We start from the raw sequence: 56,705 nt of genomic DNA, 5'->3' as shown, positions 1-56,705 counted from the left end.
AGCAGGTACGGAAGTGACGTCGCGGCCGTCAGCAGGCCCATCTGGACCGGAGTGGCGTTCAGCAGAGCGGCGGCGGTGAGGGGGACGGCCAGGCGGGAGACCTCGGTGCCGGTCTCGGACACCGCACGGGCGGACCACAGCAACCGGTAGTCCCGTTGCCGTCGGAGGGGGAGAAGCTCGACCATGAATATGAAAGTAATGCTTCACAACTCTGAAAGCCACCCTTCATGGATGGCGGATTCCGCGGAGTTCCGACCTGAGCCGGGTCGGATGGAGACGGCGGAGGTCCGGGATGCGCGGCTCGGCGGGTGGTGAGGGGTGCACGTTGGTGGTCATGGTCATGCTGGCCATGAAGGCGAAGGCGGGGCGTTGTAGGGTGCCGCGCCCGGCGGGGACGTCGTGGGCGTCGGGCTCGGCGGGTCGTGAAGGGTGCACGGTGGCGGTCATGGTCATGCGGGGCATGAAGGCGAAGGTGGGGGCGTTCTAGGGCATCGCGCCCACGGGGGCGCCGTGGGCGTCGGGCTCGGCGGGGGCAGGGGCGGGGCGGTGGGGGTGGGGACGCATTACGGTTCGTTGTATGAGTCAGCGGAACCATCTGGTCGAGGACCCGCGGGCCATGCGGGCGCTCGCGCATCCGGCCAGGCTGGCGATCCTCGGCCGGCTTCAGACGGAGGGGCCCGCGACGGCGACCGAGTGCGCGCGGGTGGCCGGGCTGTCGCCCAGCGCGTGCAGCTACCACCTGCGCATGCTGGCCAAGTACGGGTTCGTCGAGGACGCGCCCCCGCGCGGCGACGGCAGGGAACGGCTGTGGCGCGCCCCGCACCGGGGGATCACCATCTCCGAGCCCGACGAGTTGACCTCCGAACTCGTCGAGGCCAAGAACGTGCTCTCCAGGACCGTCGTCGACCAGATGGTGGAGGAGACGTTCCGCTACTTGGAGTCCAGCGCGCGCGAGTCGAAGCAATGGCGGCAGGCGGCGCTGCTCGCCCACATGCTGCTTCGGGTCAACGCCGAGGAACTCGCCGAGCTCGGTGAGCGGGTGACCGCGATCCTCGAGCCCTATCTCTCCAAGTCGCGCTCCCCGGAGGAGGCTCCGCCGGACGCCCGTCTGATCAGGGGGATCGTCCACCTCTTCCCGCACTCGCCCGCTCCCTGACACGCGACGGGGTCCGGGACGCCTGGGGCGGGACCGAGTTCGATGTCCCTGGCGCAGGGTTCGGTGGGTGTCTTGCGGCGTGGGGTTCGCTGATCGGGGGCGTCCGCCTCTTCCGGTATTCGGCCGTCCCGTGGGGGGGATGGGGTCCGGGCGCCGTGGGGTGGCACCGGGTTTGATGTCCCTGGCGCAGGGTTCGGTGGGTGTCTTGCGGCGCGGGGTTCGCTGATCAGGGGGTAGTGGCTATTTCCCGCGCTCGGCCGTTCCCTGGCGGGGGGCGGGGCCGGGCCCCTGGGCGGGACCGAGCTGGATGGTCCGTGCGCGAGGTGGGCGCGGTGGCTTCCGGTGCGATGTCTGCGTTCTGTCTCTCTGGCGCAGGGCCGGGGGGCCGCCTGGCGCGGGGCCGGGTCGACGCGCTCGACGGAGGGCCATGCCGTGTCGCCGAAGAGGAAGCCTGTGCGGTGGGCTGGGGGCGGCCGGGTTCCGGGTACACTTTTGGTGGCTCGCCAAGCGGGCCGACTTCGCACGCCCACAGGCGATTCGTCCTCTCGGTCCGGGTCTCGACTCGGATGGGACGACTCAGGGCGTCAGGGCGGGAGCCATGCGCTTCCGCGGACAACCGAGAAACGCGCCCCTGCGGCGCTCTACCCAGGAGGACCATCACTCATGGCCCCCGTCGTCACCATGCGGCAGATGCTCGAGAGCGGCGTCCACTTCGGGCACCAGACCCGGCGCTGGAACCCGAAGATGAAGCGCTTCATCCTCACCGAGCGCAACGGCATCTACATCATCGACCTGCAGAAGTCGCTGGCCTTCATCGACCGCGCCTACGACTTCGTCAAGGAGACCGTCGCCCACGGCGGCACCATCCTGTTCATCGGCACCAAGAAGCAGGCCCAGGAGGCCATCGCCGAGCAGGCCGCGCGGGTCGGCATGCCCTACGTCAACCAGCGCTGGCTGGGCGGCATGCTCACGAACTTCTCCACCGTGCACAAGAGGCTTCAGCGTCTGAAGGAGCTCGAGGAGCTCGACTTCGACAACGTGGCAGGCTCCGGGCTCACCAAGAAGGAGCTCCTGATGCGCCGCCGCGAGAAGGACAAGCTCGAGCGCACCCTCGGCGGCATCCGTGACATGGCCCGCGTCCCGAGCGCCGTGTGGGTCGTCGACACCAAGAAGGAGCACATCGGGATCAGTGAGGCTCGCAAGCTGAACATCCCGGTCGTCGCGATCCTCGACACCAACTGTGACCCCGACGAGGTCGACTACCCGATCCCGGGCAACGACGACGCGATCCGCGCCGTCAGCCTGCTCACCCGCGTGGTCGCCGACGCCGTCGCCGACGGTCTGATGGCGCGTGCCGGCGCGACGACCCGCGGCGACGACAAGCCCGCCGCCGTCGCCGAGCCGCTGGCCGAGTGGGAGCGCGAGCTGCTCACCCGCTCGGACGAGGAAGCCGCTTCGGAGGCTCCGGCCGAGGCCGCCGCCCCGGAGGCCGCTGAGGCCCCTGCCGCCGAGGCCGAGGTCGCCGAGACCGCCGAGACCGCCGAGACCGAGACCGCTGAGGCCGCCGAGACCGCCGAGGCCCCCGCCCAGCAGGACGCCGAGGCCGCTCCGGCCGCCCCCGCCGCCGAGGCCGAGGGCACCGAGCAGCAGGGCTGAGACCCCGTCAGGCCGTACGGGCACGGCGCCGTACGGCGAGCAATGCTCTTCACGGGTGGGTGTGCCTCACAGGGCGCACCCACCCGATCCACGACGACTCGACGAGGAAAGACAATGGCTTCCGTGAACATGGCCGACGTCAAGCGGCTTCGTGAGCTGACCGCCGCCGGCATGATGGACTGCAAGAAGGCCCTGGAGGAGTCGGAGGGCGACTTCGACAAGGCCGTCGACATCCTGCGTGTCAAGGGCGCCAAGGACGTCGGCAAGCGCGAGGCGCGCACCGCCTCCAACGGCCTGATCGCCGTCAAGCACGAGGGCGAGTCCCTCGCGGCGCTGCTCGAGCTCAACTGCGAGACCGACTTCGTCGCCAAGGGCGACCGCTTCCAGGAGCTGGCCGCCCGGGTCGTCGAGCACATCCTCGCCACGCGGCCGGGCGACGTGCCGAGCCTGCTGGAGTCCGACCTGGACGGCAAGAGCGTCAAGGAGCACCTCGACGAGGCCAACGCGGCGCTCGGCGAGAAGATCGAGATCCGTCGTTTCGTCGTGCTCGACGGCGGCTTCGTCGCCTCCTACATGCACAAGACCGACCCGCAGCTTCCCCCGGCCGTGGGCGTCCTGGTGCAGCTCGACACCCCGAACGCCGAGCTGGCCAAGGACATCGCGCAGCACACCGCCGCGATGGCCCCCAAGTACCTCAGTCCCAACTCCGTCCCGGCCGACGTGATCGAGAAGGAGCGCACGGTCTTCGAGCAGATGACCCGCGAGGAGGGCAAGCCGGAGGCCGCCATCGGCAAGATCGTCGATGGTCGCATCAACGGCTGGTACAAGGACTTCACCCTCCTGGAGCAGGCGTTCGTCAAGGACAACAAGAAGACCATCGGCAAGCTCGCGGCCGAGGCCGGGGTGAAGGTCCTGGGCTTCGCCCGCTACAAGGTCGGTCAGGCATAGGCTTAGCCCCGAGAGGGACCTGACCAGCTCATCATCACCACCGAGGAGGCCGCCGTCGTGCAGGAGAACCATCGATCCGCTACGCCGGCGGCTTCGTCGTACGACGGGCCGCTCCGCTGGAAGCGCGTCATGCTGAAGTTGTCGGGCGAGGCGTTCGCGGGCGCCGAGCCGCTGGGCATCGACCCGGTGGTGGTCGCCAAGCTCGCCGACTCCGTCGCCGAGGCCGTGCGCGAGGGCGTGCAGGTCGCGGTGGTCGTCGGCGGCGGCAACATGTTCCGCGGCGCCGCGCTGTCCGAGCGCGGCATGGACCGCGCCCGCGCCGACTACATGGGCATGCTGGGCACGGTCATCAACTGTCTCGCCCTGCAGGACTTCCTGGAGAAGCGCGGCGTCGAGACGCGCGTGCAGACGGCCATCACGATGCAGCAGGTCGCCGAGCCGTTCCTGCCCCGGCGCGCCATCCGCCACCTCGAGAAGGGGCGGGTGGTCATCTTCGGCGCCGGCCTCGGCTCGCCGTTCTTCTCCACCGACACCTGCGCCGCGCAGCGCGCGCTCGAGGTCGGTGCGGAGGCCGTGCTCAAGGGCACTCAGGTCGACGGGGTCTACGACTCCGACCCGCGCAAGAACCCCGATGCCGTCCGCTTCGACCAGCTCGACTACAGCGAGGTGCTGACGCGGGGCCTTGGAGTCATGGATGCCACCGCGATCAGCCTGTGCATGGACAACGGCCTGCCCATCGTGGTCTTCGACCTGATGGGCGAAGGGAACATCCTGCGGGCTGTCCGCGGTGAGAAGATCGGCACGCTGGTGAGTCCGGCAGGGAAATAGGGAGCCGCTGTGATCGACGAAACCCTCTTCGAAGCCGAGGAGAAGATGGACAAGGCGGTCGCGGTCGCCAAGGAGGACTTCGCGGCGATCCGCACCGGCAGGGTCAGTCCCTCGATGTTCAACAAGATCAATGTCGACTACTACGGGTCGCCGACCCCGGTGCAGCAGCTGGCCTCGTTCCACGTCCCCGAGGCCCGCATGGTCATCATCCAGCCCTACGACAAGGGTTCGATGAGCGCCATCGAGAAGGCGATCCGTGACAGCGACCTCGGGGTCAACCCCGGCAACGACGGCGCGGTGATCCGGGTGGTGTTCCCCGAACTGTCGGAGGAGCGCCGCCGGGAGTACATCAAGGTCGCCAGGAACAAGGCCGAGAGCAGCAAGGTCTCGGTGCGCAACATCCGCCGTCACGCCAAGGAGACCCTCGACAAGATGGTCAAGGACGGCGACACCGGTGAGGACGAGGTGCGGCGGGCCGAGAAGGAGCTCGACGACCTCACTCAGAAGCACGTCGCCAAGATCGACGAGCTGCTGAAGCACAAGGAGTCCGAGCTGCTCGAGGTCTGAGCAGGACGGCGGTTCACAGGTCAGGTTGGGGCGCTTCCACTCCGGTGTTGGCCGTGGGGGAGCGCCCTTGCCTCGTTCGACGCCCATCGCGCCCCCTCCCCGCCTCGCGGCGGCGCCGGCGGGAACGGGCGGCCGAGCGTGGTCGTGCCAGGAGAGTTGGGATCACTGTGGAAGGTACGGCGGCGGACGGTACCGAGCCGGCCGGCGGCCAGAGGCCCGACGAGCGTCCGTCCGCGCCTCCGGGCGCCGCACATCGGAACGCCACCGCCGAGGCCGCGGGCTCCGCGCAGGACCTCGGGCCGCAGGGCCCGCGCCCGGCCGGCGAGCCCGCCGGTGGTTCGCAGGGTGGTGGGCGGCCGAAGGGCATTCGTACCGGGCGTAATCTGCCCGCCGCGATCGGGGTGGGCGTCGTCCTCGGGGCGCTCGTGCTGGTGTCCCTCTACACCGTCAAGGCGCTGTTCCTGCTGGTGGTCCTGGCCGCGGTGGGCATCGGCGTCGTCGAGATGGCCCGCGCGCTCGCCACCCGCGACGCCCAGGTGCCGATGCCGACCGTACTGACCGGCCTGGTCGCCATGCTGGCGGGAGCATATTGGGGCGGCACGATCTGGCTGCTGGGCGCCTTCACGCTGACGGTGCTGGTCCTGCTCGTCCAGCGCATGCTCAAAGGCGCCGAAGGGTACGTCCGCGACGCCTCCGCCGGTGTGCTGACCGCGGTGTACCCGGCGCTGATCGCCGGGTTCGTGCCGCTCATGCTGAGCCATGAGGATGGCGCGGACCGGGTGGTGATCTTCGTCGCCGTCACCGTGTGCAGCGACATCGGCGGCTACTTCGCGGGCATCCTGTTCGGCAAGCACAAGATGTCGATCATCAGCCCGAAGAAGACCTGGGAGGGTTTCGCCGGGTCCGTGCTCGCATGCGTGCTGTGCGGGGCGCTGCTGGTGCGCTTCCTCCTGGAGGGCCAGCTCTGGCAGGGCGCCGTTGTGGGGGCGGTGGTCGCCGTGTGCGCCACGCTGGGCGACCTCGTCGAGTCGGTGATCAAGCGCGATCTCGGCATCAAGGACATGGGGAACGTGCTGCCGGGCCACGGCGGGCTGATGGACCGCCTGGACTCGCTGCTCGCCACGCTGTTCCCCGTCTGGCTGCTCCTGGCGATCTTCATCCCCTCCTGACGGCCCGCCGTCAGGGGACGCGTGCGGACAGCGGCAGCGCCTGGTGGCCGTGCTCGGCCACGGCGTGCAGCTCCTGTTCGGTGACCGGGGCGAGCCAGAGCCACCGCACCTCGTCGCCGCTGAAGGCGAACCCCGACAGATCGGGCAGCCCCGGCACGGCGTCGATCAGCACCACCCCCTGGTAGGCGGGTCCGAGCGGGAACGACGCCGCCTCGCGGTACCAGCGCGCCGTGTGGCCGTGCCCGAGCCAGGTCACCGAGTGCCACGGGTAGCGCGCCAGCCACAGCAACAGCTGCGCCGCCTCGGTCGCCTCGCTCCGCGTGGCGACCGCGAGCTCGATGCGCGCGTGGGTGTCCGGCCGGTCGTACTGCTCGACGGTGGGCATGCGCTGGCAGCTCATCCCCACGGTGGACAGCACGGTGTATCCGTCCTGCGGGCGTTCGGTGATGCCCACGGCCGGCAGCCGGTCGCCGCCGACGTCCCAATATCGCGCGGCCGGGCCGACGCGGGCGTCCAGGTGGCTCATCACGAACTGCTGGAACGACGGCCAGGCGGCGTCGCCGTGCCGCCATTCCCAGTACGAGCGGGCTTTGGCGATGCGCGGGGCCAGCCCTTCGAGGGCCTCGGCCAGCGGCCAGGCGAACGGAGACTCGCTGACGACGTCCCTGGCGTAGCCGGGCATGCCGCGTTCGAGGTCGGCCCACCCGGGAATGACGGCCAGCAGGTCGCCGTTGCGGTACAGGGCGGCGCCGTCGCCCTCCTCGAACCACAGCACTTCGAGCTCCTCCGCCGTGAACGGCGGGGTGCCCTCGGGGACGCGGGTGGTGCCGAGCGGCATGACGGGGGTCTGTCCGGACTCGATGCGCACCAGATCGACCGAGGAGGGTGCGGGGCCATGGTTGGCGAGCCACACGGCTCCGTGGATCCCGCCTTCGGCGTCGCGCAGGTAAGCTACCGAGGACAGCCCGTCGTGTTCGACGGTCACCACGCGGCTACCGTAGGGGCTGGTGTCGGTGAGGACGACATCGGTGGTGCCCAACGCATATCCGCCTTTCCGGTGAACGTCTCCCCGTTCGGCCGACGATCGCAATAGATCACACGGAATGGCTGTCCGCTGCAGCTTCCGGCAAACCGTTAAGAGAAGGACATGTCCGCCGAGCTAACCTTTGTCGCCCCCCGACGGGCGAAGCCGTCACGCCACCTGGCCGACCTGTCCATGGCGGAGCGCCGCACGGCCGTCGCCGAGCTGGGCGAGAAGCCCTTCCGCGCCGACCAGTTGTCCCGGCACTACTTCGAGCGGCTGACCACCGACCCCGAGCACATGACCGACCTGCCGGCGTCGTCGCGCGACCAGCTCGTGACGCGCCTGATGCCGAATCTGCTGACCTCGGTGCGCGAGATCACCTGTGACGAGGGCATGACCCGCAAGACGCTGTGGCGGCTGTTCGACGGGGCGCTGGTCGAGTCGGTGCTGATGCGCTACCCCGACCGCGTGACGATGTGCGTGTCGTCCCAGGCCGGGTGTGGCATGAACTGCCCGTTCTGCGCCACCGGGCAGGCCGGCCTGACCCGCAACATGTCCACGGCCGAGATCGTCGAGCAGGTCGTGTCCGGTGCCCGCGCCCTGGCCAGGGACGAGGTGCCCGGCGGGCCCGGGCGGGTGAGCAACATCGTCTTCATGGGCATGGGCGAGCCGCTGGCCAACTACAAGGCCGTGATCGGCGCCGTGCGCCGCATCGTCGATCCCGCTCCCGAGGGCCTCGGCATCTCCGCTCGTGGCGTGACCGTCTCCACGGTCGGGCTGGTGCCCGCCATCGACAAGCTCGCGAACGAGGGGCTGCCGGTGACGCTGGCGGTCTCCCTGCACGCCCCCGACGACGAGCTGCGTGACACGCTGGTGCCGGTCAACACCCGCTGGAAGGTCGGCGAGGTGCTGGACGCCGCCTGGAAGTACGCCGCCACCACCAAGCGGCGCGTCTCCATCGAGTACGCCCTGATCAAGGACATCAACGACCAGGAGTGGCGGGCCGACCTGCTCGGCCGCCTGCTCAAGGGCAAGCTGGTGCACGTCAACCTGATCCCGCTCAACCCGACCCCCGGCTCCAAGTGGACGGCCTCCCGCCCGGAGGACGAGCGGGCCTTCGTCCGCCGCCTGGAGTCGCACGGCGTGGCGGTCACCGTCCGTGACACCCGGGGCCGCGAGATCGACGGCGCCTGCGGCCAGCTCGCGGCCGCGCCGGAGGCCTGAGGTCACATATACCTGATCGTGTTCGCCAGCAGCGCGAGCAGGAGCAGGGTGCCGGCGCCGATGACGACCATGCGCCAGAACGCCGCCCACGCGGCCGACTTGGCGCCGGGGATCTTGCCGGCGGCGTCGGCGGCGGCCTTCGCCGCCTTGCCCCAGCCCGCCCAGGTGTCGAGCGCGCGCTGGAAGTTGCGGCCGACGATGAACAGGATCGTCGCGATGACGATGATGATCAGAATGCGGCCGTCCGAACTTTCCATGGCGTACTCCCGCGGGGACGATTCCTGGCCCAGGTATGCCGAATTTATGGCAAACGCCTTCGCCGTGTGGGCGAAAGCCGGCGAGGACATCGGCCCAGGTCCGCTCGGCAAAGTAGCCATATACTGAAATATGCTCTTCATTCAGGTGAAGGCTTGCTTATCGGTTGATCTACGGATAATTGCCGTCATATCCGCCATATTCTGGCCGTCAGGTGAAGAGCCGAGAACTCATCGCCCTGTCCGCCGGACGGCGCGGCGGGAGTGGTAAGACTGGTGCCGACCGTGAGACGTGATGGGCGGGAGCGCGCGGCTGTGCAGGATGACGGGAAGACGGCCGGGCGGGCCGTGGACATCTACACCGACGGCGCGTGCAGCGGCAATCCAGGGCCCGGCGGCTGGGGGGCGGTGCTGCGCTACGGCCGCACCGAGAAGGAGATCTTCGGCGGCGAGGCCGGCACCACCAACAACCGCATGGAGCTGATGGCCGCCATCATGGCCCTGGAGAGCCTCACCCGGCCGGTCACCGTGCGCCTGCACACCGACAGCACCTACGTGCGCAACGGCATCACCCAGTGGCTGCGGAGCTGGAAGCGCAACGGCTGGCGGACGGCCGGCAGGCAGCCGGTCAAGAACGTGGACCTGTGGCAGCGGCTCGACGCGGCCGCCGCCCGGCACACCGTCGAGTGGCTCTGGGTGAAGGGCCACTCCGGTCACCCCGAGAACGACCGCGCCGACGCGCTGGCCCGCCGCGGCGCCGAGCAGGCCCGCGCCGATCAGGGCGCCCCGCACCCCGCCTGACGGGTCCCCGCGCGGGAGGGGGCGTGAGAAAACATCCTTAATGCGGCTTTTTGCGTAGTTCGCTGGACGACCCGCTGGGAACCTCGGAGCAACTCACACCGATCGTCCGAGGAGGCCGACATGCGCGCCCTGATCCCCGCCGGCCCCCGCCAGTTCGTCGCGGCCTTCGTCGAAGGGCTGCGGGTCATCGCCCGCCACACCCGCGCCTCGCGCCGAACCGGCCGAGACCGGAGGGCGCGAGGGGTTGAGGCGTCACGGGGCACGGAATGATGGCAGCGAGTCAACCGGACGGCCGACGGGAGCCACGCATGCGCATCGGTGTTGTCTTTCCCCAGACCGAGATCGGCTCGGACGCCGGCGCGGTGCGGGCGTACGGGCAGGCGGTCCAGGAGCTCGGCTACCGGCACGTGATGGCCTACGACCACGTCGTCGGCGCCGACCCCGAGGTGCACCGCGACTGGCGCGGCGTGTACGACGTGCACACCACCTTCCACGAGCCGATGGTGCTGTTCGGGTTCCTTGCCGCGCTCACCTCGCTGGAACTGGTCACCTCCATCATCATCCTGCCGCAACGGCAGACGGCCCTGGTGGCCAAGCAGGCGGCCGAAGTCGACCTGCTCACCTCCGGCCATTTCCGGCTGGGCGTTGGCCTGGGATGGAACGCGGTCGAGTACGAGGCCCTCGGACAGGACTTCGCCGTCCGCGGCAGGCGCGTCGAGGAGCAGGTGGGCCTGCTGCGCCGGTTGTGGACCGAGCGCACCGTCACCTTCCACGGCGAGTACGACCGGATCACCGGGGCGGGTCTCGCGCCCCTGCCGGTGCAGCGGCCGATCCCCCTGTGGTTCGGCGCGCAGTCGCCCCCGGCCTATCGGCGCGCCGGACGGCTGGCGGACGGCTGGTTCCCGCAGATGGGTCCCGGGCCGAGGCTGGTGGAGGCCAAGGCGGTGGTCGACGAGGCCGCGCTGCGGGCGGGGCGCGACCCCTCCACTCTGGGCATGGAGGGACGGGTGAGCTGGCAGGGCGACCCGGAGGAGGTGGCCGGCCTGGCCCGCCAGTGGCGGGAGGCCGGCGCCACGCACATCGCCGTCAACACCATGAACGCGGGCCTGGCGGGGGTGGACGGACACCTCGCGGCGCTGGAGACCGTCGCCGCGACGCTCGGACTGCGCGAGGTCAGGCCCGGCAGATGATCTCGCCGTGGACGACGGTGAACCAGGCGTCCTCGTGAGTTCCCCACTCCTGCCAGGCCTCGCTGATGCGTTGAAGGTCGCTCCGCGTGGCGCCGTAGGCCAGGGCGTGGTCGGCGAAGGCGGAGGCGACGACCCGTTCGGCCCACAGGCCGCTCCACCAGGCGCGGTCCGCCGGGGCGGCGAAGCACCAGACCGACGCGGTGGCGGTGACGTCGGTGAAGCCGGCCTGGCGTGCCCATGAGAGCAGCCGCCGACCGGCGTCGGGCTGTCCGCCGTTGGCCGCCGCGACCCGCCGGTACAGCTCGCGCCACTCGTTGAGCACCGGCGACTCCGGATACCAGGTGAAGGTGGCGTAGTCGGAGTCGCGGGCCGCGACCAGCCCTCCGGGGCGGCAGGCCCGGCGCATGGCGGCCAGGGCGCCGACGGGGTCGGCGACGTGCTGCAGCACCTGATGAGCGTGCACCACGTCGAACGAGCCGTCGGGATGGTCCAGGTCGTACAGGTCGCCGGTCTGGAAGGTGAGGTTCGTCAGGCCGGAGGATGCGGCCGCGTCCCTGGCCTGGGCGACGATGCTCTCGCTGGTGTCCATCCCGACGACGCGGCCGGGGGCGACCAGGTGGGCGAGGTCGGCGGTGATGGTGCCCGGGCCGCAGCCGACGTCCAGCAACGACATCCCGGGCCGCAGGTGCGGCAGCAGGTAGGCGGCGGAGTTGGCCGCCGTCCGCCAGGTGTGGGAGCGGAGCACCGACTCGTGGTGCCCGTGGGTGTAGACGGCGCGTGGTGCCGGCATGTCGATCAGTCTCCTCGGTAGCGCGATACCCGGAGACTATGCGGTCATCCACATCGTGAACATATTCGTCTTGCATCGCGAGACAAGATGACGTCGCGCCGGCGGTGAAGCAGGTGGCGGCAGGCGAGCGCACGAGTACGCCGGGCATGCCGGTCAGGCCGCTCGCCACGGTGACGTGGGCGGTGCGGGCGTGAGGGGCTGGTGGCTAGGGCCGGGTGCGGCGCAGGCGGATGTAGGCGGCCAGGGCCAGCGCGCACCAGAAGGCGGTGATGACGGCCAGCTCCGGCAGATGCCCGCCCAGGAAGCCGGGCCGTCCGGCGGCGCGCATCCAGCCGATGATCGGGACGGTCAGCCAGGCGATCGGGGCGAGGCTGACCAGCAGCATCGCCACGTACCCGCCGAGCAGGGCCAGGGCCGAGACCCCCGGGTCGGGCAGGATCGGGCGGCTGGTCAGCGCGCCGAGGGCGGTGCCGGTGACCAGCGACAGCACGTGCAGCGCGAGCCCGCCGAGCAGCACGACGGCGCCGGGTGTCCCGGTGAAGCCGATGGCCAGCGGGACGGCCAGGGCGAGCGCGGCCAGCACGGCGTTCACGGCCGCCGAGGCGGCCAGGCCGCCCGCCACCTCGCGTCCGGGGCGCCCGGCGGCGGTGGCGGAGATCAGTCGTTGCACGTCCGGCTCGGCGTCGAGCAGCCCGCGCGCCGCCCAGGCGAAGACGGGGACGAGCAGCGCCGCCGAGTCGGCGTAGGAGGACAGCTCCGTCCCGGGCGCCACCCGCACGGAGTACAGCACGATCATGATGGCCAGCAGCCCGGCGAACGGGTGGAGGACGCGGTGTGACCGCACGTAGGTGGCGATCTTGAACTGGGTGAGGGAGACCGTGGCTCTCATCGCGCCTCGCTTCCGGCGTGCGGCAGGGGGCGGACCACGGCCGGGTAGCCGTCGGCCCGGAGCTTGCGGACGACCGCCTCGGCCTCGCCGGCCTCCACCGCGATCTCGATGACGACGGTCGCGGCACTCATGGCCCCGGACGGGACGCCGGCAGGCGCGACCGGCGGGGACGGGGCGCCGGCAGGCGTCACAGATGGCGACGGTGAGAGTGTGGCCGGCGGGGACGGCGCGTCCGCCGTTGCGGCCGGCGTGGGGAAGGCGTCGGCGGAGGCGACACGTGGGGACGGTGTGCTGGTGGACGCGGTCGGCGGGGACAGGGCGCCGGCGGCGGTGGAGAGGGTGTCGGACGGGGCGTCGTGGCCGAGGGGGCGGACCGTCCGGTCGCCCACGTGCAGGCGCAGGACGCCCCGGTGCCCGGCCAGGCCGTTCTGGTGGTCGCTGACCACGACGATGCCGCCCGTCGCCACGACCTCCTCCATGATGGCCGGCAGCTCGGCGCGGGCCTGCGCGTCCAGTCCGGAGAACGGCTCGTCGAGGATGAGCAGGCCCGGCGGGGCCAGCAACGCCTGCGCCAGGCCCACCTTGTGGGCGCTCCCCTTGGACAGGTCGCCGAGGGGCACTTCCAGCAGCGCCGCCATGCCCAGGCGCTCCACCCACGGGTCGATCGCCGTCGGGGTGAGGCCGCGGACGCCGGCCATGCGGGCCAGGTAGGCGGCCACCGTGAACGGCTGCTCGACCGGGAAGATCTCCGGCGCGTACCCGACGACCGGCGGGCGGCCGGTGACGTGGCCCTGCGTCGGGGGCGTGGTGCCCGCGAGCAGTCTCAGCAGTGTGGACTTGCCGGCGCCGTTGCGCCCCGTGACCTCGGCGATCGTGCCGGGCGGGAGGTCCAGGCCGACCTCGTGGAGGACCCAGGGGGCGCGACGGGCGTAGCGGAAGGAGAGGTTCGCGAGCCGCATAGGTCGGCAAGCCTACCGGTCGGCGGCTAACTTCCTGGATTTCCCCATGTCATACGTTCAGAATGGTAAAGGAGGGAAATAATGGCCGGGGTGTGAACCTGGAGGATGTGGCGTGAACCGCTTTCCCCGCGTGCTCGGCGTGCGGACCGGCTATGACCCTGACCAGGTCGACGCGCTTATTCAGCGCATTGAGGCGACCCTCGGCCGCGGCGTCCTGGACGGCCCGCCGATCACCGCCGAGGAGATCCGCTCGGCTCGCTTCAACGCCAAATTGGGGGGATACAACGAGACGGCCGTCGATTACGCGCTCGACGCCTTCGTGATCGCGGTGGAGATCCGCGGCGATACGGCCGCGACGGGGGCTCCCGGCTCCGCGCCTTCACCGTCCGCCGCCGCTCCCGTGGCCGCGTCGCCCGCCGCCGCCGCGGAGTCCGCCTGGCCCAAGCCGGTCGCCGCCGCAGAGTCCGCCTGGCCCAGGCCGGCGGCCCCTTCGGAGTTCGCCCGGCCCAAGCAGGCCGCCCCGTCCGACCCCGCCTGGCCGAAGCCGCCCGGTCCGCCGGAGTCCACCCGGCCGAGGCCGGCGTTCGAGCCGTTCCGTCCCGCTCCGGCGTCCGGCACGCCGAGGCCGGCCTCCCTGTTCGAGCCGGCCGACCCGCTGTCCGCGCCGGCCTTCTCCGCCCCGCAGGCCGCCCCGGTGCCCGAGCCCTCCGTGGCCGCCCCGATGCCCGGGCCGTCCGTGACCGCGCCGCCGTCCGGGGCGCGGGACGGCCAGGCGACCGCGGAGGGCGCCACAAGCAGGGTGGGCGTCAAAGGCGCGAAGGGTTCCAGTGGTTCGGAGGAAGACGACGACGCGCCGACGCTGCCGGGAATGCCCAAGGTGACGGCACGCGGCCCGGCCGCGCCGGAGGCGGGGGAGGCGTCCTCCGAGCGGTCCGGGACTGGCCAGCCGGCCGCGGCCTGGCTGGAGGAGCAGGCGGCGCGGGTCGAGCGCGTGCTGTTCCGGCCCGCCCGGCTCGGAGCCGGCTACAACGAGGACGAGGTGGACGTCTTCCTCGACCACGTGGTCGCGACCCTGCGCGGCACCGGTGACCACCCGTTGACGGCCGAGCAGGTGAGGAAGGCGACCTTCTCCACCGTCGTGTTCAAGACCGGTTACGCCGTGACCCAGGTGGACGCGTTCCTCGCCGAGATCGCCGGCGTCCTGGACCGCCGCGAGGCCCTGGTCGGGGAGCAGGGCCAGCCCGTGTGACGGCGTGCGGCGGTGGCGGGCCCCGTGCCGGTCAGCGGGTGCCCCAGGAGTAGGTTTGCTTGCGCAGCTTGAGGTAGACGAAGGTCTCGGTGGCGCGCACGGTGGGGATGGCCCTGATCTTGCCGAGGATCTCCAGCAGGTGGCTGTCGCCCTCGCAGACGACTTCGACCATGATGTCCAGCGAGCCGGCCGTGAGGACGACGTAGTCGATCTCGTCGATGGACGACAGTTTGTCGGCGACCGTCTCCAGGTCGCCCTCGCACTTGATGCCGATCATGGCCTGGCGCGGGAAGCCGAGGGTGAGGGGGTCGGTGACGGCCACGATCTGCATGACGCCGGCGTCCAGGAGGCGTTGCACCCGCTGGCGCACGGCGGCCTCCGAGAGCCCGACGGCCTTGCCGATGGCGGCGTAGGGCTTGCGCCCGTCGGTCTGCAACTGCTCGATGATCTGCTTGGAGATCTCGTCCAGCACCACCGGACCCGGCTTGGCGTCGTGGTTGTTGTCCCGTCGCGCCTTCGGCGGCGTCGTCATCTCCGCGTCCTTCCTCAGCACCCGAGACCGCTACAGCGCGGCGATTACGGAGTTGTTCCCGCCATGTTGCGGTCCTGGTGCGACATGTTGTCAGCTCGTCGTGCCCTGTCAAGCGAATTCGTAGCAATTTGATATATTCGCGACGAAATCCCTTGTCGTAGCCCCTGGCCTCTGTCAGAGTCGCGACAACTCAGCCACCTCCAGAGGAGGTCAACGTTGACCAGCCGTCTGCAGAACTTCATCAATGGTGAGCTCGCGGACGCCAAGAGCGGCCAGTTCTCCGACGTGATCGACCCGAGCACGGGGGAGGTCTACCTCCAGGCGCCGGTCTCCGGGCAGGAGGACGTGGACGCGGCCTACGCCGCGGCGCTCGCCGCGTTCGAGTCGTGGGGCCAGACCACCCCCGGCGAGCGCGCCGGCCACCTGCTGAAGATCGCCGACGCCATCGAGGCGCGGGCCGACGAGCTCGTCGAGGCCGAGTGCCGCAACACGGGCAAGCCGCGTGTGCGCATGGCCGAGGACGAGATCCCGCCGGCGGCCGACCACTTCCGCTTCTTCGCGGGCGCCGCGCGCACGCTGGAGGGCCCGACCTCCGGGGAGTTCCTCGCCGACCACACCTCGGTGATCCGCCACGAGCCGATCGGCGTGGTGGGCCAGGTGACCCCGTGGAACTACCCGATGATGATGGCGGTCTGGAAGATCGCCCCGGCGCTCGCGGCCGGCAACACGGTCGTGCTCAAGCCCTCCGACACCACCCCGGTGTCCACGGTGAAGCTGGCCGAGATCATCGGCGAGATCCTCCCGCCCGGCGTCTTCAACGTCGTCGTCGGCGACCGTGAGACCGGCGCGAGGGTGGTGGGGCACCCGTCGGCGTCGATGGTGGCGATCACCGGCTCGGTGGGCGCGGGCGTCCAGGTCGCCAAGTCGGCGGCCGACGACCTCAAGCGGGTGCACCTGGAGCTGGGCGGCAAGGCGCCGGTCGTCGTGTTCGAGGACGTCAGGGACATCCCCGCGGTGGCCGAGGCGATCGCGGGCGCCGGCCTGTACAACGCGGGCCAGGACTGCACCGCGGCCTGCCGGGTGCTGGTCCACGAGAGCATCCACGAGCCGTTCCTCGCCGCGCTGGCCGAGGCGGCGGCGGCCACCAGGACCGGCGGCCTGGAGGTCGAGGACGCCTTCTACGGCCCGCTCAACAACGCCGGCCAACTGGCCAGGGTCGAGGGCTTCCTTGAGCGCGTGCCCGGTCACGCCAAGGTCGTCACCGGCGGGCGGCGCGTGGGCGACAAGGGGTACTTCTTCGAGCCGACGGTGGTCGACGGGCTCCAGCAGGACGACGAGATGATCCAGACCGAGGTGTTCGGGCCGGTCATCACGGTGCAGACCTTCTCCGACGAGGCCGAGGCGCTCACCAAGGCCAACGACGTGAAGTACGGCCTGTCGGCGTCGGTGTGGACCTCCGACCACGGCCGGGCCATGCGGATGTCGCGGCGGCTGGACTTCGGCGTGGTGTGGGTGAACACCCACATCCCGTTCGTCTCTGAGATGCCGCACGGCGGGTTCAAGCACTCGGGCTACGGCAAGGACCTGTCGGTCTTCGGCCTGCACGACTACACCCGGGTCAAGCACGTCATGCACTACATCGGTGAGTGATCACCGAGCACCACACGCACTACATCGGCGCACGCCGCCGACATAGGTAAGGGATAAGCCTGGAATGACGGATATCCAGGCGGGCAAGGAGGCGGCCTCCGCGGTCGCCTCCGACATCTCCACGGTGCCCGCCATCGAGCTCGACGGGGTCGTCAAGGAATACCAAGCGCACGGGGAGATCGTCCAGGCCGTCAAAGGGGTCAGCCTGTCGATCTCCGAAGGCGAGTTCTTCTCCATGCTGGGGCCCTCGGGCTGCGGCAAGACAACCACCATGCGGATGATCGCCGGGTTCGAGGACCCCACGCGGGGCGCCGTACGGCTGCAGGGGCAGGACGTCACCGACGTCCCGCCGAACAAGCGCGACGTGAACATGGTCTTCCAGTCCTACGCGCTGTTCCCGCACATGAACGTCTGGGAGAACGTGGCCTTCGGGCTGCGGCGCAGGCGCGTCCCCGACCAGGAGCTCAGGCGGCGGGTCGGCGAGATGCTGGAGATCGTGGACCTCACCGGCCGCGAGAAGCGCCGGCCGCGCGAGATGTCCGGCGGTCAGCAGCAGCGGGTCGCCCTGGCCCGGGCGCTGGTGAACCACCCCAGGGCGCTGCTGCTGGACGAGCCGCTCGGCGCGCTGGACCTCAAGCTGCGCCAGGCGATGCAGATCGAGCTGAAGCGCATCCAGCGCGAGGTGGGCATCACCTTCGTGTACGTGACCCACGACCAGAACGAGGCGCTCACCATGAGCGACCGCATCGCCGTCATGAACGACGGCCTGGTCGAGCAGCTGGCCGGTCCGAGGGAGATCTACGAGCGGCCGGCGACCAAGTTCGTCGCCGGGTTCATCGGCACCTCCAACCTGCTCGCCGGCACGGCCGAGCGGGTCGACGGGGGCATGGCGATGGTGCGGCTCGGGGAGCGTGACCGCGTGCTGGTGCCGGTCGCCGAGGGGACGGGACTGGACGGCCCGGTCGAGGTGACCGTCCGGCCCGAGAAGATCAGGATCTCGCGGGAGGAGCCCGTCGCGGACCTCAGCGCCGTACGGGGCACCGTGGCCGAGGTGGCCTATCTCGGCACCTACAACAGCTATGCCGTGAACCTGGCGGGCGGGGCGGAGTTCACGGTCTTCGAGCAGAACGCCAACGACAGCAGCATCACGGCGGAGCGCGGTGACTCCGTCTGGCTGTCCTGGCAGCCGCACCACTCGTACGCGATAGGAAGTTGAACCACCTCATGACCCCTCCTCGTGATCTCGCGTTCCTGCGTGGCCTGACCCAGCGTCGCGGCCTGCCCCCGAACCGTGGCGGCGACGGCGTCAGCCGGCGTGACGCCCTGCGCCTGGCGGGCCTGTCGGCCGCCGCGATGGGCCTGGCGGCCTGCGGCGTCCAGGGCAAGAAGGTCGAGCCGCCCAAGCCGAGCGCGGCCGCCGGCTACTGGGCCGACAAGACCAAGAACGGGACGCTGCGCTTCGCCAACTGGCCGCTCTACATCGACAAGGACGGCAAGAAGTACCCGACCCTGGAGAAGTTCACCAAGGAGACGGGCATCAAGGTCACCTACCAGGAGGCCATCCAGGACAACTCCACCTGGTTCGGCAAGATCCAGCCGCAGCTCGCCGCCGGCCAGGACATCGGCTACGACCTGATGGTGATGACCAACGGCATCCAGCTGACCCGGGCGATCGCGCTCGGCTACCTGGTGGCGCTCGACCACGAGAAGCTGCCGAACTTCGCCGCCAACGCGGGCGCCAAGTACAAGAACCCCACCTACGACCCGGACAACACCTACACGATTCCGTGGCAGTCGGGCATCACCGGCATCGCCTACAACCCCAAGTACGTCGACGGGGAGATCGCGAGCATCCAGGAGCTCTGGAACCCCAAGTACAAGGGCAAGGTCGGCATGCTGCTCGACACCCAGGAGATCGCCAACTTCGGGCTGTTCGCGCTCGGCATCGACCCGGACAAGTCCACCCAGGCCGACTGGGAGAAGGCCGGCCAGAAGCTCCAGCAGCAGCGCGACGCCGGGCTCGTGCGCAAGTACTACGAGAACGACTACGTGGACGCGCTGGTGCGCGGCGACATCTGGATCTGCATGGCCTGGTCGGGTGACGTGTTCCAGCAGATCGCCGAGGGCCAGGATCTGAAGTTCGTGATCCCCCAGGAGGGGGGCACGATCTGGACCGACAACATGTGCATCCCCAAGACCGCGCAGAACCCGGTCGACGCCCTGGCCATGATGGACTACGTGTACAAGCCCGAGGTGGCGGCGGCCCTGGCCGAGTACATCAACTACATCACCCCTGTGCCCGGCGCCCAGCAGGTCGTCAAGGCCGACGCCGCCAAGGCGAGCGGGGAGGACAAGAAGTCGCTCGAACTGCTGGCGAGCAGCCCGCTGATCTTCCCGTCGGAGTCCGACCTGGCCAAGCTGCGCACCTACAAGACCCTGACGCCGGCCGAGGAGAAGGTCTTCGAGCGCATCTTCCAGCCGATCGCCCAGGGCTAGCGCCATGAGACGCAAGCTCGCGCCCTATCTGCTCATCCTCCCGGGCGGGCTGTGGCTGGTGCTGTTCCTGGTGGTCCCGCTGGTGTTCATGGCCTCGGTCTCCACCCAGGAGGGCGACGTCGTGTACGGCTTCGTCCAGACCTTCCACCTGGCCAACTACACCGACGCGCTGGTGCAGTACAAGACGCAGTTCCTGCGGTCGGTCGGCTATGGTCTCGCCGGCACGGTGGCGGCCATCGCGCTCGCCTACCCGGTGGCGTACTGGATCGCCTTCAAGGGCGGCAGCCGCAAGTCGACCTACCTGCTGCTGGTGCTGCTGCCGTTCTTCGTGTCGTTCGTGCTGCGCACGGTGTCGTGGAAGTTCCTGCTCGCCGACGACGGCATCCTGCTGCAGCCGCTGAAGGACGCGGGGATGCTGCCGGCGGACTTCCACATCCTGGCGACCTCGGTCGCGGTCATCGGCGGCCTGACCTACTGCTACATGCCGTTCATGATCCTGCCGATCTACGTTGCGCTGGAGCGCGTGGACCCCCGCGTGGTGGAGGCGGCCCACGACCTGTACGCCACGCCCCGCGAGTCGTTCACCAAGATCGTGCTGCCGCTGTCCCTGCCGGGGGTGTTCGCCGGAGTGCTGATGACCTTCGTCCCGATGACCTCCGACTACGTCAACGCCGCGATCCTCGGCGGCCCGGCCAACACGATGATCGGCAACATCATCCAGACGGAGTACCTGACGAACAACAACTACCCGGTCGGCGCCGCGCTGTCGTTCACGCTGATGGCGGTGATGCTCGTCGGCATCTTCGTCTACGCCCGGGCCCTCGGCACCGAGAACGTCCTCGAGGCGGCGGCCCGATGAGCGGCCCGGCGAGCACCCCTCCGAGCCCTCCGGCGAGCACCCCGGTGAGCACCCCGGTGAGCACCGCGACCGCGCCGCGGGCCGAGGCGCCCGCGCCGGGGCCGCCGCGCCGCGGACGTTCCCGCAAGGGCGACCGCGTGCTGTTCGCCTACACCTGGCTCGTGCTGGTGTGGCTGTTCCTCCCGATCGCCGTGATGATCGTGTTCGGGTTCAACGACACCAAGAGCAAGTCGAACGTGAGCTGGCAGGGCTTCACCTTCAAGTGGTGGGGGCGGCTCGGCGACTACCCCGAGCTGACCGGCGCCCTGTGGAACTCCATCTCGATCGCGCTGATCGCCACGGCCGTCACCACCGCGCTCGGCACGCTGATGGGCATCGCCCTCGGCCGCTACCGCTTCCGCGGGCAGGGGGCCACCAACCTGGTCATGTTCGCGGCGATCTCCTCGCCCGAGCTGGTCATGGGCACCTCGCTGCTGTCGCTGTTCATCAGCATGGGCGTGCAGACCGGCTACTGGACCGTCGTCATCGCGCACGTGCTGTTCTCGGTGTCGTTCGTCGCGGTGACCGTGCGGGCCCGGGTCGTCGGCCTGGACGGCTCGGTGGAGGAGGCCGCGCGCGACCTGGGCGCGTCGACCTGGATCACCTTCTGGCGGGTCACCTTCCCGATGATCCTCCCGGGTGTCATCTCCGGGGCGCTGCTGGCGTTCGCGCTGTCGATCGACGACTTCGTCATCACCCAGTTCACCAGCGGCACGACCACCACCTTCCCCCTGTGGATCTACGGCGCCGTCCGCATCGGCGTCCCGCCACAGGTCAACATCCTCGGCACGCTGATCTTCGCGGTCGGCGTGGCGATCGCCGTGATCAACACGGTGACCTCCCGCCGTCGCACCTGACGCGGGAGACCATCACCCGGCCACCCTGCCGGGACATACGACGCAGTTCGTAGGGACGTGAAATTCGTGGATCCGCTGAAAGCACTGGCTGACGCGGAGCGTAAGCCGTACTGGTTGGACAGTCCGGACAAACCCGAGCCGCTGCGGCGGCTCTTCGAGGAGACGGCCGCCGACCTGGCCGTGGTCGGCGGCGGGTTCTCCGGCCTGTGGGCGGCCCTCATGGCCAAGGAACGCGACCCCTCGCTCGACGTCGTCCTGCTCGAGGGCCGGCGCGTCGGCTGGGCCGCCTCCGGGCGCAACGGCGGCTTCTGCGTCGCCAGCCTCACCCACGGGCTCGCCAACGGCCTGGCGCGCTGGCCGCAGGAGATCTCCACCCTCGTGCGGCTCGGCCGGGACAACCTCGACGAGATCGAGCGGACGGTGGCCCGGTACGGCATCGACTGCGCCTTCGAGCGCACCGGCGAGCTGCACGTGGCCACCGAGCCGTGGCAGCTCGACGGCATGGCGCAGGACGTGGAGATCGCCCGCGAGCTGGGCATGGACCACCGTCTGCTCGACCGGGACCAGGTGCGCGCCGAGGTGGCCTCGCCCACCTACGCGGGCGGGCTGTGGGACCGTGACGGCTGCGCGATGCTCGACCCGGCGCGGCTCGCCTGGGGCCTGCGCGAGGCGTGCCTGTCGCTCGGGGTGCGCATCTACGAGCGCAGCCCGGTGCGCTCGCTCAGGGACGACGGGACGGCCATCGAGCTGACCACCCCGCACGGCAAGGTGCGCGCCGCCAAGGTCGCCCTCGGCACGGGGGTCTTCCCGCCGCTGCTCGGCCGGCTGAAGAACTTCGTCGTGCCGGTGTACGACTACGCGCTGATGACCGAGCCGCTGTCACCCGAGCAGCTCGCCTCCGTCGGCTGGCGCAACCGGCAGGGCATCGGCGACGGGGCCAACCAGTTCCACTACTACCGGCTCACCGAGGACAATCGCATCCTGTGGGGCGGCTACGACGCCGTGTACTACAACGGCGGCCGGGTCAGGCAGGAGTACGAGCAGCGCGACGCGACCTTCGCCACGCTGGCCTCGCACTTCTCCACGACCTTCCCCCAGTTGGAGGGGGTCCGCTTCACCCACCGCTGGGGCGGGGTGATCGACACCTGCAGCCGGTTCAGCGCGTTCTTCGGCAAGGCGCACCGGGGACGGCTGGCCTACGCGGTCGGCTACACCGGGCTCGGGGTCGGCGCGACGCGGTTCGGCGCCAACGTGATGCTGGACCTGCTGTCGGGGGAGCCGACCGAGCGCACCGAGCTTCGCATGGTCCGCGAGAAGCCGGTGCCGTTCCCGCCGGAGCCGCTGAGGTCGGGCGTCATCCAGCTCACCCGCTGGTCGATCGCGCAGGCCGACGCCCACGAGGGCCGCCGCAACATCTGGCTGCGCACCCTGGACCGGCTGGGGCTCGGCTTCGACTCCTGAACGCGAGGCGGGCGACCGGTCATCGGCGAACCGGTGACCGGCCATCGGTGGACCGGTGATCGGTCGTCCGCGCTCGGCGGCCGGTCGCCGGCGGACCGGCACCGGCTCCGGCCCCGGCTCGCGAGGGCCGGGGCCGGTACCGGAGATCAGTGCTCTGAGCGCACCTTCGCGGTGGGCGCGGAGGTCGCGGTCGCGGGGTTGTAGCCGGTGGCCGACACCGTCACCCGGACCGAGATCCTGGCCCCGCGGTCGTGTCCCGTGAGGTGGTAGGCGTGGCCGGTGGCCCCCCTGACGGGGACGCCGTCGCGCAACCACCGGTAGGCGACCTTGTCGGGGGACGGCGTCCAGGTGCCGGGGGAGGCGGTCAGCGTCCGGCCGACCTTGGCGGCGCCGGTCACGGCCGGCGCCCGGCCCGGGGCGATCGTCCCACGCGCGACCGGCGCGGTGGGCTGCGAGGTCGCCGACGCCGGGGCGAGGTAGGGGTCGTCGGTGCTCACCGTGACCGTCACGGCCTTGCCGAGGTCGGCCGGACGGGGACGGAACGTCGGGCCGGTCGCGCCGGAGACCGGCGCCCCGCCGACCGACCACTGGTAGGTGAAGCCCGCCACCTGCCGCGACCAGGAGCCGCTGGAGGCGGTGAGTTCGCCGCCGACCGCGGCGGCGCCGCTGATCACCGGGGCCGCGGTGGCGGTCACCGCGGGCCTGCGGGCCTCGTTCAGGTCCACCTCGGCGGCGCGGACGAACACCTGCCGGTGGGCGTACCAGAGCTGGTAGTACCGGTCCTGGCCCTTCAGGTCGGTGCGGTCGCCGGGCGCGGACCCGTCGAAGGTGGTCGCCCGGTAGTAGTCGGTGACGACGTCGTCGTCGCTGACCGCGTACTCCTGCCCGGCGGGGATCTTGTACTCCAGCGGCGACAGCGCCTGCACCGGGATGCCGGTGCCGGTGTAGGCCGAGGTCTCGGGATAGGCGCGGCCGTAGATGTTCGCCGGGGTCGTCGCCGGGGCGGCCGTGACGGTCTTGGCCAGGGCGCGCACCGCGACGGGCCTTTCGGCCGGGTTGTGCAGCCAGGTCAGCGACCCGGCCCACCACACGCCGAGCCAGTCGCCCTGCACCTGCGCCACGACGAGCTTCTGCCCGGAGGTCACGCGGGCGCTGACGTCGCTGGCGTAGGTCGTGCCGTCCGCGCCGGCCGGCTTCCAGCCCGGGTCCCTGGCAAGCGGCGCGTCGTCGGAGGGGGCCTGGTGCAGCGGGACGAAGTTGGTGCCCGCGCCGGGGACGCATTCGGGTGAGTTGGGGGAGGCCGCGGCGCACCCGGTGACGGTCTGCGGGTTGCCGGCGTAGCCGGTGCGCACCTCGACCACGTCGCCGGGCGCGACGTCGGCCGTGGCCGGCCGCGCGCCGCCGACCGGGGCGCCGAGCAGCTCGAAGTAGTGGTCCCAGTCCCAGTACGGCCCCGGGTCCCAGTGGACGCTCTTGGTGGCGCCGAGCACGGTCCCGGGCACCTGGTCGTGGCCGATGACGTGCGCGCGGTCCAGCGGGATGCCGTACTTGGCCGCCAGGTGCCTCACCAGCGCGGCCGAGGTCTGGTACATCGACTCGGTGAACCACGCGGCGGTGCCGGCGAAGCCCTCGTGCTCGATGCCGATCGAGTGCATGTTCACATACCAGTTGCCGGCGTGCCAGCCCACGTCCTTGGGGTCGAGGTGCTGGGCGATGTGCCCGTCGGAGGAGCGGATGGTGTAGTTCCACGCCAGGTAGGTCGGGTCCTGGACCAGCCGGATGGAGGGGTCGTAGTAGCCCTCGGTGTCGTGGATCACGATGTACTTGAGCTTCGGCCCGCCTGGCCCGGTGCGGTCGGCGAGGTCGTGGTTGCCGTAGGCGGTGGTGCCGTCGGGGTCGGTGGCCTTCGCCTTGGCGTACGGCGCCTCGATCCACTCGCAGTCCAGCCCCGCCGGGCAGTCGATCTCCACGGCGGCCGCCTGGGCGGGCACGGGGACCGAGGCGTCGGCGGGCAGGGTGACCCGCTGGCCGTCCTGGGTGAGGCGGCTCTGGCCGTCCTTCAGGATCCGGTACACCTGCGGGACGAAGTCCTTCTTGCCGCCGAGGCGGGCGACCGCGTCGCGCCAGCCACCGAGCCCTTCGCCGCCCCGGTGGTAGGAGGCCAGCACGGCGGCGCCGCCGCAGACGCCGGCGTTGGCGTCCTGCCTGAGGGCGACCGGCGACAGGCCGGTGAGGGCGGCGGCGGTGTCGATCTGGCTCGCGGGCGCGGCCGTGCGGCCCTTGCCGGCGCCGTCCTGGGCCGGGGGCGCCTGCGCGCTCAGACCGAACAGCCCGTAGCCGCCGTCGCCGTTCGGGCGGCCCTGGTGGTCGTCCCAGCGGGACTGCATGTAGGACACGGCCTTCAACAGCGCCTCGGGCACGCGGGAGGCCTTGGCGGCCTCCGCGAACGCGGCCTCGCGCGTCGGCGCGGCCACCGTCGCGGCGCAGGAGACGGAGGGGGCTGAGGCGGGGCCGGCGCTCGTCGCGAGGGCGGCGGAGCCGGCCGACAGCAGAAAGGCCGTGGCCACGCCCGCCACGGCCATGCTGCGTGCTGGAGATTTCACGGATGTGACTCCTTTTCGACCGCCCGGGAGTGGAGGCTCCCGGGCCTGAGCCATCACATCGCCGTGACGTCGCTTCGCGCCAGGGCATCGAGTAAAGAAACGGTTAAGATCGGCAGCAAAGTAGTAGTACGGCACACTCTGGGCGTCTTCCCCCGAAATCACACCCTGCGAGTTGCGGTGTGACGTGCATTTTGCTCCGTTATGGGCAGTAGGCCATCAATCAACCCCTGCTAGAGGGCGTAATAAGGATGGTGGGATGTCCGGTCTCGGGGAATCGATCGCCGTAGGTGTCGAAGAGGAATTCCACGTCGTGGACCTCGAGACGCGTCACCTGGTGCCTCGCGCCGAGAGCCTGCTCGAGCGTTTACCGCAGGAGCGGTTCACCCATGAGCTGCAGCGTTCGGTCGTGGAGTCCAACAGCCGTCCCTACGTCCGCCTGGAGGACCTCGGCCACGACCTGACCGCGCTGCGCCGCACGGTCGTCGAGGCGGCCGACGGCCTCGGGCTCGGCATCGTCGCCGCCGGCACGGTGCCGCTGGTCGACCGGGCCGCGCTCAAGGTCTCGCCGGACGCGCGGTACGAGAAGATGCTGGAGGACTACCAGCTCCTCACCCGCGAGCAGCTGATCTGCGGCGCGCAGGTGCACGTGGACGTGGCCAACCGCGACCTGGCCGTCGAGGTGGCCCACCGCGTCGCCCGGTGGCTGCCGCCGCTGCTCGCGCTCAGCGCGAGCTCCCCGTACTGGATGGGCGCTGACAGCGGGTACGCCAGCTCCCGCACCCTGGTCTGGCAGCGCTGGCCCACCACCGGGCCGGTGCGCCGCTTCTCCTCGGCCGCCGAGTACGACCGGATGGTCGCCGACCTGGTGCGCTCCGGCGTGATCAGCGATCCCGGGATGATCTACTTCGACGTCCGCCCCTCGGCGCACGTGTCCACGGTCGAGATGCGCATGTGCGACGCCTGCCCCCGGGTGGAGGACGTCCTGCTGCTGGCCGGGGTGTTCCGCGCGCTCGTCATGCGCGAATTGGAGGCCATCGAGAACGACGGGCCCGTCCAGCAGGAGATCCCCATGGAGCTGGTGCGGGCCGCCACCTGGCGGGCCGCCAGGTCAGGCATGGAGGGAGCCCTGGTCGACCCGGCCGACGGCACGGCCAGGCCCGCCGCCGAGGTGATCAGGCGGATGCTCGACGACCTGCGGCCCCAGCTATCGGCCACCGGCGACTGGGAGGCCGTCACCACGCTGGCCGAGTACGCGATCGGCCGGGGAAGCTCGGCCGACCGCCAGCGTCAGATCCTCGCGCACGGCGGCACCTTCGCCGACGTGGTGGATCGGCTGGTCGCCGCCACCCGCTCCGACGGCTGGCAGGCGGAGTTCGGCGGCCCCATCCCGCGCCTGACCACCGAGCTGCTGGAGGACTACCGGGGGGTGCAGGACGAGGCCGTGATCGAGGGCATCGTGCGCGAGCCCTACCAGCCGGTCTTCCAGATCCTCGACAAGCTCGGCTCTGCGGAGCTGTGCCGGCGCGAGGCCCTGCGCGACGCCCGCATGAACGAGACCGGCATGACGTTCAACGCCGAAGGGCAGGACGGGGCGCAGGACCGCGGGCCCGGCCGGGAGGGCGCGGAAGACGACCGCAAGATGCCCCTGGACCTGGTGCCGAGGCTGATCGCCGGCGACGACTGGGCCAAGATCAGCGGCGGCATGCCGCAACGGGTCCGCGCCCTGGAGGCGTTCCTGCAGGACGTCTACGGCCGGCGCGAGGTGATCAAGGACCGGGTGATCCCGGCCTGGATCGTGGACGAGTCCCCGGGCTACCGGCCCGCCGGCTGGCGGGTGCACAGCGCCGCGATCAGGGCCTCGGTCGCCGGCCTCGACGTCGCCCGCGACGGGGCCGGACGCTGGGTCGTCCTGGAGGACAACCTCAGGGTGCCCTCCGGCATCGGCTACGCGGTCGGCAACCGCCGCACCGCCGTCCACGCCCTGCCCGAACTCGACCGCGCCGGCGTCCTGGACCCCGAGGGCGCCGCCGGGCTGCTGCGCGAGGCGCTGCTCGCGGCCTCCCCCGCCTCCGACCCGGTCCTCGGCGTGGTGACCTCCGGACCGTCCGACCCCGCCTACTACGAGCACCGCACCCTCGCCGAGGAGATGGGCGCGGTCCTGGCCGAGCCCGGCGACCTGTCGGTCCGCGACGGCGCAGTGTACGCCGCGGGGCGGCGGGTGGACCTGCTGTACCGCAGGATCGACGAGGACGACCTGCTCGGCGGCCCGCTCGGCCCCGCCCTGCTGGAGGCCGTCGAGAGCGGCGCCCTCACCCTGGCCAACGCGCCGGGCAACGGCGTGGCCGACGACAAGAGCCTGTACCGCTACGTGCCCCGGCTCATCGACTACTACCTGGGAGAGCGCCCGTTGCTCGCCAACGTCCCCACCTACCTGTGCCGCGAGCCCGAGGACCGCGAGCAGGTCCTCGACCGCCTGCCGGAGCTGGTGGTCAAGCCGGTGGACGGCTACGGCGGCCAAGGAGTGATCATCGGTGAGCACGCCTCCGCGCGGGAGCTGGAGCAGGTGCGCGAGCGCATCCTCGCCGAACCCGAGCGGTGGGTCGCCCAGGAGACGATCGCCCTGTCCACCCACCCCACCTTCGACGGCGAGCGGATGCGCCCGCACGCCGTCGACCTGCGCGCGTTCGTGTTCCTGGGCAAGGACGCGGTCGTCCCGCGCGCGGCGCTCACCCGCGTCGCCCCCGCCGGGAGCATGATCGTCAACTCCTCCCAGGGCGGCGGGGCCAAGGACACCTGGCTGCTGAAGGAGGCCCTCTGATGTGCGGTCTCGCCGGAGAGATCCGGTTCGACGGCCGCGCGGCCGACATCGGCGCCGTCCAGCGCATGACCGAGACCATGACCGACCGGGGGCCGGACGGCACCGGCCTGTGGTCGCTCGGCCCGGTCGCCCTCGGGCACCGGCGGCTGCGCATCATCGACCTGTCCGACCGGGGCGCCCAGCCCATGGTCGACGCCGAGGCCGGCCTGACCGGGGTGTTCAACGGCTGCCTGTACAACTACCGGGAACTGCGCGAGGTGCTGCTGGCGGAGGGCTACCGGTTCTTCTCCACCTCCGACACCGAGGTGCTGCTGAAGTCCTACCGCCACTGGGGCCCACGCTGCGTCGAGCGCTTCAAGGGCATGTTCGCCTTCGCCGTCGCCGAACGCGACACCGGCCGGCTCGTCCTCGGCCGCGACCGGCTCGGCATCAAGCCGCTCTACCTCACCCGGGACGCCGCCCGGCTGCGCTTCGCCTCCACCCTGCCCGCGCTCCTGGCCGGCGGTGGCGTGGCCACCGACATCGACCGGGTGGCGCTGCACCACTACATGACCTTCCACTCGGTGGTGCCCTCGCCCCGCACCATCCTGACCGGTGTGGAGAAGCTGCCGCCCGCCACGGTCCGCACCATCGAGCCCGACGGCACGAGCAGCGACGACCACTACTGGAACCCGCCCTACGCCCGCCCGGCCGGCGGCGCCCCCGGCAGCGGCGAGGTGCAGCTCGACGTGCTGCGGGCCGGGCGGGAGGAGATGGGCCCCGGCGAGTGGCGCGAAGCCGTGCTGGACGCCCTGCGGGCCGCCGTGCGGCGCCGCATGGTGGCCGACGTGCCGGTCGGGGTGCTGCTGTCCGGCGGCCTGGACTCCAGCCTGATCGTCGCCCTGCTGGCCGAGGAGGGCCAGCGGGACCTGGCGACCTTCAGCGTGGGCTTCCACGCGGCGGGCGGGGAGTCCGGCGACGAGTTCGCCTACTCCGACCTGGTGGCCCGGCACTTCGGCACCGACCACCACCGCATCATGGTCGACGACCTGCGGCTGCTGCCGTCCCTGGAAAGCGCCGTGGCGGCGATGAGCGAGCCGATGGTCAGCCACGACTGCGTCGCCTTCCATCTGCTGTCGCAGGAGGTGTCCAAGCACGTCAAGGTGGTGCAGTCCGGCCAGGGCGCGGATGAGGTGTTCGCCGGCTACGACTGGTACCCGCCGCTTGAGGACGTGGCGCGCGAGGACGCCGCCGAGGTGTACGCGAAGGTCTTCTTCGACCGCCCGCACGAGGACCTCGCCCGCATCCTCCAGCCGGACTACCTGCTGGAGGAGGACGTCAGCGGCGACTTCGTCCGCCGCCACCTCGCCATGCCCGGCGCCGACACCGCCCTGGACGCCGTCCTGCGCCTGGACACCGGCGTCATGCTGGTCGACGACCCGGTCAAGCGGGTCGACAACATGACGATGGCCTTCGGGCTGGAGGCCCGCACCCCGTTCCTGGACCACGAGCTGGTCGAGCTGGCCGCCACCTGCCCGCCGGAGCTGAAGCTGGCCTCCGGCGGCAAGGGGGTGCTCAAGGCCGCCGCGCGCGGCCTGGTCCCCGACGAGGTCATCGACCGGCCCAAGGGCTACTTCCCCGTACCGGCCATCCGCCACATCCACGGGCCCTTCCTCGACCTGGTCGGCGACGCCCTCACCGGGCAGGTGGCCCGCGACCGCGGCCTGTTCCGGCCCGCCATGGTGGACAAGCTGCTCGCCGCGCCCGGTGAGCACCGAACGACCCTGGGAGCCAACGCGTTGTGGCAACTTGGACTCCTGGAGTTGTGGTTGCAAGCACAAGGAGTCTGACGTCGACATCTCATGGATCTGCCGATCGCCCGCCCTGTCGCCCGACAACAGGTCGGTCGCCTACGTCAGCGACCGCGACGGCTCCCCACGCGTGTGGGTCCAGCCGCTCGAACGCGACGGCGCGCGGCGCGCGCGGGTGCTCGACACCGGCCCCGAGCCGGTCGGCGACGTGCTGTGGTCGCCGGACGGCGAGTGGCTGGCCGTCACGGTGTCACCCGGCGGGGGAGAGCACACCCAGGTGTGGGCGACGCGGCCGGACGGCGCCGACCGCCGCCTGCTCGCCGGCCCGACCGGCAGCCCGGCCAGGGGCTCGGCGGTGTTCGTCCGCTGGACCGGGCAGGGCTCGACGCTGCTGGTCGCCGAGCTGTCGGGCTCCGGCGCGACCGAGGCGGTGCTCATCGACGCCCGCCTCGGCCACCGCGACACCATCGCGGCCGGCCCGCTGATGTGGCCGAGCGCGGTCAGCCGCGACCACCGCCGGGCCCTGTTGCGCCACGGCCCGCGCGGGATGCGCGAGATGGCGGTCGCCGACCTGCCCTTCGGAGAGGAGCGGCCGCTGCTGCCGCCCTCGACCGACCTCGGCGCGCTGTCCCCGGACGGCGAGGTCGCCTACATCCGCTCCAACGCCGGCCGCGACCGCACCGCCCTGATCGCCATGCCCGTCGGCGGCGCCCCGCGCGTCGTCGCCGAGCGCCCCGACGCCGAGCTCGACCGGTTCGCGGTGAGCATGGACGGCACCGTCGCCCTGCTGGCCTGGAACCTCGCCGGGCGCTCCGAGCTGGAGGTCGCCGACCTGATCGAGGGCGCCACCCGGCCACTCCCGCCGCCGCCGGTGGAGGTGGTCACCTCCGCGCGGCTGTCGCTGGACGGCGCGCTGGCCGTCATGGCGGGGGAGTCACCGGACACCCCCTCCCACGTGCTGCTGTGCGACCTGGCGACCGGCGTCTACCACCGGGTGGCCGGGGACGAGCCGCTGCCCCACAAGGTGGACGCCGAGCTGGTCCGCTTCGCCGCCAGGGACGGCCTGGAGCTCACCGGCTGGCTCTACCGCGCCGGGCGCGGCGCGGGGCCGTGCGCCATCTGGCTGCACGGCGGTCCCGAGAGCCAGGAGCGGCCGGGCTTCAACCCGCTGTTCCAGCGGCTGCTCTCGGCGGGCGTCAGCGTCTTCGCGCCCAACGTGCGCGGCTCCTCCGGCTTCGGGCGCGCCTTCCAGGACGCCGACAACCATGCGCTGCGCTTCCACGCCATCGACGACGTCGCCGACTGCGCCGGGTTCCTCGTCGACGCGGGCGTCGCCGACCCGGCGAAGGTCGCCTGCATGGGCCGCTCCTATGGCGGCTACCTCACCCTCGCCGCGCTCGTGACCTATCCCGAACTGTTCCGGGCCGGGGTCGACGTGTGCGGCATGGCCGACTTCGCCACCTTCTACGCCCGCACCGAGCCCTGGATCGCCGCGGCGGCCGTCAGCGAGTACGGCGACCCGGTGGCCGACCGCGAGCTGCTGTGGTCGCTGTCGCCGCTGCACGCCTTCGACCGGCTGACCGCCCCGCTGCTGGTCGTCCACGGGGCGCAGGACACCAACGTCCCGGTCCACGAGGCCGAGCAGGTCGTCGCCGCCGCGACGGCCCGGGGCGTCCCGTGCCGCTACCTGCTGTTCGAGGACGAGGGCCACGAGACCGTCCGCAAGGCCAACAAGATCGCCTTCATGGACGCCGTCGTCGACTGGTGCGACCGCTGGCTCTGCTGACCGGTCATGCCCGCACGGGCTCGCGGCGTCCAGGCGGCGCGGGGCCGTGCGGGGCTGTGCCGTCCGGCCCGGCGGTGATCGGGGAGCCGCCGGGGGCTCCGATGGGGTTGACTTGGGGCATGGCCGATCACGTTCAGTTCCAGGCCGACGGCGTCACGCTCGCCGGCGACCTGCGCGTCCCGCCCGGCGACGGGCCCCACCCGGCGCTGGTGCTCACCGGTCCGTTCACCGGGGTCAAAGAGCAGGTGACCGGCCTGTACGCCGCGAGGCTCGCGGACGCCGGCTACCTCACGCTCGCCTTCGACCACCGCGGCTTCGGCGCCTCGGGGGGCGAGCCCCGGCGGCAGGAGGACCCGCAGGGCAAACTGCGCGACCTGCGCGCCGCCGTCTCCTTCCTGCGCGGCCTGCCCGCGGTGGACGGCGGCCGGATCGGGGCCGTCGGCATCTGCCTCGGCGCCGGGTATGCCCTCCGCTTCGCCGCCTTCGACCCGCGGGTCAAGGTCTTCGTGGGCATCGCCGGGGCCTACAACGACCCCTACGCCATGCGGTCGGGCATGACCGACCAGGGCTACCAGCAGGCGCTGGCGTCCCTCACCGAGGCCCTCGAACGGCAGGACCGCGGCGGCGCGGTCGAGTACATCCCCGCGGTGGCCGAGTCGGGCGAGGCGGCCATGCCGGGAGAGGAGCCGTTCGCCTACTACGGCACCGAGCGCTCCGCGGCGTCCTCGTGGGTGAACGAGGTCACCCGCGCGTCGATCCGCGAGCTGATCACCGTGGACAACATGATGGGCGCCGACTTCCTGTCGCCCAAGCCGGGGCTGATCGTGCACGGCGTCGTCGACCGCTTCTGCTCGCCCGAGGGCGCCGAGGAGGCCTACAAGCGCATGGGCGAGCCGAAGCAGATCGTCTGGCTGGACGCCAAGCTCCACATCGACCTGTACGACACCGAGCCCTACGTCACCCAGGCCGTCGAGGCGACGGCCCGGTTCCTCGCCGGGCACCTGTAGGCCGGCCGGTGTCCTCGCGCGAACTCGTCGTGCTCGGGACGGGCAGCCAGACGCCCACCCGGCGCCGCAACCACAACGGCTACCTGCTGCGCTGGGACGGCGTGGGCCTGCTGTTCGACCCGGGCGAGGGCACCCAGCGCCAGATGATCATGGCGGGGGTCGCCGCGACCGACGTGAACCGCATCCTGATCAGCCACTTCCACGGCGACCACTGCCTCGGGGTGCCCGGCGTGATCCAGCGCATGTCCCTGGACCGCGTCCCGCACCCGGTGTACGCCCACTTCCCCGCGTCGGGCGCCGACTACTTCGCCCGGCTGCGCCACGCCAGCTCCTACCACGAGACCGCCACGGTGATCGCGCAGCCGGTCGTGTCACCGGGCGTGATCGCGGCGGACCGGTCCGGCCGCCTGGAGGCCCATCCCCTGGACCACCCGGTGCCCGCCTTCGGGTACCGGCTGGTCGAGCCGGACGGGCGCCGGATGCTGCCCGAACGGCTGCGCCGGCACGGCATCTCCGGCCCGCGCGTGGGCGAGCTGCAGCGCGAGGGCTCGCTCCGCGCCGGCGGGCGCACGGTCACGCTGGAGGAGGTCAGCGTGCCCCGGCCGGGCCAGCGGTTCGCCTTCGTCATGGACACCCGGCTGTGCGAGGGGGTGTTCGCCCTGGCCGACGGCGCCGACCTGCTGGTGATCGAGTCGACGTTCCTGGACCAGGACGCCCGCCTGGCCCGCGACTTCGGCCACCTCACGGCGGGCGAGGCCGGCCGCGTGGCCCGTGAGTGCGGGGTGCGGCGCCTGGTGCTCACCCACTTCTCCCAGCGCTACAGCGACCCCGCGCTGTTCGGCGCCCAGGCGGCCCGCCACTTCGCCGGCGAGATCGTCGTCGCCGAGGACCTCACCCGCGTCCCCGTGCCGTCCCGCCGCCGAGCCGGTGACCTGAGTTCCAAATAGTGAAATAGTGGTCTACCATGTGGAACGTGGCGGACGACGGCGACACGACAGGCGAGGACGCCGGACGCCTCGTCGGCGCCGGCCGCGTGCTGGCCATCCTCGCCGAGCTGGCCCGCCACCCCGACGGCGTCACGCTCGAGGAGATGGCCCGCGCGGCCGCGAGCCCCAAGCCCACGGTCCACCGCGCGCTGGCCTCGCTGGCGCGCTTCGGCTTCGCCACCAGGAACGGCCGCGGCCACTACGTGCTGGGCGATGAGTTCCTCCGTTTGGCCTTCGCCCACCACGAGGCGCGCCCCGACCACGTCCGCGTCGGGCCTGTGCTGCACTCCCTGGCCGAGCGCTACGGCGAGACCGCGCACTACGCCATCCTGGACGGCGCCACGGTCGTCTACCGGTCCAAGGCCGACCCGCCGCTCGGCGCCGTCAAGCTGACCTCCACGGTCGGCGGGCGCAACCCCGCCCACTGCACCGCCGTGGGCAAGATGCTCCTGTCCCACGCGCTGCCCGACGACGCCGCCGTCGCCGCCTGGGCCGGCGGGCGCTCACTCGAGCGCCGCACCGGCAACACCGTCACCACCGCGCGGGCGCTGGCCGCCGAACTGCGCGCCACCCGCGAGCGGGGGTACGCCACCGACGACCAGGAGAACGAGCCCGGCATCGTCTGCGTCGCCGTCCCTGCCTTCCTGACCTCCCCGACCGTGCCGAGCGGCGCGGTCAGCGTCTCAGCGCCCGCCTACCGCACGCCCCTCAGCCGGCTGGTCGACCAGGTGCCCGCCATCCGCGCCATGGTCGCCGAACACGAGACCCCGCGATGACCCACGGCCGGCCCAAGGCACCGTCCCGCCGCTCCCGTGGGCGCCGTCCAGGCCCGCGGGCCACGCCGGGGCGGTGAGAGATGCGCGCCTTCGTCGTCACCGGTCCCGGCGCGTCCGCCGTGCGTGACGTCGCGCCGCCCGAGCCGCGCCCCGGCGAGGTGGTCGTCGAGGTCGAACGGGCCGGAGTGTGCGGCACCGACATGGAGTTCCTCACCGGCCACATGTCCTACCTGCACAACGGCCAGGCCCGCTACCCCGTCCGCATCGGCCACGAATGGTGCGGCGTCGTGCGCGTCCTCGGCGACGGCGTCGAGCCGTCCTGGCTCGGCCGCAGGGTCACCGGCGACACCATGCTCGGCTGCGGGCGCTGCGACCGGTGCGCGAGCGGACGCCGCCACGTGTGCGCCGACCGGTACGAGGTCGGCATCCGCAACGGATGGCCCGGCGCCCTCGCCGAGAGGCTGCCCGTGCCGGTGACGGCGCTGCACCCCCTGCCCGACGGCATGGACCCGGCGCTGGGTGCGCTCGCCGAGCCGGGCGGCAACGCGCTGCGCGCCGTCCGCGGCGCGGCGCTGGAGCCGGGGGAGCGGCTGCTGGTCATGGGCCCGGGCACGATCGGCCTGCTCGCCGCCCAGATCGCCGCCGCCCGGGGCGCCGAGGTGCACCTGCTCGGCCTCGCCGCCCCGTCCCTGGACTTCGCCCGCTCCCTCGGCTTCGCGCACGTCTGGACCCGCGAGACGCTGCCCCGCCTGCGCTTCGACGCCGTGATCGACGCCTCAGGCGCCCCCGCGCTGCCCGCCCTCGCCGTGGACCTGGTCGAACCGGGACGGCGGGTGGTGTTCATCGGCCTGTCCTCCGGGCCGAGCCTGGTCGACAGCAGGGCCGTCGCGCTGAAGGACGTCACCGCCGTCGGCGTGCTCAGCGGCTTCGGCGGCATGGCCGAGACGATCGAGCTGTACGCCTCGGGCGCGGTGGACCCGCGCCCGCTGGTGGCCGCGACCGTGCCCCTGGAGGAGGTCTCCGGCGTGCTCGCCGGACACCGCCCGCCCGGGTGGGCCCCCGCCCCCAAGGTCCACGTGGACCCCCGCCGGTGACTCGCGCCCGCCGCGCACGCGTGGTGGCGACCACCGTGCCTCGCGCGTGGACGCGTGACGGTGACCACATCTCGCCCGGTACGTGGACCCGTGACGGCGACCACGTCCTGACCTGAAGGAGGAGACATGCGCGCACTGGTGTTCCACGGGCCATGGGAGATGACGGTCGAGGACCGCCCCGAACCCGTCCCCGGCCCCGGCGACGCGCTGCTGGAGATCGTCGCGACCGGCATCTGCGGCTCCGACCTGCACGGCTACACCGGCGAGAACGGGCGCAGGCACCCCGGGCAGGTGATGGGGCACGAGACGGTCGGCAGGGTCCTGCACGACCGCACGGGAGCCCACCGTCCGGGCAAGCTGGTCACCGTCAATCCGGTGATCGGCTGCGGGGGCTGCGCCGCCTGCGCCGCCGGGACGCCGCAGCGCTGCCCGGACCGGCGGGTGATCGGCGTCGGGCGGGAGATCAGCGCGGCCTTCGCCGAGCGCATGGTCGCCCCCGCCCGCAACCTCGTCCCGCTGCCCGAAGGCGTCCCGGCCGACATCGGCGGCCTGGTGGAGCCCCTCGCGGTCGGCCACCACGCCGTGCGCCGCGCCGCACTCCGACCGCAGGACAGGGTGTACGTGGTCGGCGGTGGCCCGATCGGGCAGGCCGTGGCCCTGGCCGCCCGCCGCGCCGGCAACCCGGGCGTCGTGGTCGGCGAACTGGACCCCGCCCGCCGCGCCCTGCTGACCCGCCTGGGCTTCACCGCCATCGACCCGGCCGGGCCGTCCGCCGCCGCCGTGTCGTCGCCTGTCGCGCCGTCCGCCACCGAAGACCCGGCCATCCCGTCCGCCGGAGGCGTCGTCGCCGCTCTCGGCGGGGCGGCCGACGTGGTCATCGACGCGGTCGGGTCGGCGCGCACCCTGCAGGCCGCCTTCGAGGTCTCCGCGCTCGGCGCGCGCGTCGTCCTGGTCGGCATGGCGGCGCCGCGCGTGGAGATCTCCGCGTACGCGGTGAGCACCGAGGAGCGCACCGTCATCGGCAGCTTCGCCTACGGCGAGGCCGAGTTCCGCGACACCGCCGCGTGGGCGGGCGCGCACGCCGCGGAGCTGGAACCGCTGATCGAGGGCCGCGTCGGCCTGGAGCAGGCGCCCGGCACCTTCCGCGCGCTGGCCGACGGCACACTGAAGGCGAGCAAGGTCCTGGTCCACCCCTCCGGCTGAGGCCGGGCCCCCCAACGGCTCTCCCCGGCACCCGGTGACCTTCTCCGGCCGTTCGGCCGCCCCGCCCCGCCCCGGTGACGGGGCGGGGCGGGGCGGGCCGGGGGTCAGTGCGACTCGCGGGAGACCTCGTGGCCGCTGGACCCGAGCAGGAAGTCCTGGTCGGCGCCGGTGTCGGCGCCCATCACCGTGCGCACGTACAGCTCCTCCCAGCCGCGGCGCGGCCGGGCCAGGCCGTCGGTCATCGCCTGCGACGGCGCCCGGGCGTCGAGCTCCTCCTGCGGCACGTCGATGTCGATGCGCCTGGCCTCCACGTCGAGGATGATCCAGTCGCCGGTGCGGACGCGGGCCAGCGGACCTCCGGTGGCCGCCTCGGGGGCGACGTGCAGCACCACCGTGCCGTACGCGGTGCCGCTCATCCGCCCGTCGCACACGCGCACCATGTCGCGCACGCCCTCTTTGAGGAGCTTGGCGGGCAGCGGCATGTTGGACACCTCCGGCATGCCCGGGTACCCCTTGGGCCCGCACCCGCGCAGCACCAGCACCGAGTCGGCGTCCACGTCCAGCTCGGGATCGTCGATGCGCGCGTGGAAGTCCTCGATGGAGTCGAAGACGACGGCCCGCCCCCGGTGGCGGAGCAGGTGGGGGGAGGCGGCGGCCGGCTTGATGATGGCCCCCTGCGGGGCGAGGTTGCCGCGGAGCACGGCGATGCCGGCCTCGCCCTGCAACGGCTCGCCGCGGCTGCGGATGACCTCGCGGTCCCAGATCTGCGCCTCGGGCAGGTAGTCGACCAGCGGCCGGCCGGTGACGGTGAGGGCGTCCTGGTCCAGCAGGTCCACCACCTCCCGCAGCACGGCGTGCAGGCCGCCCGCGCGGTGGAGGTCCTCCATCAGGTGCCGTCCGGCGGGCTGGAGGTCCACCAGCAGCGGCACGCCGGCGCCCACCTCGTCGAAGTCGTCCAGGGTGAGCGGGATGCCGAGGCGGCCGCCGATCGCCAGCAGGTGCACCACGGCGTTGGTGGACCCGCCCAGCGCGGCCAGCGCGATGATCGCGTTGCGGAACGAACCGCTGCTCAGCACCCGGCTGGGCCGGCGCTCCTCCGCGACCATCTCCACGATCAGGCGGCCGGTCTCGTGCGCGCGGGCCAGCAGCCGGCTGTCGGGGGCGGGCAGGCCGGCGGTGCCCGGAAGGGTGGTGCCGAGGACCTCGGCGAGCAGGCCCATGGTGGAGGCGGTGCCCATCGTGTTGCAGTGCCCGCGGCTGCGGATCATCGAGGATTCGGAGTCCATGAACGCCTGCTCCGACAGCGTGCCGGCGCGCACCTCCTCGCTCAGCCGCCACACGTCGGTGCCGCAGCCCAGCGGCACTCCCCGGAAGGTGCCGGTCAGCATGGGACCGCCGGGCACCACCACCGCCGGCAGGTCCACCGAGGCCGCGGCCATCAGCAGCGACGGGATGGTCTTGTCGCAGCCGCCGAGCAGCACCACCCCGTCGATCGGGTTGGCGCGCAGCATCTCCTCGGTGGCCATCGCCGCCATGTTCCGCCACAGCATCGCGGTGGGGCGCACCTGCGTCTCGCCGAGCGACACCACCGGCAGGTTGAGCGGCACGCCGCCGGCCTCCCAGATGCCCTGCTTGACGCTCTCGGCCACCTCGTTGAGGTGGCTGTTGCACGGGGTCAGGTCGGAGGCGGAGTTGGCGATCGCGATCTGCGGCCGCCCCTCGAACGCGGTGCCGGGCACGCCTCGGCGCATCCATGCGCGGTGGATGTAGGCATTGCGGTCGTTTCCGGCGTACCACTGTGCACTGCGAAGATCAGCCATCGCCCTATTCCAATATGTGGAACTTAAGTTTGATATGCGGAACAGGCTCATCGTAGCTTCCAGCCCCGCCGCGCGGCACCCCGCCGGACGCCACGACGACCGCACGCACGGTGGCGCGCGTGCGCATGACGGAGTGGGCGGGGACGTGCGACCAAAAGGCGCCTCATCGGACGTGACGGCAGGTCCCGGAGACGGGGGAGAGCCCGCGCTGCTCGGCCTGCCGCCGAGGCCGGACCGCCGGCCGGGCGTGGACCGGTGGGCGACCGGCGCGGTCACGGAGCAGGCCCTCAGAGGGGAAGGCGCGGTGGCCGGCGAGAGGGCGGGAACGACGAAGGCCCTGGTCGCCGGCGTGCCGGTCGTCCAGGGCCTTCTCTTTGTAGCGGGGGCAGGATTTGAACCTGCGACCTCTGGGTTATGAGCCCAGCGAGCTACCGAGCTGCTCCACCCCGCGTCGGTTCCTCTACGATACCGCCGATCTCGATCCGCGCAAACCGAAACCGGCGGCGTCCACGGCGGTCGAGGGTGCGGCGGCGTTCTTGACCATCCGGGAACGGGAACCTAAGGTGCCATGGAAAGCGCTTTCCGCAGCCTTGACCCGCATCGATGCCGGCAGCGCCTTCTCCTACCGTTGAAGAGGCAAGGAGGGTTCGAGGTGACGACACGGTCCCTGGGCGTCGTGCTGAACGGCGTCACCGGCCGCATGGGGTACCGCCAGCACCTGGTCCGCTCGATCCTGGCCATCAACGACGAGGGCGGCGTCGCCCTGTCCGGCGGTGACCGGGTGCTGCTGGAACCGGTGCTGGCCGGCCGCAGCGCGGCCAAGCTGCGCGAGATCTGCGAGCGGCACAACCTCAAGAGCTGGACCACCGACCTGGCGGGCGCGCTGCGCGACCCGGACAACCAGGTGTACTTCGACGCGCAGGTGACCCCGGCGCGGGTGGCGGCCATCACCCGCGCGATCGAGGCCGGCAAGCACGTCTACACCGAGAAGCCGACGGCGACGACGACGGAGGAGGCCGTCGAGCTGGCCCGCCTGGCCGCGCGCGCCGGGGTGCGCGGCGGCGTCGTCCAGGACAAGCTGTTCCTGCCCGGCCTGCTCAAGCTCAGGCGGCTGCTGGACGGGGGCTTCTTCGGGCGCGTGCTGTCGGTGCGCGGCGAGTTCGGCTACTGGGTGTTCGAAGGCGACTGGCAGCCCGCCCAGCGCCCGTCGTGGAACTACCGCGCCGAGGACGGCGGCGGCATCACCCTGGACATGTTCTGCCACTGGTCCTACGTCCTTGAGAACCTGTTCGGCCGGGTTGAGGCGGTCACCGCGCGGGTGGCCACCCACATCCCCGAACGCGTCGACGAGGCGGGCCGCGCCTACCGCGCCACGGCCGACGACGCCGCCTACGGCATCTTCGAGCTGGCCGGCGGCGTGATCGCGCAGATCAACTCCTCCTGGTGCGTCCGAGTCGACCGCGACGAGCTGGTGCGGTTCCAGGTGGACGGCACCGAGGGCAGCGCGGTCGCCGGGCTGCGCGGCTGCCGCGTCCAGCACCGCGCCGTCACCCCCAAACCGGTGTGGAACCCCGACGTGCCGGTCGCCCACCGTTTCCGCGACGACTGGCAGGAGGTCCCGGACAACGAGGAGTTCGGCAACGGCTTCAAGGCGCAGTGGGAGATGTTCGTGCGATCGGTGGTGGAGGACACCCCCTTCCCCTACGACTTCCTGTCGGGCGCGCGGGGCGTGCAACTCGCCGAGTCGGGCCTGCGGTCCTCGGCGGAGGGCCGCCGCGTCGAGCTGCCGGAGCTCGTGTTGTGATCGCCAAGCCTGCGTGGTCCGGCCCCGCGCCATGGTGGTCCGACCCCGTGTCCGCGCGAACCTGCGGCGTTCCCCGGAGGCCCGCCCCTGTGCCTCCGCGTACGCGCGCCGGGTCCCCGCCGTCCCGCGCCATGCCGCCGTCCGTAGGGGAAGGGGTCCGATGATCCTGCTGCCCACCGCCGAGGGGACGCTGGAGCCGTACGAGCCGGGTCCGCCCGCCGCGTGGCCGCTCCCGCCGGGGCCGCCGCGCTCCCGCGTGGTCTACGCCGCCGCGCACGTCGTCGCCGACCCGCTCGGCGACAACACCCCGGGCGCCCCCGCGCGGGTCGACTGGGAGGCCACGCTGCGCTTCCGCCGCCACCTGTGGTCCTACGGCATGCGCGTGGCCGACGCCATGGACACCGCGCAGCGCAACACGGGCCTGGACTGGCCGGCGACCCGCGAGCTGATCCGGCGCACCGCGGCCGAGGCGGCGCGGTTCGGCGACCCGGCGGAGCTCGTCGCCTGCGGGGCCGGCACCGACCACGCGCCGCGGGCCGCCACGTGCGAGGAGGTGCTGAAGGCGTACGGCGAGCAGGTGGAGACCGTCCAGGCGGCCGGGGCCCGGGTGATCCTCATGGCCAGCAGACAACTCGCCGCGGTCGCGCGCACGCCCGGCGACTACCACGCCGTCTACGGCAGGCTGCTGGCGGAGGTGGACCGGCCGGCCATCCTGCACTGGCTGGGCGAGATGTTCGACCCGTCGCTCGCCGGATACTGGGGCTCGCGCGACCTGGACGCCGCCACCGACGCGCTGCTCACGCTGGTCCACGAGCACGCCGGCCGCGTCGACGGAGTCAAGGTCTCGCTGCTGGACGCCGAGCGCGAGGTGCGGCTGCGCGCGGCCCTCCCGGCGGGCGTGCGGCTCTACACCGGCGACGACTTCGACTACTCACCGCTCATCGAGTCCGGCAGTGACGCCCTGCTCGGCGTCTTCGACCCGATCGCCCCCGTGGCGTCGGCCGCTCTCCAGGCGCTGGACGCCGGCGACGCCGCCCGCTATCGGGAACTGCTGGAGCCGACCGTCCCGCTGTCCCGCAAGCTCTTCGAGACGCCCACCTACCACTACAAGACGGGCATCGTGTTCCTCGCCTGGGTGGCCGGGCACCAGGACGCGTTCACCATGGTCGGCGGGGCGCAGTCCGCCCGTTCTATCGTCCACCTCTCCGAGGTGTTCCGGCTGGCCGGACGAGCCGGCCTGCTGCCCGATCCCGTACTGGCGCAGGCCCGCATGCGCGCCCTGCTCGCCACGGCCGGGGTGGCGGCGTGAGCGCGCGCCACGGCCCCGCCGTGGACGTGCCGTCCGGGCGCCCGGCGACGGTCCGGACGCCGCCGCCGGGCGATCCGCGGCTCGCCCGCCTGTCCCTCAACCAGTGGACGACCCGCCGGTGGGGCGTCGCGGAGGCGGTCGCGGGCTGCGCGCGCTTCGGCGTGCCGGCGATCGGCCTGTGGCGTGAGCAGGTCGCCGAGCACGGCCTGGCCGCGACCGCCCGGCTGGTCCGCGACGCCGCGCTCCAGGTGTCGTCGCTGTGCCGGGGCGGCTTCCTGACCGCAGCCGACCCCGCCGGTGCCTCCCGCGCGCTGGACGACAACCGCCGTGCCATCGACGAGGCCGCCACCCTGGGCGCGGGCTGCCTGGTCATGGTCGTCGGCGGGCTGCCGGCTGGGTCTCGCGACCTGGCCGGCGCGCGCGACCGGGTGGCCGCCGTGCTGGAGGAACTGGTGCCGTACGCGGTGCGGGCGGGCGTGCGGCTGGCCCTGGAGCCGCTGCACCCGATGTACTGCGCCGACCGCGCCGTGCTCTCAACGCTCGGCCAGGCCGTCGACCTGGCCGCCCGCTGGCCCGCCGAGGCGGTCGGCGTGGTGGTCGACACCTTCCACGTCTGGTGGGATCCGGAGGTCCTGTCGCAGGTCGCGCGGGCCGGCCCGCGCATCGCGGCGTTCCAGGTCTGCGACTTTCTGGTGCCGCTGCCGGCGGATCCGCTGCTCGGCCGGGGGATGATGGGCGACGGCGTGATCGACTTCCGTCCGCTGCGCGCCGCCGTCGACGCGGCGGGGTACACCGGGTTCGTCGAGGTGGAGATCTTCAACGCGGACGTGTGGGACGCCGACGGCCACGAGGTGATCGCCACGCTGATCCGCCGCTACGTCACCGAGGTCCTGTAGGGCGCGCCGGGCGCCGCTGGTCAGGAGGCGCAGGCCGTCGTGCCGGTGACCTCGACGTTCGGCCGGCCCGAGCGCACGATGACGGTGACCACGATGCCGAGCGACTCCTTCTTCATCGTGCTGACGTTCACGCCGAACCGCTCCTGCGGGCTGTCGCCCTCCTGGTAGCCCATGCGATGGAGATCGGAGGCGAGGATGGCGGTGACCGTCGCCATGGCGTGGGCGTCAGGCTCGGCGGGCAGGTCGCCGGTGAGCCTGTAGACGCTGCGGGCGGTGCCCGCCGGGCAGCCGGTCGTCTCGCGGGTGAAGGCCGTGGTCTTGCCCGGCAGCGAGAGCCGGCTCAGCGCGGCGCCGTCGTCGCGCAGGAACCGCGCGGCCTGCTCGAAGGACGGCTCGGCGCCGCCGCAGGCGCACGCCAGCAGCAGGACCAGACCGCACGCCAGGACACCCCGCATCCCCGCCACTCTACCGATCATCCTCCGGCGCGCGGCGCGGGCGTCCGCCCGGCGGCCGTGGACGCGCGCCCGCGTGTGCGCGTTCGCGGACGGCGCGCGGATGCGTACCATGAACCCGCACAGGAACAGAATTTCATTCGGTATGGTGAGTGGACGGGACGGACGGATGCGCATCGGGTTGTACCTCAACGAGCCCTCGGGGCCGGACGCGATCGTCAAGCTGGAGGAGCGCATCGCCGGCGCCGCCGACGACGGGTTCGCCTCGGCGTGGGTCTCCAACATCTTCGGGCTCGACGCGCTGACCGCGCTCGCGGCCGCGGGCGCCCGCGTCCCCGGCATCGAGCTCGGCACCGCCGTCGTGCCGACCTACCCGCGCCACCCGGCCGTCCTGGCACAGCAGGCCCTCACCGCCGACTTGGCCCTCGGCGGCAGGCTCGCGCTCGGCGTCGGGCTGTCGCACCGCGTCGTCATCGAGGACATGTACGGCTACAGCTACGACAAGCCGGCGCGGCACATGCGCGAGTACCTCGCGGTGCTGGCCCCCCTGCTGCGCGGTGAGCGGGCCGACGTCGACGGCGAGACGCTCCGGGCCCACGTCGAACTGGGCACTCCGCGCGCCCGGGAGGGGGTGCCCCTGCTGATCGCCGCGCTCGCGCCCCGCATGCTGCGCCTGGCGGGGGAGACGGCCGACGGCACGATCCTGTGGATGACCGGGCCCAAGACCATCGCCGACCACGTCGTCCCGGCCATCACCGGGGCCGCGGCGGAGGCGGGACGCCCCGCCCCGCGCGTCGTGTGCGCGCTCCCGGTCGCCGTCACCGGCGACCGGGACGCCGCCAGGGAGCGCGCCTCGAAGGTCTTCTCCATCTACGGCCAACTGCCCTCCTACCGCGCGATGCTCGACCGGGAGGGCGCGGCCGGCCCCGGCGACGTGGCGATCATCGGCGAGGAGGACGAGGTCGCCGCCCAGATCGCCGACCTCGCCGCGCTCGGGGTGACCGACTTCGCCGCCGCCACCTTCGTCACGGGCGAGGACGCCGCGCGCACCCGGCGCCTGCTCACGAGCCTGCTCACCTAGTGCGGTGACCACATACGTTCACCGGGCGCGGCTCTCTACCCGTGCCACGTGGCGCAGTGATCGGCCCCGGGTCGGCGGGTCGTGGTACGGCGATGCCGGCGCCTCCTACGGCGCCCGAGCCGGTGAACGTTCGTGGACAGCAGCGCACTAGCGGCGACGGCCGGGCGATCAGGCGGGCGGTCAGGCGGCGGTCAGGCGGACGGTCGGGCCGGGGGCGCGGCCAGGGTGACGGCGCCGGTGGTGCCGTCCACGGTGATCTCGTCCCCGGTGGCGACCCGCGAGGTGGCGTCCGGCACTCCGACGACCGCCGGGATGCCGTACTCGCGGGCCACCACCGCGCCATGGGAGTTCGAGCCGCCCATCTCCATCACCAGGCCGCCCGCCGTCAGGAACAGCGGCGTCCAGCCGGGGTCGGTGGAGGGCGCGACCAGGATCTCCCCGGGCGACAGGTGGGCGCCCACCGGGTCGAGGATGACCCGCGCCTTGCCGGTCACCGTGCCGGGGGAGGCGGGAGTGCCGGTCATGGCGCCCTCGACGGGCGCCGCGGCCCCCACCGCCTCCGGTTCGGTGCCGTCGGAGAGCATGACCCGGGGAATGTGCCGCCGCCGCAGCTCCCGTTCGTAGGTCGCGCGGCGCGTGCGGACGAGCGCGCGCTGGTCGGCGCCGCCGAGCCCGGCCCGCGCCTCGGCGATGCTCAGCATGAACACGTCGTCCGGCTCCTCCAGCAGCCCGCGCCCGGCCAGTTCCTTCCCGACCGCCGCCAGGTGCCCGCGCATCTCGCCGAGGGCCACGATGAAGCAGAACTTGGGCATCTCCCGGTAGCCCGCCAGCTCGCGGGTGCGTCCCAGGGCGAAGCGCACGACGCGTCCGCGCAGGCCGCCCACCCGGCGGGCCAGCGTGCCGATCATCTCCTCCGCCTCGCGCGCTCCCCGGGCGAACTGCTCGTCGGGGGCCAGGGATGGGTCGTCCAGCCGCAGGTAGTTGGCGAGCACGCCCAGCACGTGCGACGGGTCGTCCGCCCAGCGGGGCATGCCCACGTCGATCTCGGCGACGGCCCGGTGGCCGTAGCGGGCCAGGAAGCCGTCCAGCTCCTCGCGCAGCACGGGCGGCAGTTCGCCCTGCGGCAGGGCCGGGCCGGCCAGCGCGCGGGCCGAGGCCGCGTCGGCGCGGATGCGCGAGGCCGCGTGCCACAGAGCCAGGTCCATCTCGGTGGTGACGTTGTGCGGCAGTCCTCGCAGCACGGTCGGCAGCTCGCCGGGCCTGCTGCGCCCGCGGAGCAGGCGGGCGGCCAGGGCCATCATCAGGAAGCCGGCGACCGGGGCGGGCACGATGTGCGGGATCATCGGCACCACCTGGGTGCGCAGGCAGTGTTCCACGTGGTCGAGGCGCTGCTCGGGGGTGGCGTCCGGCGACAGCGCCAGCCGCTCGCGCAGGTGCTCGACCACCCGCGCTATGCGCTGCCGCGAGCTGCGCGGGTCGCGCAGCGCCTGCACGATGCGCACCGGTATGCGATATCGGGCGGCGATGCGCCACAGCCGGCGCACCGCGGGCAGCGGCGAACGGTGGGTCACGCTCAGCCGCGGGTCGTCGAACAGGCCGCGCAGCACGACCGCCGACCGCGCCTCCATGACGTCCAGCAGCCGGGGCACGACGGCCCGCCCCACCCGGCTGCGCATGACGCCGGTGATGTCCCCGAACAGGCGCATGCCCGGCTCCGCGAGCGGCAGGGGGCCGGTGCGCGCGCCGTAGAGGGTGGCGATGACCGAGCCGGCGAGCGTGCGGAAGGCCGAGACCCCCATCGGGGTGATCGGCCGGTGCAGGCCCTGCGCCAGGCTGAAGCAGAAGTACACCCGCAGACCGTCCGGAGGCGTCTCGGGCAGCGGGTACAGGGTGGTGATCGGCCGGGCCTGGGTGAGCCAGAGCGCTCCGGAGGAGTCGATCGCCCACTCGGTGTCCTGCGGGGAGCCGTAGTGGTCCTCCACGCGGGCCCCGAGCCCGGCCAGGGCGACGATCTGGTCGTCGGTCAGGCACGGACCGTCCTCGGACTCCCGCGCGACCTGTTCAGTGCCGCCGCCCTCGACCGAGCGGATCACCGTCGCCTTATCGCCGAGCACCCGTTTGGTGATCTTCTTGGCCGGGCCGACCACGAAGTGGTCGGGGTTCACCCCGCCGGAGACGACCGACTCGCCGAGCCCCGGGCTGGCGTCGATCACCACCTCGCGGCGCCGTCCGGTGACCGGGTTGGCGGTGAACATCACCCCGGCGACCTCGGCCTGCACCATGCGCTGGATGACCACGGCCAGGTGGACGGCGGCGTGGTCGATGCCGTTGGCCGCGCGGTAGGCGACGGCGCGGTCGGTCCACAGCGAGGCCCAGCAGCGGCGGACGGCGTCCAGCACCGCCTCGGGGCCGACCACGTTCAGGTAGGTGTCCTGCTGGCCGGCGAAGCTCGCGTCCGGGAGGTCCTCGGCCGTGGCCGACGAGCGGACCGCCACTGGGCCGTCGGCCGCGCGCCGCACGGCGCGGGCGATGTCGTCGGGCACGGGTGCGGCCAGGACGGCGGCGCGCGCCAGGCCGGCCAGCTCGGCCAGCGTGGCGGTGTCGCCGGGGGCGGTGCGCGCCAGGGCGTCCAGCACCTCGCCGAGGTGCGCCCCTTCGGCGACGCGGCGGTAGGCCCAGGTGGTCAGGCAGATCCCGGGCGGCACGGGCAGCCCGGCCCGGGTCAGCACGCCGAGGTTGGCGGCCTTGCCCCCGACCAGCGGCAGCGCGTCGGCGGCGATGTCCGGGAAGCCGAGGATCAGGGGGTGGTGCTCCGGGCCGGCGAGCCGGCGGTCACCGTCGGAGGTCAGCATGTCGGTCTCCCTGTGGAGCCGCCGGGGCGGACGGGGCCCGCGCTCCCGGCGACGCTGTCCGTCGTATGACCCCACCATAAACTCATCAGCCGTTGAAATCAACGACCGATGAAATAAGGGTCATGACGCGGAGCTAGCTCATGGTGTTGCCCCCGTTGACGGCCAGCCGCTGGCCGGTGACGAAGCGGGCGCCGGGGGAGGCCAGATAGGCCACCGCCTCGGCGACGTCGGCGGGGACGCCCATGTGGCGCAGCGGCAGCCTCGCCTCGTAGTCGCTCCAGTCGTCGCCGGCGTGGCGCTCCACCGGGATCCAGCCCGGTTCCACGGTGTTGACGGTGATGCCGAGCGGTCCGAGCTCGCGGGCCCACGAGCGGGTCAGGCCGTGCATGGCCGCCTTGGCCGACACGTAGTGCGCGAAGTCGGCGTTGCCGAGGTCGGCCACCTCGCTGCCGATGTTGACGACGCGTCCCTCGCCGGCGGCCTTGAAGTCGGGCAGCACGGCGTGCAGGAGCAGCAGAGGCGCCTTGACGAAGAACCGGAGCTGGTCGAGGTGGTCCTGCCAGGTCTGCTTCTCGATCGGCATCATCGGCTGCGGGCCGGTCGCGTTGTTCACCACGACACCGATCGCGCCGACCCGCTCGCGGATGTCCTCGACGCCGCGCGCGACCTCCTCCTCGTCGGTGACGTCGAACCGCGCCACGTACGCCGCCGCGCCGATGCGGCCGGCCACCGCCGTCGCGCCCGCGGTGTCGTGGGCGTAGTTGACGACGACCTTCCAGCCGTCGGCCGCCAGCCGTTCGGCGATGGCCGCGCCGAGGCCCCGCGAGGCCCCGGTGACGAGTGCGCATCCCATGATTCCGTCCTCTCCGCACAGGAAATGCCCTCATCTTTGCCCATCGGCGCACATTCGCGCACATGTCGCCTGGGGCTGAGACGTGCGGATATCCCGGATCGCGTCCGGTCCATCACATCGGGAGCGTCGCGTCGGGCGGGGGAGGGGAGCCACCGGGGCGGCGGCCGTCCGCGCCGACGGACGGCCGTCCGGTCTAGCCGGCGGTGATGGCCGGGGCGGGCGCGTCGGCGTGCAGGCGGTGCAGCACCCGGCGGAAGGCGTAGATCGAGACGCCGACCGCGACGCCGCTGATGGCCGCGACCACCGACGTGCGCACCAGGAGGTAGGTGCCGATCGACTGGTGCAGGAGCAGCCAGATGCTGACCGCGGAGTTGGCCAGCAGCACGAACGCCCACAGCAGCGTGATGCGGGCGAAGAAGCGCCGCACCCGCTCGTGCCGCAGCACGGCCGAGGGAAGGTGGATGTAGTCCAAGGTGAGCTTCTGGACCAGCGGCCTGTTCAGGCGGACCGAGGCCAGGAAGGCCATGCTGATGCAGATCGTGCCCAGTTCGGGCTGAAGGAAGTAGACGACGGCACTTCCCGTCCACCAGCCCAGCGCCGCCCGCGCGGTGATGGCGATCGCCGCCAGCAACATCGTGCCGGGGACGGGCCGGCGGCGGACGACCCGCCACAGCACCCCGGCGTACACCCAGCTCACCGCCGCCACCAGCGCCCCGTCCAGGCCGAGCACGGCCAGGGCGGTGTAGAACACGGCGAGCGGGGCGACGACGCCTTCGAGGAGCCGCGGCACGGCCTGCCGGAACAGCGCGGTGATCCTCGGCAGGGTGAAGTGTGGAGCGTTCATGCTTCTCCCAGGGAGGACGTTCGTGGAACGACGCTAAAGCTTCGACGCCTACCCTGGGATGTGTTCGCCGAAACGCGGCCGAAACGCCGAATTGTAGTCATTAGTGGCTCACGGTACACAATGTCCAGGTAAGGCGTACATATGTTGGTAATGATCGTTTAATTCGATCATTACTAGGCTTCGGGCAGTACACCCTTCATGAGGTGGTTGAACATTGGATAACGGTTCGGGAACGGAGGGTTTCCGGATGGCGAGCGGTTCGGGAGCATGAAGTCATGGCAGTGCTCTCACGCACGCATGTCCCCCCGTCCGCCGATTGCGTGGCCGGCGTCGCCGTCGAGCTGACCCGTTGGCCCGACCTCGCGGTCAGCCACTCCCGCAAGGCCATCCGCTTCCGCGCGCGCGGCCGCGAGATCATCCGCATGCGCGGCGACCACACTGCCGAGCTGCTGCTCACCGCCCCCCTCGTCGACCGATGGGCCCGGGTGCTCGCCGACTCCCATCGTGTCACACCAGGTCACGGCACCGGCTGGATCCGTGTCGAGATCGCGGACCGCACCGACGCCGAGCTGTTCCTGTCACTGGTCAGCGTCGCGCTGAAGGTCAACGACGACTGAGCGGGACGGCCGGCGGCCGCGCGAGCGGCCGCCGTCAGCCGAGGCTGGAGGTCGCCAGCCGGGCGCCGAAGGCGAGGAAGAGCGCCCCTACGCCGGAGGTCAGGCCGGCCGAGAGCCTGCGCCGCCGCCGGAACTGGGTGGCCAGGTACACCCCGCCGAAAATCAGCGTGGACAGATAGACGACGCTGAAGAATTGGCAGATCGCACCCAAGATCAGGAATGACAGCGCCGGCGCGCCGTAATGCGGGTCGACGAACTGCACGAAGAACGAGATGAAGAACAAGATCGCCTTGGGGTTGAGCAGGCTGATCGTGAGGGCCTTCCTGAACGGGTCGGCGAGGTCGGGCGCCGCCTCGCCCTGCCCGCCCGGCTCGTCCTTGCCCCGCCACGACCGCACGGCGGCGCGGATCATGTTGAAGCCGAGCCACGCGAGGTAGGCCGCGCCGGCGTACTTGACCACGTTGAACAGCATCGGCGTGGACCGCAGCAGCGAGGCGACCCCGGCCGCCGACAGCACCATCAGCACCGTGTCGCCCACGAACACCCCGCCGGCCGCGCGGTACCCGGTGCGCACGCCACGCCGTGCCCCCACCGTCAGGACGTACAGCGAGTTGGGACCGGGAAGAAGAATGATCAGAAAGGCCCCGATCACGTAGGCCCAGATATTGGTGATGCCGAAGAACATGCCGCCGAACTCCATGTACGCAGGGAAGTGACACGCTATACCGCCCCAAACCCCACGTTCACCTCATTAACCGGACCGCCGCCGCGACACGGCCCCGGCATCTCCAGTGCGGTGACCACCTACGTTCACCGGGTACGGCTCTCCACCCCGGTGTGTGCTGGGGGTGATCGGCGCCGGGCCGGCGGGTCATGGTACGGCGATGCCGGCGCCGGCCACGGCGTCCGACCCGGTGAACGTTCGCGGGCGGCCCACTATCCGCTTCGCGCCCGTGAGGACGTGGCCGCCGTCGTCCGTCGTGACGCGCATGGCGAATCCGGGACGGGCCGCGGGGGCGGGTGACCGTATGTCTCCAGGCAGGCGGGTAGACCAGTGTGACGCGGCTGTCAAAGCCGCCCTGCCTGGGAGAAAACCTCGCCGTTTGGGCCTTGTGAGCGGCCTGCGCCGGAGCTACGATCGCGACAACTCTTAGGAAACTTTCCTAAAAGTACTGGTGACCTGCAGCCGTCCGCGCCCCTGTCCCCCTCCCGTGCCGATGCCCTATGAGCTGCGGACATCCAGCGAGCCAGCGCCCATCCTCCCTCTCACCCCCCTCGCGTCCCGCGCCCGGGACGCGCGACGCCCGCCTTTCGCAGCATGGGAGCGATCATGCGACGCACCTTGCCCCTGCTCGTCCTCACAGCCCTGGCGAGCATCGCCGTCGCGGTGCTCGCGCCACCGGGCGCGCAGGCCGCCTCGGTGAGCGCCACCTTCGTCAAGACCTCCGACTGGGGGTCGGGCTTCGAGGCCAAGTACACCGTCGCCAACGGCACCGCGAGCACCGTCAACGGCTGGACCGTGGAGTTCGACCTGCCGTCCGGCACCACTGTCGGCACCTACTGGGACGCCCTGATGAGCCAGTCCGGCGGCCACTACACCTTCAGGAACCGCGAGTACAACGGATCGCTGGCGCCCGGCGCCTCCGCCTCGTTCGGGTTCGTCGGCGCGGGGCCCGGAGCGCCGCTGAACTGCAAGGTCAACGGCGCGTCCTGCGGCGGCGGCACCACCCCCAGCCCGACGCCCACGCCGCCCGGACCGACTCCCACTCGCACCCCGACCCCGACGCCCACGCCGACCCCGACGCCCACGCCGACCCCGACCCCGACCGTGACCCCGCCGCCGACCGGCTCGATCCTCCTCGCCCCGTACATCGACATCACGATGACCACGCCGTCGCTGGTCAGCGCGGCCACCGCGACCGGGGTGAAGAACTACACCCTCGCCTTCGCCCTCGGCGACAGCACCGGCTGCAACCCCGCCTGGGGCGGCACCATCCCGCTGAACGACTCGCGCGTCATCAACGACGTCCGCGGACTGCAGGCACGGGGCGGCCAGGTGATCGTCGCCACGGGCGGCGCCGTCGGCCCGTACCTGGAACACAGCTGCGGCACCACGGCGCAACTGCTGGCGGCCTACAAGAAGGTGCTGGACACCGTCGGCACCAACCACCTGGACGTCGACATCGAGGCGTCCATCGACATCGCCAAGGTCAACTCGGCGCTCAGGCAGCTGCAGGCCGAACGCGGCACGGTGATCAGCTACACCCTCCGTATCCAGGGCCAGGACTACGGCATGGACCCGTTCTCGGTCCAGATCCTCCAGGACGCCGCGGCGCGCGGGCTGAACGTGCTGGTCAACCCGATGCTGATGGACTTCGGCTACTCCGGCGCCTGGGGCGACGCCATGGTCGCCGCGGCCAACGCGACGCTCGGGCAGATGCGGACGATCTGGCCCTCGAAGACGGACGCGCAGCTCAAGCGGCTGCTCGGCCTCACCCCGATGATCGGCAAGAACGACACCGGCCAGACCACCACGCAGGCGGACGCGCGCAAGCTGCTGTCCTACGCCCAGGCCAACCACGTCGGCCGGATCGGCTTTTGGTCGGCCGGCCGCGACAACGGCGGTTGCCCGAACGGCACCCTCTCGCCCACCTGCAGCGGCGTCAGCCAGTCGGCCTACGAGTTCACCACCATCTTCAAGGCCTTCACCGGCTGAAAGGACGATCCGATGCGCCTGATCCGCTTATGCGTCGCGGCACTGCTCGCCGCCGGCGCCGTACTGGTGGTGACGACGGCCCCCGCCTCGGCGGCCTCGGCCACCGCGACCTTCACCAAGCCGCAGGACTGGGGGAGCGGCTTCGAGGGCAAGTACACGGTCACCAACGGCACCTCCAGCCCGCTGAACGGCTGGACCGTCGCCTTCGACCTGCCCGCCGGCTACTCCGTCACCACCGCGTGGGACGCGGTGATGACCAGGAGCGGCCAGCACTACATCTTCACCAACCCGAGCTGGGCCCCGACCCTGGCCGCCGGCGCCAGCACGACCTTCGGTTTCAACGGCAGCCCCGGAAACTTCGGCGCCCCGCTCAACTGCACGCTGAACGGAGCCTCCTGCTCGGGCGGCACCACCAACCCCGGCGCGCCCGGCACGCCTGGCACCCCGGCCGTCACCGGCACTTCGAGCACGTCGATCTCCCTGTCCTGGTCCGCCTCCAGCGGCACCGTGACCGGCTACCGCGTGTACGAGGGCTCGACCGTCAGGGCCACGGTGACCGGCGCCTCGGCCACCATCGGCTCGCTCGCCTCCTGCACCTCGCACACCTACACCGTGAAGGCGTACAACTCGGTCGGCGAGTCGTCCGCGAGCGCGGCCGTCACCGCCACCACCACCGGATGCCAGCAGCCCACCGGCGGCAGCGGAGCCCCCTACCTGTACCTGGGCTGGGGCAGCCCGCCGAACCCCGCCACGGTCATGAACGCGACCGGGGTCAAGTGGTTCACCATGGCTTTCGTCCTGTCCGGCGGCGGCTGCACCCCGGCGTGGGACGGGCAGCGCCCGCTGCAGGGAGGCGCCGACGCGACGGCGATCGCGCAGATCAAGGCGGCCGGCGGCGACATCGTCCCCTCGTTCGGCGGCTGGAGCGGCAACAAGCTCGGCCCGAACTGCTCCACCCCCCAGGCGCTGGCCGGCGCCTACCAGCAGGTCATCAGCGCCTACAACCTGAAGGCCATCGACATCGACATCGAGAACAGCGACGAGTTCGAGAACGAGGCCGTCCAGGACCGCATCCTCAACGCGCTGAAGATCGTCAAGCAGAACAACCCCGGCATCAAGACGATCGTCACGTTCGGCACCAGCACCACGGGCCCGTCGTACTACGGCACCCGGCTCATCAACCAGGCCGCGGCGCTGGGCGCGAACATCGACGTGTTCACGATCATGCCGTTCGACTTCGGCGGCGGCGCCAACATGTACCAGAGCACCGTCAACGCCTCCGAAGGCCTGAAGACCGCGCTGAAGAACGCCTTCGGCTGGTCCGACGCCACCGCCTACGCCCACATGGGCATCTCCGGCATGAACGGCTTGTCCGACCAGCAGGAGACCACCACGCCCGCGACCTGGACCCAGATCCGCGACTGGGCCAAGTCCAAGGGGCTGGCGCGGCTGGCGTTCTGGTCGGTCAACCGCGACCGCGGCTGCGCGGGCGGCGGCGTCCAGTCGGCGTGCAGCGGCATCGCCCAGAACGACTGGCAGTTCACGCAGATCACCGCGGGCTTCTGACCGGCGGTCTCGTCCCGATCAGACGAGTGTGAAGACCGAGGCCACCGAGGACCGTGCGGCCCGCGGCTCCGACCCCCCACGGAGCCCGCGGGCCGCACGCTTGTCCCGCACAGCGCCTTCGGTTCCTCGTCGGTCCCCTGGAGAGGGCCGCCCGTGCGCTCCTCGTCGTCCCTGGACACCTCGTCCGTGACCTGCGCGTGTGCTCGACGGCCGCCTCCGTGGACCGATCTAATGCACACTTAGCGCATGATCGTCACCCATAGGAGTCAAAATACTTCTTTGTGTGAACAATTCTGGATAGATGGTGGCAATTTCCACACCCGAGTGGTCGGTATGGGCTGTGTTCCGGCAGGCTAGTGAGCGTCATGGACAACGCAATTCTCACGGGGTGCGTCCTCGTCTCAGGTGTCGTGCTCGCGATCGTCGCCCAATGGAAGGGCTGGAGACCGTCGCCGGCCGTCACGCTCGCCGTCGGCGTCGGGGTGCGCGTCCTGATCATGGTCTTGGCCGTGAAGTCCGTCTGGCAGCCCGTGGACTTCATGAAGAGCTTCCAACCGGCGGGCCAGGCGATCTTGGCTCACCAGGACCCCGTGCTCGAGAGCGACGGCGGCTGGCACTTCCTCCCCACGATCCCGTACGTGTACGGCCTACTGCTGTGGATGCACATCCCGTGGGAGGTCGCCGGCCGTCTGGTCACCGTGGTCGCCGACATCATCTTGATCCCCCTGGTCGGCAGGCTCGCGGGCGGCAAGGACGCCCGCCTGCGCGCCTTCCAGTACGCCTGCAACCCGCTCGCGGTGCTGGTGGCCGCGGTGCACGGCCAGGTCGAGCCGGTCTCCCTGATGTTCGGCGTCGCGGCCTTCATCGTCGCCAGGAACGCCAGGACGTCCAGGCCCGTCCGCAACGCGATCGTCGCCGGCCTGCTCATGGGCCTCGCGCTGTGCGCCAAGAGCTGGCCGATCTGGCTGGTCCCCGGCATGCTGCTGTTCCTGCCTGACCTGCGCTCGCGCATTTACGCGTTCTTCGCCACCGGCGTGGCGCCGATCTTCTTCCTGGTCACGCTGCCCATCGGCGCGGGTACGTCCCTCGCCCAGCTCCCCAAGGTGATCCAGACCATCGGCGACGTGCGTCCCATCATCGGGGAGTGGGGATGGACCGCGCTCGTGGTCGGCGGCGACTGGACACTGAACGCCGACCTCGCCCGCTACGGCCAATGGGCCATCTACGGCACGCTGCTCGTCGTCGGCTTCCTGTGGCGCCGCGCCGACCCCGTCGACCTGACCACGGCGCTGCTGCTCGCGTTCATGGTCGTCACCCCGCGGCTGGGCGCGCAGTACCTCATGTGGTTCATGCCGTTCCTCGTCGCCCGCCCGACGCGGTTCACCTGGCCGGTCATCATCGGCACCTCCACGTGGGCGGCCGTCGGCTATCTCTATCTGACCCAGTTCAACGACGTGCGCTGGTGGAACCTGCACTCACCGTGGGCGATGAGCTCGGCGGTGCTGCTTCCCCTCCTCATCGCCGCCATGCCCTGGGGCCGCAGGCACGGGGGGTCCACGCTCGCGACGAGCGAGGGAGTTCCCCGCACGGTGGTCGGAGCCTCGGCCTGAGGCGGGCTCGCTCTTCGGCATGATCCGCGTGCGCCTTCGCGATCGCGCGGACGCCTGAGAGACGCGCGGACGCCTGCCTGACGCGCGGCCGGCGTCCATTCCTGCCGGCTCACGACCCCGGCCGGTTCGCGGGCAGTTCGCCGGACACCAGGGCGGTCGACCACTTGAGCCCCGGGTCGCTGTCGATGAACAGGGCACGGGTCAGCAGAGTGAGCGGGATGGCCAGAAGCGCTCCCAGCGGTCCCAGCACCGTCGCCCAGAGGATCAGCGACAGGAATGTCACCGTGGTGCTCAACCCGACGGCGTCGCCGAGGAACTTCGGCTGGATGAACGACTGGACCACGATGTTGATCACCATGTAGGCCACGATCACCAGGATCATGCTCCGCGGACCGCCCGTCAGGAGCGCCAACAGGGCCGGCGGCACCAGCCCGATGACGAACCCGATGTTCGGGATGTAGTTGGTGATCAACGCCAGCACGCCCCAAAGCAGGGGAAGCGGCACACTCAGCACATACAGCGCGACCACGTCCAGCGCGGCGCAGATCAGGCCGAAGATCGTGGAGACGAGCAGGTAACGCCGGGTTCTGTCGGCGAACGTCGTGAGCGCCTTGGTGATCGCCGGCCGCTCCGCCGCGGCGGCCGCGATGATCCGGGAGGTGACCGGTGCGTCCAGGCTCATCGCCAGCAGCAGCACGACGATGAGGAACAGGCTCGAAACCACTCCGAGCACGCTGGACACCAGGCTCTGCGCGATCCCCACCATTTTGCCCGGATCAAAGGACCGCAGCGCCTGGTCTACCTGTGGCGCGATGCCGCGCGCGGCCGCCCACGCCTGGGCGTCGGCCACCAGCTTGTTGAACTGACCCGAGTAGCCCGGCAGCAGCGCCGCCATCTGGACGACAGCGGTGGTGAGGATCGCCACCATGCCGAGCAGGACCACGATGACCGCCGAGAACGGCACGGCGACGACCAGCCAGCTCGGCGCGCGCCTGCGGACGAGCCACCTTCTGATCGGGGCGACCGCCACGACCAGGACCAGGGCGAGAACGATGGGGCCGAGGATGGTGTTGACGGCCTTGATGCCGGCCAGCACGACGACGGCCGAGGCCGCCACCAGCAGCATGACCAGCGCCCGGGGGGTACTTCGCTCGCTCACGGTGGTCAGCCTCGATCCGGTTCGTGATCCTCGGTTCTACCGCTTGTTGTACTGGTCTTGCCCCGTGGGCCGAAAGGTTCTACTCGAACGTTGCCTGTATTGGATCGAGGGACGCGCGGACGGTGCTAATCTTTTGTCGTCGGCATCGCCCGGTCACCAACCAAGCCCGCCACCTCGAGTGGTTGCGGCCTGGGCGCTGGCGGGGAGCGCATGTCGGTACCCCTCGAAAAATCTTCGCAGAGGCGCTTGCGTCACTACGACAGAGTGTGTAAGCTAGAGGGGTTGCCCTGGAGACGGGGCGGCCTGAATGCTCGTTGGTTCGGGTGGCGGGAGTCAAGTGCCGGTAACGGCGCGATTTGGTTCCAGTCGGCCGGGTCGGCTAAAATGAAGGCATACGAGATGAACGCCCCAGTCGGGGGTCGGGTCCTTGGTGGGTCTGGTTTCCGGTGGTGTACGCGTCCGTTT

At 71.8% G+C, this 56,705-nt stretch carries 49 protein-coding genes and 1 tRNA gene (1 of these 50 running past the window's edge); 33 read left to right on the top strand and 17 right to left on the bottom strand.

Features of this window, described 5'->3' with window-relative positions:
• Positions 1-185, bottom strand: the 5' end (the start) of a protein-coding gene (locus ACWEN6_RS35130) for an MFS transporter (RefSeq protein WP_452576360.1). Its footprint begins 1,327 nt before the window's first position; 185 of the gene's 1,512 nt are visible here — the first part of the coding sequence; its start codon is at positions 183-185; its stop codon lies off the left edge, out of view.
• Between the two features lie 40 nt (positions 186-225).
• Complete coding sequence (locus ACWEN6_RS35125; protein WP_354928825.1) at positions 226-462, bottom strand: hypothetical protein; 237 nt, start codon at positions 460-462, stop codon at positions 226-228.
• Between the two features lie 115 nt (positions 463-577).
• Here ACWEN6_RS35125 and ACWEN6_RS35120 point away from each other — a divergent pair, with 115 nt between their 5' ends.
• The 6 genes from ACWEN6_RS35120 to ACWEN6_RS35095 all read left to right on the top strand — a co-directional run bounded on the left by ACWEN6_RS35120 (position 578) and on the right by ACWEN6_RS35095 (position 6,324).
• On the top strand, positions 578-1,156 hold the full coding sequence (locus ACWEN6_RS35120) for a helix-turn-helix domain-containing protein (RefSeq protein ID WP_354842229.1): 579 nt from the start codon (positions 578-580) through the stop codon (positions 1,154-1,156).
• A gap of 663 nt (positions 1,157-1,819) precedes the next feature.
• The gene (rpsB, locus tag ACWEN6_RS35115) at positions 1,820-2,812 is read left to right on the top strand and encodes a 30S ribosomal protein S2 (RefSeq protein ID WP_452576359.1); all 993 of its coding nucleotides are present in this window, start codon (positions 1,820-1,822) and stop codon (positions 2,810-2,812) included.
• 114 nt (positions 2,813-2,926) lie between these two features.
• A complete protein-coding gene (tsf, locus tag ACWEN6_RS35110) occupies positions 2,927-3,760 on the top strand; it encodes a translation elongation factor Ts (RefSeq protein WP_354842234.1) in 834 nt (277 codons plus the stop codon).
• Positions 3,761-3,889: 129 nt separating this feature from the next.
• The gene (gene pyrH, locus ACWEN6_RS35105; RefSeq protein ID WP_248960581.1) at positions 3,890-4,588 is read left to right on the top strand and encodes a UMP kinase; all 699 of its coding nucleotides are present in this window, start codon (positions 3,890-3,892) and stop codon (positions 4,586-4,588) included.
• 9 nt (positions 4,589-4,597) lie between these two features.
• A complete protein-coding gene (gene frr, locus ACWEN6_RS35100; RefSeq protein WP_354842238.1) occupies positions 4,598-5,155 on the top strand; it encodes a ribosome recycling factor in 558 nt (185 codons plus the stop codon).
• A 167-nt stretch (positions 5,156-5,322) separates the two neighbouring features.
• A complete protein-coding gene (locus ACWEN6_RS35095; protein ID WP_354928831.1) occupies positions 5,323-6,324 on the top strand; it encodes a phosphatidate cytidylyltransferase in 1,002 nt (333 codons plus the stop codon).
• 10 nt (positions 6,325-6,334) lie between these two features.
• Here the strand turns inward: ACWEN6_RS35095 and ACWEN6_RS35090 are convergent, their stop codons facing one another.
• Positions 6,335-7,363: a suppressor of fused domain protein gene (locus ACWEN6_RS35090; protein WP_354928834.1), complete on the bottom strand. Its 1,029-nt coding sequence runs from the start codon at positions 7,361-7,363 to the stop codon at positions 6,335-6,337.
• A gap of 108 nt (positions 7,364-7,471) precedes the next feature.
• Here ACWEN6_RS35090 and rlmN point away from each other — a divergent pair, with 108 nt between their 5' ends.
• Complete coding sequence (gene rlmN, locus ACWEN6_RS35085; protein WP_354842251.1) at positions 7,472-8,572, top strand: 23S rRNA (adenine(2503)-C(2))-methyltransferase RlmN; 1,101 nt, start codon at positions 7,472-7,474, stop codon at positions 8,570-8,572.
• A 2-nt stretch (positions 8,573-8,574) separates the two neighbouring features.
• Here the strand turns inward: rlmN and ACWEN6_RS35080 are convergent, their stop codons facing one another.
• Positions 8,575-8,829 carry a hypothetical protein gene (locus ACWEN6_RS35080; RefSeq protein ID WP_354842254.1) on the bottom strand — a complete coding sequence of 85 codons (255 nt, stop codon included), beginning with the start codon at positions 8,827-8,829 and terminating at the stop codon, positions 8,575-8,577.
• Positions 8,830-9,141: 312 nt separating this feature from the next.
• On the opposite strand from ACWEN6_RS35080, the gene rnhA reads away from it, so the two are divergent.
• The 3 genes from rnhA (at position 9,142) to ACWEN6_RS35065 (ending at position 10,817) form a co-directional block, all read left to right on the top strand.
• Positions 9,142-9,627 (top strand): ribonuclease HI, encoded by a 486-nt coding sequence (gene rnhA / locus ACWEN6_RS35075; protein ID WP_354842255.1) that lies wholly within the window; start codon positions 9,142-9,144, stop codon positions 9,625-9,627.
• Positions 9,628-9,747: 120 nt separating this feature from the next.
• On the top strand, positions 9,748-9,897 hold the full coding sequence (locus tag ACWEN6_RS35070; protein ID WP_354928837.1) for a hypothetical protein: 150 nt from the start codon (positions 9,748-9,750) through the stop codon (positions 9,895-9,897).
• A gap of 38 nt (positions 9,898-9,935) precedes the next feature.
• Positions 9,936-10,817 carry an LLM class F420-dependent oxidoreductase gene (locus ACWEN6_RS35065; protein ID WP_354842261.1) on the top strand — a complete coding sequence of 294 codons (882 nt, stop codon included), beginning with the start codon at positions 9,936-9,938 and terminating at the stop codon, positions 10,815-10,817.
• On the opposite strand, the gene ACWEN6_RS35060 is transcribed toward ACWEN6_RS35065, so the two are convergent.
• The 3 genes from ACWEN6_RS35060 to ACWEN6_RS35050 form a co-directional block, all read right to left on the bottom strand.
• Positions 10,801-11,607, bottom strand: a complete 807-nt coding sequence (locus ACWEN6_RS35060; protein ID WP_354928840.1) for a methyltransferase domain-containing protein — start codon at positions 11,605-11,607, stop codon at positions 10,801-10,803. The genes ACWEN6_RS35065 and ACWEN6_RS35060 overlap by 17 nt on opposite strands.
• Positions 11,608-11,812: 205 nt before the next feature.
• Complete coding sequence (locus ACWEN6_RS35055) at positions 11,813-12,496, bottom strand: hypothetical protein (RefSeq protein ID WP_354928843.1); 684 nt, start codon at positions 12,494-12,496, stop codon at positions 11,813-11,815.
• Positions 12,493-13,455: an ATP-binding cassette domain-containing protein gene (locus ACWEN6_RS35050; RefSeq protein ID WP_452576358.1), complete on the bottom strand. Its 963-nt coding sequence runs from the start codon at positions 13,453-13,455 to the stop codon at positions 12,493-12,495. Before ACWEN6_RS35050 ends, ACWEN6_RS35055 begins: the two co-directional genes overlap by 4 nt.
• A 112-nt stretch (positions 13,456-13,567) precedes the next feature.
• Between ACWEN6_RS35050 and ACWEN6_RS35045 the strand changes: the two genes are divergently transcribed.
• Positions 13,568-14,704: a DivIVA domain-containing protein gene (locus tag ACWEN6_RS35045; RefSeq protein ID WP_452576357.1), complete on the top strand. Its 1,137-nt coding sequence runs from the start codon at positions 13,568-13,570 to the stop codon at positions 14,702-14,704.
• A gap of 31 nt (positions 14,705-14,735) precedes the next feature.
• On the opposite strand, the gene ACWEN6_RS35040 is transcribed toward ACWEN6_RS35045, so the two are convergent.
• Entirely contained in the window at positions 14,736-15,236 is a 501-nt protein-coding gene (locus ACWEN6_RS35040) for an Lrp/AsnC family transcriptional regulator (protein WP_354928852.1), read from the bottom strand.
• Between the two features lie 216 nt (positions 15,237-15,452).
• On the opposite strand from ACWEN6_RS35040, the gene ACWEN6_RS35035 reads away from it, so the two are divergent.
• The 6 genes from ACWEN6_RS35035 (at position 15,453) to ACWEN6_RS35010 (ending at position 22,598) form a co-directional block, all read left to right on the top strand.
• The gene (locus ACWEN6_RS35035) at positions 15,453-16,886 is read left to right on the top strand and encodes a gamma-aminobutyraldehyde dehydrogenase (protein ID WP_354928855.1); all 1,434 of its coding nucleotides are present in this window, start codon (positions 15,453-15,455) and stop codon (positions 16,884-16,886) included.
• Between the two features lie 64 nt (positions 16,887-16,950).
• Positions 16,951-18,102, top strand: coding sequence for an ABC transporter ATP-binding protein (locus ACWEN6_RS35030; protein ID WP_354928858.1), 1,152 nt, complete (start codon positions 16,951-16,953; stop codon positions 18,100-18,102).
• An 8-nt stretch (positions 18,103-18,110) separates the two neighbouring features.
• Positions 18,111-19,382: an ABC transporter substrate-binding protein gene (locus ACWEN6_RS35025; protein WP_354928861.1), complete on the top strand. Its 1,272-nt coding sequence runs from the start codon at positions 18,111-18,113 to the stop codon at positions 19,380-19,382.
• A 4-nt stretch (positions 19,383-19,386) separates the two neighbouring features.
• Complete coding sequence (locus ACWEN6_RS35020; protein ID WP_354928864.1) at positions 19,387-20,241, top strand: ABC transporter permease; 855 nt, start codon at positions 19,387-19,389, stop codon at positions 20,239-20,241.
• A complete protein-coding gene (locus ACWEN6_RS35015; RefSeq protein ID WP_452576356.1) occupies positions 20,238-21,137 on the top strand; it encodes an ABC transporter permease in 900 nt (299 codons plus the stop codon). Before ACWEN6_RS35020 ends, ACWEN6_RS35015 begins: the two co-directional genes overlap by 4 nt.
• Before the next feature lie 66 nt (positions 21,138-21,203).
• Positions 21,204-22,598 (top strand): NAD(P)/FAD-dependent oxidoreductase, encoded by a 1,395-nt coding sequence (locus ACWEN6_RS35010; protein ID WP_354928913.1) that lies wholly within the window; start codon positions 21,204-21,206, stop codon positions 22,596-22,598.
• Positions 22,599-22,744: 146 nt separating this feature from the next.
• Here the strand turns inward: ACWEN6_RS35010 and ACWEN6_RS35005 are convergent, their stop codons facing one another.
• A complete protein-coding gene (locus ACWEN6_RS35005) occupies positions 22,745-25,201 on the bottom strand; it encodes an N-acetylmuramoyl-L-alanine amidase (RefSeq protein WP_452576355.1) in 2,457 nt (818 codons plus the stop codon).
• Positions 25,202-25,457: 256 nt separating this feature from the next.
• On the opposite strand from ACWEN6_RS35005, the gene ACWEN6_RS35000 reads away from it, so the two are divergent.
• From ACWEN6_RS35000 to ACWEN6_RS34965, 8 genes are all read left to right on the top strand, one after another.
• Positions 25,458-28,019 (top strand): carboxylate--amine ligase/circularly permuted type 2 ATP-grasp protein, encoded by a 2,562-nt coding sequence (locus tag ACWEN6_RS35000; protein ID WP_354928873.1) that lies wholly within the window; start codon positions 25,458-25,460, stop codon positions 28,017-28,019.
• Entirely contained in the window at positions 28,019-29,848 is a 1,830-nt protein-coding gene (locus tag ACWEN6_RS34995; protein ID WP_452576354.1) for an N-acetylglutaminylglutamine amidotransferase, read from the top strand. The genes ACWEN6_RS35000 and ACWEN6_RS34995 overlap by 1 nt, the downstream gene beginning before the upstream one ends.
• Entirely contained in the window at positions 29,808-31,595 is a 1,788-nt protein-coding gene (locus ACWEN6_RS34990) for a S9 family peptidase (RefSeq protein WP_452576353.1), read from the top strand. Before ACWEN6_RS34995 ends, ACWEN6_RS34990 begins: the two co-directional genes overlap by 41 nt.
• Positions 31,596-31,714: 119 nt before the next feature.
• Positions 31,715-32,602, top strand: a complete 888-nt coding sequence (locus tag ACWEN6_RS34985; RefSeq protein ID WP_354928882.1) for an alpha/beta hydrolase — start codon at positions 31,715-31,717, stop codon at positions 32,600-32,602.
• 8 nt (positions 32,603-32,610) lie between these two features.
• Complete coding sequence (locus ACWEN6_RS34980; RefSeq protein WP_452576352.1) at positions 32,611-33,549, top strand: ribonuclease Z; 939 nt, start codon at positions 32,611-32,613, stop codon at positions 33,547-33,549.
• Between the two features lie 26 nt (positions 33,550-33,575).
• Entirely contained in the window at positions 33,576-34,364 is a 789-nt protein-coding gene (locus tag ACWEN6_RS34975; protein WP_452576351.1) for an IclR family transcriptional regulator, read from the top strand.
• A gap of 80 nt (positions 34,365-34,444) precedes the next feature.
• Positions 34,445-35,458 carry a zinc-dependent alcohol dehydrogenase gene (locus tag ACWEN6_RS34970; protein ID WP_452576350.1) on the top strand — a complete coding sequence of 338 codons (1,014 nt, stop codon included), beginning with the start codon at positions 34,445-34,447 and terminating at the stop codon, positions 35,456-35,458.
• Between the two features lie 126 nt (positions 35,459-35,584).
• Entirely contained in the window at positions 35,585-36,661 is a 1,077-nt protein-coding gene (locus tag ACWEN6_RS34965) for a zinc-dependent alcohol dehydrogenase (protein ID WP_452576349.1), read from the top strand.
• A 104-nt stretch (positions 36,662-36,765) separates the two neighbouring features.
• Here the strand turns inward: ACWEN6_RS34965 and ACWEN6_RS34960 are convergent, their stop codons facing one another.
• The gene (locus tag ACWEN6_RS34960) at positions 36,766-38,481 is read right to left on the bottom strand and encodes an IlvD/Edd family dehydratase (protein ID WP_452576348.1); all 1,716 of its coding nucleotides are present in this window, start codon (positions 38,479-38,481) and stop codon (positions 36,766-36,768) included.
• 377 nt (positions 38,482-38,858) lie between these two features.
• Positions 38,859-38,932, bottom strand: a tRNA-Met gene (locus ACWEN6_RS34955).
• Between the two features lie 201 nt (positions 38,933-39,133).
• Here ACWEN6_RS34955 and ACWEN6_RS34950 point away from each other — a divergent pair.
• From ACWEN6_RS34950 to ACWEN6_RS34940, 3 genes are all read left to right on the top strand, one after another.
• Complete coding sequence (locus ACWEN6_RS34950) at positions 39,134-40,285, top strand: Gfo/Idh/MocA family protein (RefSeq protein WP_452576347.1); 1,152 nt, start codon at positions 39,134-39,136, stop codon at positions 40,283-40,285.
• 160 nt (positions 40,286-40,445) lie between these two features.
• Complete coding sequence (locus ACWEN6_RS34945; RefSeq protein WP_452576346.1) at positions 40,446-41,594, top strand: dihydrodipicolinate synthase family protein; 1,149 nt, start codon at positions 40,446-40,448, stop codon at positions 41,592-41,594.
• Positions 41,591-42,490, top strand: coding sequence for a sugar phosphate isomerase/epimerase family protein (locus ACWEN6_RS34940; protein WP_452576345.1), 900 nt, complete (start codon positions 41,591-41,593; stop codon positions 42,488-42,490). The genes ACWEN6_RS34945 and ACWEN6_RS34940 overlap by 4 nt, the downstream gene beginning before the upstream one ends.
• Positions 42,491-42,510: 20 nt before the next feature.
• Here the strand turns inward: ACWEN6_RS34940 and ACWEN6_RS34935 are convergent, their stop codons facing one another.
• Positions 42,511-42,945 carry a hypothetical protein gene (locus ACWEN6_RS34935; RefSeq protein WP_452576344.1) on the bottom strand — a complete coding sequence of 145 codons (435 nt, stop codon included), beginning with the start codon at positions 42,943-42,945 and terminating at the stop codon, positions 42,511-42,513.
• A gap of 166 nt (positions 42,946-43,111) precedes the next feature.
• On the opposite strand from ACWEN6_RS34935, the gene ACWEN6_RS34930 reads away from it, so the two are divergent.
• On the top strand, positions 43,112-44,023 hold the full coding sequence (locus tag ACWEN6_RS34930) for a TIGR03564 family F420-dependent LLM class oxidoreductase (protein WP_452576343.1): 912 nt from the start codon (positions 43,112-43,114) through the stop codon (positions 44,021-44,023).
• A 191-nt stretch (positions 44,024-44,214) separates the two neighbouring features.
• Here the strand turns inward: ACWEN6_RS34930 and ACWEN6_RS34925 are convergent, their stop codons facing one another.
• The 3 genes from ACWEN6_RS34925 to ACWEN6_RS34915 all read right to left on the bottom strand — a co-directional run bounded on the left by ACWEN6_RS34925 (position 44,215) and on the right by ACWEN6_RS34915 (position 48,572).
• Positions 44,215-46,875, bottom strand: a complete 2,661-nt coding sequence (locus tag ACWEN6_RS34925; protein WP_452576342.1) for a PEP/pyruvate-binding domain-containing protein — start codon at positions 46,873-46,875, stop codon at positions 44,215-44,217.
• Positions 46,876-47,008: 133 nt separating this feature from the next.
• Positions 47,009-47,728 carry an SDR family oxidoreductase gene (locus ACWEN6_RS34920; RefSeq protein ID WP_452576341.1) on the bottom strand — a complete coding sequence of 240 codons (720 nt, stop codon included), beginning with the start codon at positions 47,726-47,728 and terminating at the stop codon, positions 47,009-47,011.
• 193 nt (positions 47,729-47,921) lie between these two features.
• On the bottom strand, positions 47,922-48,572 hold the full coding sequence (locus ACWEN6_RS34915; RefSeq protein ID WP_452576340.1) for a VC0807 family protein: 651 nt from the start codon (positions 48,570-48,572) through the stop codon (positions 47,922-47,924).
• 275 nt (positions 48,573-48,847) lie between these two features.
• Here ACWEN6_RS34915 and ACWEN6_RS34910 point away from each other — a divergent pair, with 275 nt between their 5' ends.
• On the top strand, positions 48,848-49,189 hold the full coding sequence (locus ACWEN6_RS34910) for a luciferase domain-containing protein (protein WP_452576339.1): 342 nt from the start codon (positions 48,848-48,850) through the stop codon (positions 49,187-49,189).
• Positions 49,190-49,223: 34 nt separating this feature from the next.
• Here the strand turns inward: ACWEN6_RS34910 and leuE are convergent, their stop codons facing one another.
• A complete protein-coding gene (gene leuE / locus ACWEN6_RS34905; RefSeq protein ID WP_452576338.1) occupies positions 49,224-49,889 on the bottom strand; it encodes a leucine efflux protein LeuE in 666 nt (221 codons plus the stop codon).
• Positions 49,890-50,519: 630 nt separating this feature from the next.
• Here leuE and ACWEN6_RS34900 point away from each other — a divergent pair.
• The 3 genes from ACWEN6_RS34900 (at position 50,520) to ACWEN6_RS34890 (ending at position 55,081) form a co-directional block, all read left to right on the top strand.
• Positions 50,520-51,905, top strand: a complete 1,386-nt coding sequence (locus ACWEN6_RS34900; RefSeq protein ID WP_452576337.1) for a cellulose binding domain-containing protein — start codon at positions 50,520-50,522, stop codon at positions 51,903-51,905.
• A 12-nt stretch (positions 51,906-51,917) separates the two neighbouring features.
• Complete coding sequence (locus tag ACWEN6_RS34895; RefSeq protein WP_452576336.1) at positions 51,918-53,471, top strand: glycoside hydrolase family 18 protein; 1,554 nt, start codon at positions 51,918-51,920, stop codon at positions 53,469-53,471.
• Positions 53,472-53,836: 365 nt separating this feature from the next.
• Positions 53,837-55,081 (top strand): hypothetical protein, encoded by a 1,245-nt coding sequence (locus ACWEN6_RS34890; protein WP_452576334.1) that lies wholly within the window; start codon positions 53,837-53,839, stop codon positions 55,079-55,081.
• A 109-nt stretch (positions 55,082-55,190) separates the two neighbouring features.
• Here ACWEN6_RS34890 and ACWEN6_RS34885 read toward each other — a convergent pair whose 3' ends face one another.
• Positions 55,191-56,240 carry an AI-2E family transporter gene (locus ACWEN6_RS34885; RefSeq protein ID WP_452576332.1) on the bottom strand — a complete coding sequence of 350 codons (1,050 nt, stop codon included), beginning with the start codon at positions 56,238-56,240 and terminating at the stop codon, positions 55,191-55,193.
• Between the last annotated feature and the right edge of the window lie 465 nt (positions 56,241-56,705).

It is taken from the genome of Sphaerisporangium sp. NPDC004334, from assembly GCF_053602655.1.
This window is presented reverse-complemented; position numbering and strand designations above follow the sequence as displayed.

What these genes read in the sequence shown, in the direction of transcription:
- ACWEN6_RS35125 (WP_354928825.1), bottom strand. Translation starts at nt 462, where the DNA reads ATGCCCCGCATGACCATGACCGCCACCGTGCACCCTTCACGACCCGCC.
- ACWEN6_RS35120 (WP_354842229.1), top strand. Translation starts at nt 578, where the DNA reads ATGAGTCAGCGGAACCATCTGGTCGAGGACCCGCGGGCCATGCGGGCG.
- rpsB (WP_452576359.1), top strand. Translation starts at nt 1,820, where the DNA reads ATGGCCCCCGTCGTCACCATGCGGCAGATGCTCGAGAGCGGCGTCCAC.
- tsf (WP_354842234.1), top strand. Translation starts at nt 2,927, where the DNA reads ATGGCTTCCGTGAACATGGCCGACGTCAAGCGGCTTCGTGAGCTGACC.
- pyrH (WP_248960581.1), top strand. Translation starts at nt 3,890, where the DNA reads ATGCTGAAGTTGTCGGGCGAGGCGTTCGCGGGCGCCGAGCCGCTGGGC.
- rlmN (WP_354842251.1), top strand. Translation starts at nt 7,472, where the DNA reads ATGTCCGCCGAGCTAACCTTTGTCGCCCCCCGACGGGCGAAGCCGTCA.
- ACWEN6_RS35080 (WP_354842254.1), bottom strand. Translation starts at nt 8,829, where the DNA reads ATGGAAAGTTCGGACGGCCGCATTCTGATCATCATCGTCATCGCGACG.
- ACWEN6_RS35070 (WP_354928837.1), top strand. Translation starts at nt 9,748, where the DNA reads ATGCGCGCCCTGATCCCCGCCGGCCCCCGCCAGTTCGTCGCGGCCTTC.
- ACWEN6_RS35065 (WP_354842261.1), top strand. Translation starts at nt 9,936, where the DNA reads ATGCGCATCGGTGTTGTCTTTCCCCAGACCGAGATCGGCTCGGACGCC.
- ACWEN6_RS35060 (WP_354928840.1), bottom strand. Translation starts at nt 11,607, where the DNA reads ATGCCGGCACCACGCGCCGTCTACACCCACGGGCACCACGAGTCGGTG.
- ACWEN6_RS35055 (WP_354928843.1), bottom strand. Translation starts at nt 12,496, where the DNA reads ATGAGAGCCACGGTCTCCCTCACCCAGTTCAAGATCGCCACCTACGTG.
- ACWEN6_RS35050 (WP_452576358.1), bottom strand. Translation starts at nt 13,455, where the DNA reads ATGCGGCTCGCGAACCTCTCCTTCCGCTACGCCCGTCGCGCCCCCTGG.
- ACWEN6_RS35040 (WP_354928852.1), bottom strand. Translation starts at nt 15,236, where the DNA reads ATGACGACGCCGCCGAAGGCGCGACGGGACAACAACCACGACGCCAAG.
- ACWEN6_RS35030 (WP_354928858.1), top strand. Translation starts at nt 16,951, where the DNA reads ATGACGGATATCCAGGCGGGCAAGGAGGCGGCCTCCGCGGTCGCCTCC.
- ACWEN6_RS35025 (WP_354928861.1), top strand. Translation starts at nt 18,111, where the DNA reads ATGACCCCTCCTCGTGATCTCGCGTTCCTGCGTGGCCTGACCCAGCGT.
- ACWEN6_RS35020 (WP_354928864.1), top strand. Translation starts at nt 19,387, where the DNA reads ATGAGACGCAAGCTCGCGCCCTATCTGCTCATCCTCCCGGGCGGGCTG.
- ACWEN6_RS35015 (WP_452576356.1), top strand. Translation starts at nt 20,238, where the DNA reads ATGAGCGGCCCGGCGAGCACCCCTCCGAGCCCTCCGGCGAGCACCCCG.
- ACWEN6_RS35000 (WP_354928873.1), top strand. Translation starts at nt 25,458, where the DNA reads ATGTCCGGTCTCGGGGAATCGATCGCCGTAGGTGTCGAAGAGGAATTC.
- ACWEN6_RS34995 (WP_452576354.1), top strand. Translation starts at nt 28,019, where the DNA reads ATGTGCGGTCTCGCCGGAGAGATCCGGTTCGACGGCCGCGCGGCCGAC.
- ACWEN6_RS34985 (WP_354928882.1), top strand. Translation starts at nt 31,715, where the DNA reads ATGGCCGATCACGTTCAGTTCCAGGCCGACGGCGTCACGCTCGCCGGC.
- ACWEN6_RS34970 (WP_452576350.1), top strand. Translation starts at nt 34,445, where the DNA reads ATGCGCGCCTTCGTCGTCACCGGTCCCGGCGCGTCCGCCGTGCGTGAC.
- ACWEN6_RS34965 (WP_452576349.1), top strand. Translation starts at nt 35,585, where the DNA reads ATGCGCGCACTGGTGTTCCACGGGCCATGGGAGATGACGGTCGAGGAC.
- ACWEN6_RS34960 (WP_452576348.1), bottom strand. Translation starts at nt 38,481, where the DNA reads ATGGCTGATCTTCGCAGTGCACAGTGGTACGCCGGAAACGACCGCAAT.
- ACWEN6_RS34945 (WP_452576346.1), top strand. Translation starts at nt 40,446, where the DNA reads ATGATCCTGCTGCCCACCGCCGAGGGGACGCTGGAGCCGTACGAGCCG.
- ACWEN6_RS34935 (WP_452576344.1), bottom strand. Translation starts at nt 42,945, where the DNA reads ATGCGGGGTGTCCTGGCGTGCGGTCTGGTCCTGCTGCTGGCGTGCGCC.
- ACWEN6_RS34930 (WP_452576343.1), top strand. Translation starts at nt 43,112, where the DNA reads ATGCGCATCGGGTTGTACCTCAACGAGCCCTCGGGGCCGGACGCGATC.
- ACWEN6_RS34925 (WP_452576342.1), bottom strand. Translation starts at nt 46,875, where the DNA reads ATGCTGACCTCCGACGGTGACCGCCGGCTCGCCGGCCCGGAGCACCAC.
- ACWEN6_RS34920 (WP_452576341.1), bottom strand. Translation starts at nt 47,728, where the DNA reads ATGGGATGCGCACTCGTCACCGGGGCCTCGCGGGGCCTCGGCGCGGCC.
- ACWEN6_RS34915 (WP_452576340.1), bottom strand. Translation starts at nt 48,572, where the DNA reads ATGAACGCTCCACACTTCACCCTGCCGAGGATCACCGCGCTGTTCCGG.
- ACWEN6_RS34910 (WP_452576339.1), top strand. Translation starts at nt 48,848, where the DNA reads ATGGCAGTGCTCTCACGCACGCATGTCCCCCCGTCCGCCGATTGCGTG.
- leuE (WP_452576338.1), bottom strand. Translation starts at nt 49,889, where the DNA reads ATGGAGTTCGGCGGCATGTTCTTCGGCATCACCAATATCTGGGCCTAC.
- ACWEN6_RS34900 (WP_452576337.1), top strand. Translation starts at nt 50,520, where the DNA reads ATGCGACGCACCTTGCCCCTGCTCGTCCTCACAGCCCTGGCGAGCATC.
- ACWEN6_RS34895 (WP_452576336.1), top strand. Translation starts at nt 51,918, where the DNA reads ATGCGCCTGATCCGCTTATGCGTCGCGGCACTGCTCGCCGCCGGCGCC.
- ACWEN6_RS34890 (WP_452576334.1), top strand. Translation starts at nt 53,837, where the DNA reads ATGGACAACGCAATTCTCACGGGGTGCGTCCTCGTCTCAGGTGTCGTG.